General features: G+C 64.5%; 54 protein-coding genes and 4 tRNA genes (2 of these 58 running past the window's edge). 42 read left to right on the top strand and 16 right to left on the bottom strand.

Annotated features, from left to right (window positions below; all coding sequences use genetic code 11):
- The 5 genes from AB0H61_RS03445 to AB0H61_RS03425 all read left to right on the top strand — a co-directional run.
- A protein-coding gene (locus AB0H61_RS03445; RefSeq protein WP_357298660.1) for a lipase family protein crosses the window boundary here: on the top strand, window positions 1–1,250 show its 3' portion. It extends 91 nt beyond the left edge of the window; the window shows 1,250 of its 1,341 coding nt (coding positions 92–1,341); the start codon falls outside the window, past its left edge; its stop codon occupies window positions 1,248–1,250.
- Window positions 1,251–1,328: 78 nt separating this feature from the next.
- A complete protein-coding gene (locus AB0H61_RS03440) occupies window positions 1,329–2,924 on the top strand; it encodes a GMC oxidoreductase (RefSeq protein WP_357298658.1) in 1,596 nt (531 codons plus the stop codon).
- Between the two features lie 263 nt (window positions 2,925–3,187).
- A complete protein-coding gene (locus AB0H61_RS03435) occupies window positions 3,188–3,766 on the top strand; it encodes a hypothetical protein (protein WP_357298656.1) in 579 nt (192 codons plus the stop codon).
- A 256-nt stretch (window positions 3,767–4,022) separates the two neighbouring features.
- Window positions 4,023–5,474: an amino acid permease gene (locus AB0H61_RS03430; RefSeq protein ID WP_357298655.1), complete on the top strand. Its 1,452-nt coding sequence runs from the start codon at window positions 4,023–4,025 to the stop codon at window positions 5,472–5,474.
- A complete protein-coding gene (locus tag AB0H61_RS03425; RefSeq protein ID WP_357298652.1) occupies window positions 5,458–6,831 on the top strand; it encodes an FAD-binding oxidoreductase in 1,374 nt (457 codons plus the stop codon). The genes AB0H61_RS03430 and AB0H61_RS03425 overlap by 17 nt, the downstream gene beginning before the upstream one ends.
- Before the next feature lie 92 nt (window positions 6,832–6,923).
- On the opposite strand, the gene AB0H61_RS03420 is transcribed toward AB0H61_RS03425, so the two are convergent.
- Window positions 6,924–7,481, bottom strand: a complete 558-nt coding sequence (locus AB0H61_RS03420) for a dihydrofolate reductase family protein (protein WP_357298650.1) — start codon at window positions 7,479–7,481, stop codon at window positions 6,924–6,926.
- 151 nt (window positions 7,482–7,632) lie between these two features.
- Here AB0H61_RS03420 and AB0H61_RS03415 point away from each other — a divergent pair, with 151 nt between their 5' ends.
- The 3 genes from AB0H61_RS03415 to AB0H61_RS03405 all read left to right on the top strand — a co-directional run bounded on the left by AB0H61_RS03415 (window position 7,633) and on the right by AB0H61_RS03405 (window position 10,264).
- Window positions 7,633–8,565 (top strand): LysR family transcriptional regulator, encoded by a 933-nt coding sequence (locus AB0H61_RS03415; RefSeq protein ID WP_357298648.1) that lies wholly within the window; start codon window positions 7,633–7,635, stop codon window positions 8,563–8,565.
- A 572-nt stretch (window positions 8,566–9,137) separates the two neighbouring features.
- Window positions 9,138–9,854, top strand: a complete 717-nt coding sequence (locus AB0H61_RS03410; protein WP_357298645.1) for a hypothetical protein — start codon at window positions 9,138–9,140, stop codon at window positions 9,852–9,854.
- Window positions 9,851–10,264, top strand: coding sequence for a hypothetical protein (locus tag AB0H61_RS03405; RefSeq protein WP_357298644.1), 414 nt, complete (start codon window positions 9,851–9,853; stop codon window positions 10,262–10,264). The genes AB0H61_RS03410 and AB0H61_RS03405 overlap by 4 nt, the downstream gene beginning before the upstream one ends.
- Window positions 10,265–11,325: 1,061 nt before the next feature.
- Here the strand turns inward: AB0H61_RS03405 and AB0H61_RS03400 are convergent.
- A complete protein-coding gene (locus tag AB0H61_RS03400; RefSeq protein ID WP_357298641.1) occupies window positions 11,326–11,838 on the bottom strand; it encodes a hypothetical protein in 513 nt (170 codons plus the stop codon).
- A gap of 714 nt (window positions 11,839–12,552) precedes the next feature.
- Here AB0H61_RS03400 and AB0H61_RS03395 point away from each other — a divergent pair.
- The 3 genes from AB0H61_RS03395 (at window position 12,553) to AB0H61_RS03385 (ending at window position 16,644) form a co-directional block, all read left to right on the top strand.
- Window positions 12,553–13,383, top strand: coding sequence for a hypothetical protein (locus AB0H61_RS03395; RefSeq protein ID WP_357298639.1), 831 nt, complete (start codon window positions 12,553–12,555; stop codon window positions 13,381–13,383).
- A 675-nt stretch (window positions 13,384–14,058) separates the two neighbouring features.
- Window positions 14,059–15,255 (top strand): site-specific integrase, encoded by a 1,197-nt coding sequence (locus AB0H61_RS03390; protein WP_357298637.1) that lies wholly within the window; start codon window positions 14,059–14,061, stop codon window positions 15,253–15,255.
- A 69-nt stretch (window positions 15,256–15,324) separates the two neighbouring features.
- A complete protein-coding gene (locus AB0H61_RS03385; RefSeq protein ID WP_357298635.1) occupies window positions 15,325–16,644 on the top strand; it encodes a hypothetical protein in 1,320 nt (439 codons plus the stop codon).
- On the opposite strand, the gene AB0H61_RS03380 is transcribed toward AB0H61_RS03385, so the two are convergent.
- Complete coding sequence (locus AB0H61_RS03380) at window positions 16,641–17,414, bottom strand: 2'-5' RNA ligase family protein (protein WP_357298633.1); 774 nt, start codon at window positions 17,412–17,414, stop codon at window positions 16,641–16,643. The genes AB0H61_RS03385 and AB0H61_RS03380 overlap by 4 nt on opposite strands.
- Before the next feature lie 93 nt (window positions 17,415–17,507).
- Here AB0H61_RS03380 and AB0H61_RS03375 point away from each other — a divergent pair, with 93 nt between their 5' ends.
- Both AB0H61_RS03375 and AB0H61_RS03370 read left to right on the top strand, forming a co-directional pair.
- The gene (locus AB0H61_RS03375) at window positions 17,508–17,738 is read left to right on the top strand and encodes a helix-turn-helix domain-containing protein (protein WP_357298631.1); all 231 of its coding nucleotides are present in this window, start codon (window positions 17,508–17,510) and stop codon (window positions 17,736–17,738) included.
- The gene (locus AB0H61_RS03370) at window positions 17,735–17,881 is read left to right on the top strand and encodes a hypothetical protein (protein WP_357298629.1); all 147 of its coding nucleotides are present in this window, start codon (window positions 17,735–17,737) and stop codon (window positions 17,879–17,881) included. The genes AB0H61_RS03375 and AB0H61_RS03370 overlap by 4 nt, the downstream gene beginning before the upstream one ends.
- A 37-nt stretch (window positions 17,882–17,918) precedes the next feature.
- Here AB0H61_RS03370 and AB0H61_RS03365 read toward each other — a convergent pair whose 3' ends face one another.
- On the bottom strand, window positions 17,919–18,107 hold the full coding sequence (locus tag AB0H61_RS03365; protein WP_357298626.1) for a hypothetical protein: 189 nt from the start codon (window positions 18,105–18,107) through the stop codon (window positions 17,919–17,921).
- A gap of 63 nt (window positions 18,108–18,170) precedes the next feature.
- On the opposite strand from AB0H61_RS03365, the gene AB0H61_RS03360 reads away from it, so the two are divergent.
- The 11 genes from AB0H61_RS03360 to AB0H61_RS03310 all read left to right on the top strand — a co-directional run bounded on the left by AB0H61_RS03360 (window position 18,171) and on the right by AB0H61_RS03310 (window position 25,572).
- The gene (locus AB0H61_RS03360) at window positions 18,171–18,935 is read left to right on the top strand and encodes a hypothetical protein (RefSeq protein ID WP_357298623.1); all 765 of its coding nucleotides are present in this window, start codon (window positions 18,171–18,173) and stop codon (window positions 18,933–18,935) included.
- Window positions 18,936–19,126: 191 nt separating this feature from the next.
- Window positions 19,127–20,995, top strand: a complete 1,869-nt coding sequence (locus AB0H61_RS03355; protein ID WP_357298621.1) for a hypothetical protein — start codon at window positions 19,127–19,129, stop codon at window positions 20,993–20,995.
- 367 nt (window positions 20,996–21,362) lie between these two features.
- On the top strand, window positions 21,363–22,139 hold the full coding sequence (locus AB0H61_RS03350) for a DUF2637 domain-containing protein (RefSeq protein WP_357298619.1): 777 nt from the start codon (window positions 21,363–21,365) through the stop codon (window positions 22,137–22,139).
- Window positions 22,136–22,564, top strand: a complete 429-nt coding sequence (locus tag AB0H61_RS03345; RefSeq protein WP_357298616.1) for a hypothetical protein — start codon at window positions 22,136–22,138, stop codon at window positions 22,562–22,564. The genes AB0H61_RS03350 and AB0H61_RS03345 overlap by 4 nt, the downstream gene beginning before the upstream one ends.
- 4 nt (window positions 22,565–22,568) lie before the next feature.
- Entirely contained in the window at window positions 22,569–23,468 is a 900-nt protein-coding gene (locus AB0H61_RS03340) for a hypothetical protein (protein WP_357298614.1), read from the top strand.
- A 177-nt stretch (window positions 23,469–23,645) separates the two neighbouring features.
- Window positions 23,646–24,140 (top strand): single-stranded DNA-binding protein, encoded by a 495-nt coding sequence (locus AB0H61_RS03335; RefSeq protein ID WP_357298611.1) that lies wholly within the window; start codon window positions 23,646–23,648, stop codon window positions 24,138–24,140.
- A gap of 2 nt (window positions 24,141–24,142) precedes the next feature.
- Window positions 24,143–24,532 carry a hypothetical protein gene (locus tag AB0H61_RS03330; protein WP_357298609.1) on the top strand — a complete coding sequence of 130 codons (390 nt, stop codon included), beginning with the start codon at window positions 24,143–24,145 and terminating at the stop codon, window positions 24,530–24,532.
- The gene (locus tag AB0H61_RS03325) at window positions 24,532–24,831 is read left to right on the top strand and encodes a hypothetical protein (RefSeq protein WP_357298608.1); all 300 of its coding nucleotides are present in this window, start codon (window positions 24,532–24,534) and stop codon (window positions 24,829–24,831) included. Before AB0H61_RS03330 ends, AB0H61_RS03325 begins: the two co-directional genes overlap by 1 nt.
- A gap of 5 nt (window positions 24,832–24,836) precedes the next feature.
- Window positions 24,837–25,019 (top strand): hypothetical protein, encoded by a 183-nt coding sequence (locus AB0H61_RS03320; RefSeq protein ID WP_357298606.1) that lies wholly within the window; start codon window positions 24,837–24,839, stop codon window positions 25,017–25,019.
- Between the two features lie 29 nt (window positions 25,020–25,048).
- Window positions 25,049–25,363, top strand: a complete 315-nt coding sequence (locus AB0H61_RS03315) for a hypothetical protein (RefSeq protein WP_357298603.1) — start codon at window positions 25,049–25,051, stop codon at window positions 25,361–25,363.
- 5 nt (window positions 25,364–25,368) lie between these two features.
- A complete protein-coding gene (locus AB0H61_RS03310) occupies window positions 25,369–25,572 on the top strand; it encodes a hypothetical protein (protein ID WP_357298600.1) in 204 nt (67 codons plus the stop codon).
- A gap of 136 nt (window positions 25,573–25,708) precedes the next feature.
- Here the strand turns inward: AB0H61_RS03310 and AB0H61_RS03305 are convergent, their stop codons facing one another.
- The gene (locus AB0H61_RS03305) at window positions 25,709–27,223 is read right to left on the bottom strand and encodes an NF041680 family putative transposase (RefSeq protein WP_357298599.1); all 1,515 of its coding nucleotides are present in this window, start codon (window positions 27,221–27,223) and stop codon (window positions 25,709–25,711) included.
- Window positions 27,224–27,330: 107 nt separating this feature from the next.
- Between AB0H61_RS03305 and AB0H61_RS03300 the strand changes: the two genes are divergently transcribed.
- Window positions 27,331–28,422 carry a DUF4238 domain-containing protein gene (locus AB0H61_RS03300; protein WP_357298596.1) on the top strand — a complete coding sequence of 364 codons (1,092 nt, stop codon included), beginning with the start codon at window positions 27,331–27,333 and terminating at the stop codon, window positions 28,420–28,422.
- 234 nt (window positions 28,423–28,656) lie between these two features.
- Here AB0H61_RS03300 and AB0H61_RS03295 read toward each other — a convergent pair whose 3' ends face one another.
- The gene (locus AB0H61_RS03295; RefSeq protein ID WP_357298593.1) at window positions 28,657–29,103 is read right to left on the bottom strand and encodes a hypothetical protein; all 447 of its coding nucleotides are present in this window, start codon (window positions 29,101–29,103) and stop codon (window positions 28,657–28,659) included.
- An 896-nt stretch (window positions 29,104–29,999) separates the two neighbouring features.
- Here AB0H61_RS03295 and AB0H61_RS03290 point away from each other — a divergent pair.
- A complete protein-coding gene (locus tag AB0H61_RS03290) occupies window positions 30,000–30,635 on the top strand; it encodes a hypothetical protein (RefSeq protein WP_357298590.1) in 636 nt (211 codons plus the stop codon).
- A gap of 71 nt (window positions 30,636–30,706) precedes the next feature.
- Here the strand turns inward: AB0H61_RS03290 and AB0H61_RS03285 are convergent.
- From AB0H61_RS03285 to AB0H61_RS03275, 3 genes are all read right to left on the bottom strand, one after another.
- Window positions 30,707–30,781 (bottom strand) — tRNA-Val (locus AB0H61_RS03285).
- 1 nt (window position 30,782) lies between these two features.
- Window positions 30,783–30,853, bottom strand: a tRNA-Cys gene (locus tag AB0H61_RS03280).
- 45 nt (window positions 30,854–30,898) lie between these two features.
- A tRNA-Gly gene (locus tag AB0H61_RS03275) sits at window positions 30,899–30,971 on the bottom strand.
- A gap of 539 nt (window positions 30,972–31,510) precedes the next feature.
- Here AB0H61_RS03275 and AB0H61_RS03270 point away from each other — a divergent pair.
- The 4 genes from AB0H61_RS03270 (at window position 31,511) to AB0H61_RS03255 (ending at window position 34,900) form a co-directional block, all read left to right on the top strand.
- Window positions 31,511–31,582: transfer RNA gene (locus AB0H61_RS03270), tRNA-Val, on the top strand.
- Window positions 31,583–32,344: 762 nt separating this feature from the next.
- On the top strand, window positions 32,345–32,929 hold the full coding sequence (locus tag AB0H61_RS03265; protein ID WP_357298587.1) for a TetR/AcrR family transcriptional regulator: 585 nt from the start codon (window positions 32,345–32,347) through the stop codon (window positions 32,927–32,929).
- Entirely contained in the window at window positions 32,926–33,303 is a 378-nt protein-coding gene (locus AB0H61_RS03260; protein ID WP_357298585.1) for a hypothetical protein, read from the top strand. The genes AB0H61_RS03265 and AB0H61_RS03260 overlap by 4 nt, the downstream gene beginning before the upstream one ends.
- 265 nt (window positions 33,304–33,568) lie before the next feature.
- Entirely contained in the window at window positions 33,569–34,900 is a 1,332-nt protein-coding gene (locus AB0H61_RS03255; protein WP_357298582.1) for a pentapeptide repeat-containing protein, read from the top strand.
- A 189-nt stretch (window positions 34,901–35,089) separates the two neighbouring features.
- On the opposite strand, the gene AB0H61_RS03250 is transcribed toward AB0H61_RS03255, so the two are convergent.
- From AB0H61_RS03250 to AB0H61_RS03235, 4 genes are all read right to left on the bottom strand, one after another.
- On the bottom strand, window positions 35,090–35,224 hold the full coding sequence (locus tag AB0H61_RS03250; protein WP_357298580.1) for a hypothetical protein: 135 nt from the start codon (window positions 35,222–35,224) through the stop codon (window positions 35,090–35,092).
- 332 nt (window positions 35,225–35,556) lie between these two features.
- Window positions 35,557–35,781 (bottom strand): hypothetical protein, encoded by a 225-nt coding sequence (locus AB0H61_RS03245; protein ID WP_357298578.1) that lies wholly within the window; start codon window positions 35,779–35,781, stop codon window positions 35,557–35,559.
- Between the two features lie 144 nt (window positions 35,782–35,925).
- Window positions 35,926–36,291 (bottom strand): cupin domain-containing protein, encoded by a 366-nt coding sequence (locus AB0H61_RS03240; RefSeq protein WP_357298576.1) that lies wholly within the window; start codon window positions 36,289–36,291, stop codon window positions 35,926–35,928.
- 157 nt (window positions 36,292–36,448) lie between these two features.
- Window positions 36,449–37,159 (bottom strand): hypothetical protein, encoded by a 711-nt coding sequence (locus AB0H61_RS03235; RefSeq protein ID WP_357298573.1) that lies wholly within the window; start codon window positions 37,157–37,159, stop codon window positions 36,449–36,451.
- Between the two features lie 894 nt (window positions 37,160–38,053).
- Here AB0H61_RS03235 and AB0H61_RS03230 point away from each other — a divergent pair.
- Both AB0H61_RS03230 and AB0H61_RS03225 read left to right on the top strand, forming a co-directional pair.
- Window positions 38,054–39,226 carry a phage tail sheath C-terminal domain-containing protein gene (locus tag AB0H61_RS03230; RefSeq protein ID WP_357298570.1) on the top strand — a complete coding sequence of 391 codons (1,173 nt, stop codon included), beginning with the start codon at window positions 38,054–38,056 and terminating at the stop codon, window positions 39,224–39,226.
- 282 nt (window positions 39,227–39,508) lie between these two features.
- The gene (locus tag AB0H61_RS03225; protein ID WP_357298568.1) at window positions 39,509–40,447 is read left to right on the top strand and encodes a Gfo/Idh/MocA family oxidoreductase; all 939 of its coding nucleotides are present in this window, start codon (window positions 39,509–39,511) and stop codon (window positions 40,445–40,447) included.
- A gap of 163 nt (window positions 40,448–40,610) precedes the next feature.
- Here the strand turns inward: AB0H61_RS03225 and AB0H61_RS03220 are convergent, their stop codons facing one another.
- Window positions 40,611–40,994, bottom strand: a complete 384-nt coding sequence (locus AB0H61_RS03220) for a hypothetical protein (protein WP_357298566.1) — start codon at window positions 40,992–40,994, stop codon at window positions 40,611–40,613.
- Window positions 40,995–41,355: 361 nt separating this feature from the next.
- Window positions 41,356–42,945 carry an ADP-ribosyltransferase domain-containing protein gene (locus tag AB0H61_RS03215; protein WP_357298563.1) on the bottom strand — a complete coding sequence of 530 codons (1,590 nt, stop codon included), beginning with the start codon at window positions 42,943–42,945 and terminating at the stop codon, window positions 41,356–41,358.
- Between AB0H61_RS03215 and AB0H61_RS03210 the strand changes: the two genes are divergently transcribed.
- The 5 genes from AB0H61_RS03210 to AB0H61_RS03190 all read left to right on the top strand — a co-directional run bounded on the left by AB0H61_RS03210 (window position 42,938) and on the right by AB0H61_RS03190 (window position 48,017).
- The gene (locus AB0H61_RS03210; protein ID WP_357298560.1) at window positions 42,938–43,738 is read left to right on the top strand and encodes a macro domain-containing protein; all 801 of its coding nucleotides are present in this window, start codon (window positions 42,938–42,940) and stop codon (window positions 43,736–43,738) included. The two genes, AB0H61_RS03215 and AB0H61_RS03210, sit on opposite strands and share 8 nt — an antisense overlap.
- Window positions 43,739–43,823: 85 nt before the next feature.
- The gene (locus AB0H61_RS03205; RefSeq protein WP_357298557.1) at window positions 43,824–45,527 is read left to right on the top strand and encodes a bifunctional 3'-5' exonuclease/DNA polymerase; all 1,704 of its coding nucleotides are present in this window, start codon (window positions 43,824–43,826) and stop codon (window positions 45,525–45,527) included.
- Window positions 45,528–45,585: 58 nt separating this feature from the next.
- Window positions 45,586–46,032 carry a hypothetical protein gene (locus AB0H61_RS03200; RefSeq protein ID WP_357298554.1) on the top strand — a complete coding sequence of 149 codons (447 nt, stop codon included), beginning with the start codon at window positions 45,586–45,588 and terminating at the stop codon, window positions 46,030–46,032.
- Between the two features lie 138 nt (window positions 46,033–46,170).
- A complete protein-coding gene (locus AB0H61_RS03195) occupies window positions 46,171–46,971 on the top strand; it encodes an SGNH/GDSL hydrolase family protein (RefSeq protein WP_357298552.1) in 801 nt (266 codons plus the stop codon).
- A 131-nt stretch (window positions 46,972–47,102) separates the two neighbouring features.
- Window positions 47,103–48,017, top strand: coding sequence for a hypothetical protein (locus tag AB0H61_RS03190; protein WP_357298549.1), 915 nt, complete (start codon window positions 47,103–47,105; stop codon window positions 48,015–48,017).
- 118 nt (window positions 48,018–48,135) lie between these two features.
- Here the strand turns inward: AB0H61_RS03190 and AB0H61_RS03185 are convergent, their stop codons facing one another.
- The gene (locus tag AB0H61_RS03185; RefSeq protein ID WP_357298546.1) at window positions 48,136–48,354 is read right to left on the bottom strand and encodes a hypothetical protein; all 219 of its coding nucleotides are present in this window, start codon (window positions 48,352–48,354) and stop codon (window positions 48,136–48,138) included.
- 460 nt (window positions 48,355–48,814) lie between these two features.
- Here AB0H61_RS03185 and AB0H61_RS03180 point away from each other — a divergent pair, with 460 nt between their 5' ends.
- The 5 genes from AB0H61_RS03180 to AB0H61_RS03160 all read left to right on the top strand — a co-directional run.
- Window positions 48,815–51,985: a hypothetical protein gene (locus AB0H61_RS03180; RefSeq protein WP_357298543.1), complete on the top strand. Its 3,171-nt coding sequence runs from the start codon at window positions 48,815–48,817 to the stop codon at window positions 51,983–51,985.
- A gap of 283 nt (window positions 51,986–52,268) precedes the next feature.
- Window positions 52,269–54,476: a bifunctional SulP family inorganic anion transporter/carbonic anhydrase gene (locus AB0H61_RS03175; protein ID WP_357298541.1), complete on the top strand. Its 2,208-nt coding sequence runs from the start codon at window positions 52,269–52,271 to the stop codon at window positions 54,474–54,476.
- 312 nt (window positions 54,477–54,788) lie between these two features.
- On the top strand, window positions 54,789–57,032 hold the full coding sequence (locus AB0H61_RS03170) for a bifunctional SulP family inorganic anion transporter/carbonic anhydrase (protein WP_357298539.1): 2,244 nt from the start codon (window positions 54,789–54,791) through the stop codon (window positions 57,030–57,032).
- A 144-nt stretch (window positions 57,033–57,176) separates the two neighbouring features.
- A complete protein-coding gene (locus AB0H61_RS03165; protein WP_357298536.1) occupies window positions 57,177–57,608 on the top strand; it encodes a TIGR02611 family protein in 432 nt (143 codons plus the stop codon).
- On the top strand, window positions 57,605–57,671 hold the 5' portion of the coding sequence (locus AB0H61_RS03160; protein WP_357298534.1) for a (2Fe-2S)-binding protein. It continues 614 nt past the right edge of the window; the window shows 67 of its 681 coding nt (coding positions 1–67); its start codon is at window positions 57,605–57,607; the stop codon falls past the right edge of the window. The genes AB0H61_RS03165 and AB0H61_RS03160 overlap by 4 nt, the downstream gene beginning before the upstream one ends.

Below are 57,671 nucleotides of genomic sequence, written 5' to 3'. Positions count from 1 at the left end.
CGACGGTCGGCGTGGGGATCGAAACACCGGAAGCGGCGGCCGCGCCGGTCAGCGCGTTCTACACCCCGCCCGCGCAGATCCCGTCCGCCCCCGGCGCGATCATCAAAAGCGAGCCGATGACCATCCTCGCAACCCCACCCACCGCCGACGGCTGGCCGGTCCAGGCGCAGCACGTCATGTACACCACCCGGTTGCAGGACGGATCCCCGGTCGCGGTCACCGGTACCTTCATCGACGCGACCGGCCCCTGGCAAGGAGCCGGCCCCCGCCCGACCGTGGTCATCGGCCCCGGGACCTCGGGCCAAGCCGACCATTGCGCGATGTCGGTGGCGTTCTCGACCGGATTGACGGTATCCGCCGATCCGTCGGTATCGCTGTCGGCCAATCAGGAAATGCCGTCCTCCGCGGTGTGGAGCGCACTGGGCGCCCGTGTCCTGGTCACCGACTACATCGGCCTCGGAACCCCGGGAATCCATACCTATGCCAACCGCATCGAAGAGGCGCACGCGGTCCTCGACGGCGCCCGCGCCGCCAATAATCTGGCAGGTGTCGGTCCCGACACTCCACTCGTGTTCTGGGGTTACTCCCAAGGCGGTGGCGCGACGGCGGCCGCCGCGGAGATGCAACCGGACTACGCGCCGGAACTGAATCTCAAGGGCACCTGGGCCGGTGGGCCGGTCGCGGACCTGGCCGTGATCCTCGAGCGCATCGACGGCGCCCTCATCGGCGGCGCCGTCGGATTCGCCATCAACGGCCTCCTCGCCCGGTATCCGGAACTGCAGAAGGCGGTCGACCGGGTGACCAGTCCCGCTGGACGCGCCCTGCTGGACACCCTCGCCACCGAATGTGTCGGTGACGTCATCACCCGCCAGCCTTTCCTGCGAACCAACTCGCTGACCATCGACGGGCGCTCACTCACCGAGCATCTGCACGCGATCCCCGAAGCCGCTCCCGCCCTGGCCGCAATGCGCGTCGGCAACTCCACCCCCACCACGCCGGTCCTGATCACCAGCGGGATCAATGACGACACCGTCCCCTACGACCAAGCCCACCGGCTCGCCGAGGACTGGTGCGCCAAGGGTGCGACGGTCACCTTCCGCACCAATGACCTGCCACCGATCTTCCCCGGGGCCACCATCCCCAACCACTACGGACCCGAAATCATTGACGGATTCGGCCCCGACAACGCGATCACCTACCTGCTCGATCGCCTCGCCGACAAACCCGTCTCCGGCTGCACGATCAACTGAATCACGCTGCACCGCAAAGATTTCGATGCCGGATGTGGAGGTGGTTTCCGCACCCGTGATTTCCCGTAAAGGTCTGTGATGACAGCAATTTCGCGCCGGTCGGTGTTGACCGGCGCCGCCGCAGCCGGTGCCGTTATCTTCGGCGCCCGCTCCGTCGGTTCGCCCACCCCGGTCGCCGCACGGGTCGACAATGTGGCGCTGACCTCCGAAGAGCATCGCGTGGTGGTGGTCGGCTCCGGGTTCGGGGGCGGCGTCAGCGCTCTGCGCCTGGCGCAAGCGGGAGTGCCGGTGACGGTGCTCGAACGGGGATTACGCTGGCCTACCGGCCCGAATGCCGAAACGTTCCCTCGCGCCTCCGCGCCGGATAAGCGATTGCTGTGGGTCCGGTCGAACCCGAATGTATTCGGCCGCCCACTGGTGTTCGAGCCCTACACCGGCCTGATCGAGGCAGTATCGGGAATGAACATGACCGCCCTGTGCGCCGCCGGGGTCGGTGGCGGTTCGCTGGTCTACCAGGGCATGTCGCTGCAGCCGTCAGAAGCGGTGTTCAACACGCATTTTCCGCAGGATCTGGATTGGGCGACCATGAACCGGGTGCACTACCCGAGGGTAGCGAGAATGCTGGGCCTGGCCGAAGCTCCCGACGAGTTGATCGCCACCGAGAACTATCGGGCGGCGCGAATGTTCGCCGACCGGGTGCGTCAGGCGGGAATGCCGGTATCGAAGATCCCGATGCCCATCGACTGGGATTTCGCGCTGGCCGAACTACGCGGAGAGATGAAGCCGTCCTACACCAACGGCGACGGCGCGATGGGTGTCAACAACGGCGGCAAGCATTCCGTCGACGTCACCTATATCGCAGCCGCCGAAGCTACCGGGCTGGTACGGGTCGAAACTCTGCACGAGGTAACGGATGTCGAACGCGCATCCGACGGCCGCTGGAAGGTGCACGTGCAATGCATGGACACCGCCGGTGCCGTGGTCGAGAACAAAATCCTCACCACCGGCACGTTGATCCTGGCCGCGGGCAGCCTCAACACCACCCGGCTGCTGGTGCGCGCGGGCGCCAAAGGCTTGATTCCGGACCTCCCCGACGACCTCGGCCGAGGCTGGGGCACCAACGCCGACCGCATCTATGTCTGGACCGACCCCGCCGCGGGATTCGGTGCGGCACAGGGTGGGCCGGTGGTCTACGGCAGCAAGAATTGGGACGACCCGCGGGCCGCCTACACCGTGATCCAGGCATCCATCCCGCCTCTTTCGCTCGACGCCGCCAGCACGATGATGGTCGGCTACGGCGTCAGCGACGGGCGCGGTGAGTTCATCTACGACGCGACACGCGACGACGCGATCCTGAACTGGCCCCGGGACGGTGACAGCTACATCCAGGACAACCACATCGGCCCCGCGGTCCACAGGATCGCCGGACCCGGCGGCGCACTGCTGGACACCAACGTTCTGTTCCCCTCCACCTGGCATCCCCTGGGCGGGGCGAGCATGGGCGCGGTGTGCGATCTGGACGGTCGTGTCCACGACCAGCCCGGGCTCTATGTACTCGACGGTGCGCTGATGCCCGGCAACGCCGCCGCCTGCAACCCATCGATGACCATCGCGGCGGTCGCCGAAAGAGCGCTGGACAATATCATCGCCCGAGATATCGGCACCCTCATCTGACGCACACGACGGTGGCGGCGCACGCTCGCACGGCCGCCCTGCCGGTCACCAAGACCGACTACTCCCGGAACATTGGCGGCCGCTGGTCTCGCGCGGAGTCGGCACGGTGGGTGTGACATAGCGCTCATCGAAGCGTGCCGCACCGGATGAACCGGCACTCACGGCTGTTCGTGGTTTGGGGGACGAGATGCGATGTGCGCCTCGCTCAACAGCGACGAAGGGTCCGAAATATGTTTTCAGCCAAACGATTCCAGCGTGTCGCGATGCCGGTCACGGCGGCCGCGGTCGTTCTTGCGGGCCTGCTGAGCTCCTGCGGCAGCGACCAGGGGGCCGAGCCTCGGACTGCGACCGCGTCGGCGTCGCCGGTGGCATCGTCGACCGCGGCCACCGCCGCGGTGGGGCAGGTCCCCGTAGTGGCGAAGACACAGGGTTGGTTGAAGATCTACAGCGGTACAGCCCCGGCCGGGACCTCTAATGCGTTGCAGCTCAATGTAATCAGCAATCCGAATATCGGACAGTATGTGTCGGACGGGTCGGGCCGGTCGCTGTACCGGTTCGACAAGGACACCGCGCAGCCGTCGGTATCCAACTGCGCTGGACAGTGCGCCGCAACCTGGCCGCCGCTGACCGTCGCCCGTGACCAATCGCTGTTCGCCGCGGGCGTCGACCCTCAGCTGATCGGGTTCATCGAACGCGCCGACGGCACCTGCCAGATCACCATCGGAGGTTGGCCGGTGTACTACTTCGCCAAGGACAAGAACCCGGGTGATCTGCTCGGTCAGGGCGTGGGCCAGACATGGTTCGCGGTGGCCCCGAACGGCGGCAAAGCCCTCTCCCGATAACCCAGCCGCCGGATGGGCGGGCTTATCGCCCTCGGCTGTCGCGACAGTGGCGCGGCCGGAAACATGATCCCGGCCGACGTCGAACGGCGGGTATTTAGCGGGCCGAATCAACGCTGACATCGGTATCCCCGAAGAGGAGGATGAAGCAAACCACTCGCTCTGATCGCGGAACGGGTTGGCTATGGCCCGCGATACAACAGCTCCCGCAGTTCCCCGGATCGAACGTGAGGCGGCAGAGATGATGGCGGAAACCCCGATGGCCACGCAGTCCGCTGATGAAGAATGCCGAGAATGCGGCTACACGCCGGAGCTGAAACGCACTCTGGGCTCCTTCCAGGTGTTCGCGATCTCGTTCGCCTTCATCTCCGTGGCGGTCGGGATCTTCGGCACCTATGACGACGTGCTTCGAGACGCCGGGCCGGTCGGAATCTGGCTGTGGGTCGTCGTGGCCGTAGGACAGACCCTGGTGGCACTGGTGATCGCCCAATTCGCGGCCCGCATCCCACTGAGCGGCTCCTCCTACCAATGGGCCTCACGGCTGGCCAACCCGAAGATCGGCTGGCTGTTCGGCTGGCTGACCTTCTGCTACCTGGCGCTCGGCGTGGTGACGGTCGACAATGCGATGGCAAGCTCCGCACTCATGCCGCTATTCGGCATGCAGCCCGACGAAGACACCGCCCGCGTGATCACGCTCGTCGTGGTGCTCATCCAGGCAGTCCTCGTCGTGTTCTCCACCCGCCTCGTCGGCCTGATCACCTCGGGCGCGGTGGGGCTCGAACTGGTCATCGTGGCGGTGCTGGCCATCGCGCTCTTCGCCGCGGTCGTGATCACCGGCGACGGCTCGGTCGGCAACCTCACTTCGCGCGGCATCACCGAGGGCGCCACCGACTACTTCGCCATCGGCGGCGGATTGATGGCCGCGATGATCATGGGGCTCGCGACACTCGTCGGTTTCGACTCCGCGGCGAATATGGCCGAGGAAGCCAAGGATCCCTTTCGCAGCGTCCCGCGCGCGATCGTGGGATCGGTCGTGGCGGCGGCGGTACTTGGACTGGTCTTCCTGATCGCGCTCACCATCGCGATCACCGACGTCTCCCGGATCAGCGACAGCGACACACCGGTGGCCGCGATCCTGCGCGACCAACTGGGACCGGTGATGGAGAGGACGCTGCTGGTCGCGATCGCGTTCGCCTTCTTCGGCGCCGGCATGGTCACCCTGGCCACCTGCTCACGAATGGTGTTCGCGATGTCACGCGACGCACGTTTCCCGGCCCACCAACTGATGCGGAAGGTGAACCCGCGCACCCAGACACCGATTCCGGCGACCATCCTGATCGTCGCCGTCGGGGTCGTCCTGATGGCCACGCTGCCCGGTGGCGCACTGCTGGAGTTGCTCACGGTGGGAACGGTCATCTCGGCGGTCCTCTACGGCGCGATCATCATTCTCTACCTGGCGGTACGCAGACGACTCGGTCACGAGAAGGACGCGTTCGATCTCGGGCGCTTCGAGCTGCCCGTCGCGATCGGAGCGCTGGTGTGGTCGGCGGTCGTGCTCTTCGTGATCGTCTCGCCCGCGGAGGCTCTGACCTCGGTCCTGCTCGCGGTCGGCTTGCTCCTGGCGGGTGGAATCTACTTCGGCTACCTGCTGATCTTCGAACGCGAGGTACTGGATACCGAACCGGGGGCCGCCGATGTCTTTTCACATTGACCCGGAGGTGAAACCGCGGCCTGCCTCGACCACCGCCACGCTGACCGGGGACGTGGTGCGTGCGGGCGATCCCGGCTACGAGGAGGCGCGACTCGGCTGGAACCGGCTGTATTCCCGCTATCCCGAGGCAATTGTCTTCTGCCGCAACACCCAGGACGTGGTCAACGCGGTCGCGTGGGCCCGCGAGGAGGGCATCGCCCTGCGGGCCCGCAGCGGGCGCCACAGCCTCGAGGGCTGGTCCTCGATCGACGGCGGCCTGGTCATCGACGTCAGCCGGCTTCGGAACTTCGATATCGACGAGACCGCGCACACCGTAACGGTCGGAACGGGACTCACCCAGGCGGAGACGGTCGCGTCGCTCGGGCGGCGCGGCTTCGTGATTCCGACCGGCTCGGAAGGCGGTGTCGGTCTCGGCGGTGTGATTCTCGGGGGTGGCTTCGGATTACTGACCCGCACTTTCGGTTTGGCGTGCGACAACCTGCTCGCCGCCGAGATCGTGGTAGCCGACGGCACGCGTTCGGCGAAGGTTGTCGAGGCCACCGAGCACGTCGACTCCGATCTGCTGTGGGCATGCCGTGGTGGAGGCGGCGGCAACTTCGGCATCGCGACGTCCTACACGTTGAAGCTGCGCGAGCTCTCCGACGTCGCCTTTCTGATCGCCCGATGGACCGGACACGCCGACCTCGGTGCGCTGTTGCGCACCTGGCAGCGCGACGCGCCGGTCGCCGACGAGCGACTGACCAGCGCGCTCGAGGCCGATTCCGCCGCGGTAGAACTCTCCGCGCTGCTCTACGGCGGCACCCGCCGACAGCTGGAAAGCGAGGTGCGCCCGCTGCTGGCAATCGGCAACCCCGAGCTGAGTTTCACCGAAGGCGCGTGGCCGAACATCTACCGGCTGGTCGACCGGGGATCCGACGTCCCCTTCTGGAAGTTCTACTCCCAGTTCGTCACCCGCGCGTTCCCCGATGAGGCGATCGACCTGGTCGTCCGCTTCATGGAGAACACGCCCAGCGGCCCGAGCAACTTCTTCTGTACGAGCTTCGGCGGGGCCGTGCGGCACGACCCGCCCGGCGGGTCGGCATTCGCGCACCGCGACGCGCTGTTCTACTGCGAACCGGGCGCGGCCTGGAACGACCCCGCCCTGAACGCGCGGGCTCTGGGTTGGGCGGCCGACTTCTGGCGTGCACTGCGCCCCTACGGCAACGGCGCCTACGTCAACGTGCCCAACGCCGCCGCCGCGAACTGGGAGCGCGAGTACTACGGCCCGCACCGCGAGCGGCTGCGCCGGGTGAAGACCGCCTACGACCCGGAGAACGTATTCAGCTTCGAGCAGAGCGTGCCGCCCCGCGCTGGTTGATCCGATCCGGCAAGTCATTTCGGGTTCCGCTCACCCCGCCGACCACTCACCGCGCAGGGGAAAACTCGCCGCCGACCCAGAGACGCGTTCTGTCAGGCCTCGGCGGTCCGCTCGTGGCGCAGCAGCACCACTTGGCCTCCGTAGACCCGGGACTCCACCAACCGCAGCGCCGCCCGCAGCTTCACATCGGAGAACACCGGTTTGCCGCCGCCGAGTAGCACCGGGTGCACGTAGACGAGGTACTCGTCGATCAGACCGCGCCGGGTGAGTTCGGAGGCGAGTTCACTGCCGCCGAACAGGAGCAGAGTGCGATCGCGCTTCAGTTCGGCCAGGTTGTCCGGATCGGAGACGACGGTGGCGTTCCAGTCCGCGGCGGGGAGGGTGCGCGACACCACGAGCTTCGGTTTGGCCCGCCAGATCGGCGCGAAAGCCAGGTCATGCGGATGCGTGGACAGCTCCTCCGCGCGCGGCCAGAAGTACGACATCATCTCCCACACCACCCGGCCGTACAGGAAGGCATCCGCATTCTCGGCCAGCGCGTTGGTTTCCTCGGACATTTCGGAATCCATGACGGGCCAGTCGAATTCGCCATTGGGGCCTTCGATATAGCCGTCGAGGGATTGATGCACGATATGAATGATCTTGCCCATGGTTGTCTCCTTCGCAGGTCTGAACGGCTTTCAGCCTGCCGAGGGCGATTCGCCTGAACAAGGCATGTCTGCTCCAGGAAGCGTGAAGCGCCGCTACACGATGCGCCAGGCGCCAGTACTGTCGAAAGGCTGCACGAAATGGAGGACATCAATGCTGGAACGACTCGAGTTGGAGGCGTTTCTCACCCTCGCCGAGGAACTGCACTTCGGCCGGACCGCCGACCGACTGGGGCTGACGACGAGCCGAATCAGCCAAACCATTCGCCGACTCGAACGACGAATCGGCGCAGCACTGTTCGAACGCAACAGCCGCAAGGTGACGCTCACCCACGTCGGCAAGCAACTGCGCGACGACCTGCGACCGGCGTACGAACAGATCGCGGCCGGTGTTGCCGCAGCGAGCCGCGGCAATGTCGTGCCGCGGGTACTGATGGTGGGATTCTCCGCCCCCTGGTGCGGCAACGTCATAGTGCGGGCCGCCGAACTGTTCCGCCGTCGATACCCTGGCAGCGTCGTATCGGTAGAAGAGATTCAGCTGATGGATCCGCTGGCACGGATGCGAGCGGGCATCATCGACCTCCAGCTCACCGAATTCCCCATCGCCGAACCCGACATCACTACGGGGCCAATCATTTTCTCCGAACCCCGCGCTCTGATGGTGCCTGCGGACCATGATTTCGCACGACGAAATTCGGTGTCGCTGGAGGACCTGGCCGACACCACCCTGGTGACGCTCGCCGATGCCTCGATACCGCGGTACTGGATGGACTACTACTTCCCCCGTTGCACCCCCTCGGGTCGACCCATCCCGCAGGGGCCTGCGGTCCGGTTCTGGCCGGAGGTACTGGTCCATGTCAGCCAAGGCGTCGGCGTCAGCACCGTGGCCGCGCGCGCCGAACAATTCCACACCCGCCCCGGCATGGCTTTCGTCCCCTTCCACGACGCCCCGCCGATCGACTACGGCCTCATGTGGCCAACCGCTAATCGCAACCCCTTGCTCCGCCCATTCATCGACACCATCCGCGAACTCGCCTCAACCGAAATCGCTTCTCCCGCTGTACCCGACAGCAGCGCGGACGCTTGATCGGGACAACGTCGGTCCCGCGCTCGGTTGACGTTGCGCCGGAAGGTGATGGACGCAAACCCGGTGAGCCGCTGGTGCGGATCGTGGATGTCGAGGTGGTTTCCGTCGGACGCGAACCCCTGGATGCGATCCGACCGAATGACGTTGTCGCCGAAGGTTTCCTGGAGATGACGCCGGAGAAATTCGTGGAGTGACCGAAATCGCCGAGTTGGAAGCGGTGCACGCGATCGGGCTGCCCGGCACCATGTTCGGCGGTGTAGCGCCGAACATGGTGGCGGCCTGGCGTGCCCGCGCGTCGGTCGAGTCTGTTGATCTCGACGGTGCATCGCATCAACGCCCGCCGATCCGCCGACTCCCCTGGCACCGCGCCGTTTACGTTGGACCCGAGCGTTGCCGTTGTCTCGGGTCAGCTGGCCGCGCTCGCACTTTGCCACGGCTGGGAACGCCGCGCACCGCCTGGCGTGACGGCGGAGAAATACCATTCAGTCCTTTCGGGGTGTGTAGGGCGATCCCTGAACCTGGGAAGCGGTGACGGCACCAGCCGTGCACGAGGCAACAGGGCGTGAGGGCTGTTGGTAGGGAATAGGCTGGCACAGTTCGTCAGGGACATAGCCGAAGGATTGCGCAGCCGCCAGATACCACGCCTGGCCAGCCACCTCAACAAGACCTACAGAGGCCCGATAGGCGGGGACGGTCTTCAGGCTGTCGGCCGTGGGGCGGGTGACGCCGACGCGTCGGCTGCCGAACAGCTGAAACACGCCATGGAGGGCGGCCAGGCCGGTCACGGTGGAGCAGAACAGCCCGACCCCGGGAGCCGGCCCGTTGGCTCTTCGGTCATTCCACCGGCACCGCTGCTGTCGCCCCGCGATGTCGAGAACGCCTTGACCAACCTTGCGATGTCCAGTGCCGACCGGCTCCGGGCCTTTGGCCCGGGGTCGGGCTTCAGCGGCGTCTATCACCCTGGCACAGGGAAGATGCTGGCCTATCCCAGTGGTGATACCAGAACGCTCGACTTCCCAGGAGAGCCGGCGAACCTGGTATCCCGGTACGGCGGTCACGTGGACGTTGAGGACAAACTCCTGCGAGCCATAAATCGCAGTCGTGGCGAGAGCGTTGGGTTCAGTGCGGTGTTGAGGGAGGATGGGTCTCTTGGATGTCGGTGGACATCGAGGTCGGTGAATCTCGAAAACCACGACTTCGATGGGCCCTATGTCCCGGAACACTTGCGTCCGGAAATCATGAGAGTTATGCAGGAAATCACAGCCAGAAGGGTGGAATCTGACATATGACGGTGATAGAGATCAATGGTCTGCCATTGCCGGAGACCTTGGCGGAGGCGATCGGGAAAGGGCGATGGAAAGTTCCGGACACGCTGCTCCTGGAACAAGTCTTCAGTGAGCAGCCGCAGCAGCCGAACTTCTACTCGATCGAGTACATGCGAATCGAGAACCGACACTGGCTCGACGTTGCCGCTCAGGCGCCGACACTCTGTGGCCACCCGGACGAGTTGAATCCGCCCGGCGATATCGACCCCGCCCTGTCGGTACTGATTGGGGATCTCGGCTACGATCAGCCGTTCGCGCTGGATTTCCGTACCTCAATGGTGAAACCACGCGTCATCTATGCCTCACTGCGATCTGGACGTTGGATCACAGTGGCGCCACAGATCGACCACCTCTTGCTCCAGTTGGGACTATGAGCACGAACTGTCCATTCCTTTGAGAGTGTCAGAACCGGGGTCGTCGTAGCGTCAGCCTGTTCGAGCTGATCGGCGAGTTACGGACCCATTGCCCCTAATTTGTATCCCGGCGGCCCCTACGGGCCGCAGGCCGGGATGGTAGACCCGTCCGCGCTGTGAGGGGCCGACAGCACCGAGACCGCTTCTCTCGCCATGGTGTTCTCGAAGGTCGGCGCATGTCTTCCCCGCAGCGGTGCTAGCCGGAGGCAAACCAAACCCCCAACGCGACCATCGAGCCGACCAGCGATTCAACACCGGCGATCGAGCAGTCACCGCGCTCCGCGCCGCACGCCGGGATGCCCGCAAGTGTTCGCAAGAAGGATGCACAATCGCGCCGCCGCCCACCTGGCACCGGAATCGGAACGATCGACATTCGGCTCGCGGCGTTGCTTGTCGTCGGTCATGCACGCTTCGACGGCACCGCCTACGGGTTGGCTCTTACCGGCAGTGGGGTTGTCCGCCAGCTGTCCGCCGACCGAGCGAGTTCTGTACGTATGTACCAGCTTTCGGGTTCGGTTTTCGGTTCTCCGAGGTCTTACAGCCCGCAATAAACCCCATGATTTTGCCTTTACAAACCCCTTACAGACTGTTCGGTTCGAGTAAGGGGGTGCGAGCCTCCTGACCTGCCATTTTTGGGTGTTTGGTATCCCCGATCCCGAGGACACCAAATACCCACTTCGTTGTGTGTTTGGTGTCCTCGGGATCGGGGACGGTAGGTGGAGGTAGGTCAGGTCAGGAGGAAGGAGAAGTAATCAAGATCAAGGAAAAGGGTTGGGGATAGGTGAAGTTGAGAGAGTTGGTGTCGGTGGCGCTGCGTCCGGCATCGATGGAGGAGTTGAGGCATGCGGATGTTCGATCGGATCAATCGTCGTGAGGTGAGGGTGCGTCCGGTTGAGATCGGAGTGCCGCTAACGGATAACCATGAACAATCGTGGCATCGAAAAGCATGGGATCCTGATACTCGAAGAGGCTGCCGCGTTGTTGGATGAGAGCATCGTTCCCGCTGCCTTGTGCACCGCCGTTCACGCAGCACTCGAAGCCGCCGGAAACTGATCTGCCCGACATCTCCCGAGCAGGAACACGATGACCAGCACTGGGAAGATCATCAGATTCCAGCGGAACAGCAGCACCGGCGACGGCTCATCATCGAACACCTCGGGCGCGTCCGCAATCAGCCGATAGGCCACCATGGCAGTGACCTGACCCGCCAGCACCAATGCCGATGCCGCGATCACCAGCATACGACCCGCCCGTCTTCCCCTCTGCAGCGAAATCATGCCTATCAACAGCACCAATGCCACGAAACTGGCGACAATCATCCTCAGCATCAGCACGTCGTAGCCGGTCAGCGAACCCGGATAGGGCCTGTACTTCCACTGAGGCTCGGTCGTGATCACCATCTCGGCAGCCAATGCTTCGCCAGCCCAAGCCAAGGCGCCGGCCGCCAACAGAATGACCGCGGCCCGCCTTCTCCACACCCACGCCGCGTTCCATACCTTGGCCATTCGTCCTACCACCGACTCGCCATCATGCATGGCTATTCCTCCCCTCGCGCCGGTTGAGACGATAGCCGCCCCGAGTAGCGCCGCGCGAGCACGATAAGGATGTGGTGGTGCACCTACGAAGCTGACCGACGGGACGGTTCCGATTGAGCGCGCGCCGCTGTTGTACGGCACCGCCCGCCGTACTGGGGGTGGCCCGCGCCCAGCACGGACGATTTTCGCCCTCCGGGTATGAGCGTCGATGGCATAGGAGTGCAGCGAAATTTGTCCGTGCACGCCCTTGCGCGTTCACCCCCAGCGCGTCGCGCGGATCCACTACGGCGGACGGTGCCCCGGCAGGCGGAGCGGGCAGGCCGGGGGCCTGCCCCGGGTGGGGCGTGGCGCGCGCTCAGGAGATCATCGCGTCCTGTCCGGGTTTCCAGGTTTGACACGTACGTGTCAACAGGAGGCCGGGAGGTCACGCTGATGTTGACGGTGATGGATTTGTTTTGTGGGGCTGGGGGTTCGAGTTCGGGGGCGGTGCTGGTGCCGGGGTTCGGGTGCGGATGGCGGCGAATCATTGGCGGTTGGCGATCGAGACGCACAACGCGAATCACCCTGATACTGACCATGATTGCGCGGATATCACGCAGGTGGACCCGCGCCGGTATTCGCGTACGGATTTGTTGTGGGCGTTGCTGGAGTGCACGAATCATTCGCAGGGGCCGCAAGCGCAACATCGACTCGACCCCGGATCTGTTCGGGGAGGTGCTGCCGGACGAGGCGGCGGAGCGTAGCCGGGCGACGATGTGGGATGTGGTGCGGTTCACCGAGTTCCACCAGTATCGGGCGATTGTGGTGGAGAACGTCGTCGACGCTGCGAAGTGGGTGCTGTTCTCGTTGTGGCTGCATGCGATGGACGCGCTCGGCTATGACCACCACGTGGTGTATCAAGCGATCTCGGTAGCCGAGCCGATGCCGACTCGCACGACGACCGAGACCGACGCGTTGCTGGTGCCGGTGGAGGGCCGTGACGGTAAACAGGCCCAACCGGCCGTACTACCGATGCGCATGATGACCACGCGGTCGGAGACCGGGGTTCTGGTGCCCTATTACGGCAATGGGACGGCCGACAGTACCGACGATCCGCACGGCACGATGCCGACCCGGGGCAGGTGGGCGATGATGGTGCCGTTGCGTAACCACAACATTGCGAAATGGTGGCCGAGGCGCTCGGGCAGGAGGTGGGCTGATCATGGCTCGGTTGATGTCGTGTCGCTGACCGAGGATCCGGTCCGAGCACGCACGAAGACGGTAGCTCGCCGGATGCGGTGGCTGATGCTGCGATCGGGGGACCGGTTGACGTTGTGCCGGAAGGTGATGGGTCGCCGCCGCGGTGAGCCGCTGATGCGAATCGCTGACGTTGAGGTGGTCTCGGTGCGCCGGGAACCGCTCGATGCGATCGGGCCGGAGGATGTCCTCGCTGAGGGCTTCCCGGACCTGACTGCGGCAGAGTTCGTCGAGTTCTTCTGTGCCACGCACAACGGTTGTCGGCCCGAGACCGAGGTGACGCGGATCCAGTGGCGGTACCTGGAGTGACCGGGATGCCGAACACGGTGAGGGCGCTGCTGGTCGCCGCTCTCGAATCGGCGTGGGCGGCGATCCGGGCCCGGCACCCGGACGTGCCGGAGTTGTGTTGACCATCGGTGCCGGATCGACGTCGGCCGGCGCGTTGACGTTGGGCCACTTCGCTGCCAACCGGTGGATCCGCGGGATCACTGCCACGTGCAGCTGCCCGCGACGGATCCGGGTTGTGCCCAGCGTCTACCGGCTCGGCGGCATTACATGCGCGGTATGCGGAGGGAAGTCGACGCCGATTGGTCACGTCCGAGGAAGTGACGATCTGGTGCGTATCTGGTGCAAAACAAGAAAGGCCCCCTCGAAAGGGGGCCTGACCTGGTACTACGGTGGTGCGCGATACTGGGATTGAATCAGTATGTGGCCCTTTCGAATTGGTGCCCTGACCGGCTAAAATGCTTTCCTATCAGGGGAAATTTGCTCATTCGGGAATGACAGTCGTGGACGTAAGTAGACGCAAACAGCCCCGCGTCAGGTCATGAATAGTCCACGAATGGGGAAGGTATGCCTAAGGGAGAAGGGCGCAAGACGCGCCGATCTGGGACGTTCGGCTCAGTCGATAAGCTGCCCAGCGGGAAGTATCGCGCACGGTACTACGGTCCGGACGGGCTTCGGCACAAAGCGCCGACAACCTTCTTGACGATAGATGATGCCCGCGGTTGGTTGTCGCTACGGCAAGCCGAGATCATTAGTAGGTCCTGGAAGCCACCGAGTGCCCAGCCAGCGAAGAAGCTGACGTTTCGCGAGTACGCGGACAACTGGCTGCGGAATCGCGAACTCGAAGATCGAACGCGCGAGGACTATCGAGACTGGCTGGACGCGCACATCCTGCCGATGCTCGGCGACCTACCGATGGTCCGCTTCGAGGATCGCGAGGTAGTCGACCAGTGGTACAAGACCCTCAGTCCCGACACCCCGACACTCCGTGCGCGCGTCTACGGTCTGACGTCGACCATCTTCAACTCTGTCGTTGACGACTCCAAGAAGACTGGACTGATCGTGAATCCGTGCCGCATCCGCGGCGCGTCGACAGTGAAGCCAGCGCACAAGGTTCGACCGGCAGATCTCGCGGAACTCGAAATTCTGACCTTGGCAATGCCTGCTCGCTTTCAGGCCATGGTGTTGCTCGCTGCCTGGTGTGCTCTGCGGTTCGGTGAGTTGACCGAGCTACGCCGAAAGAACGTCGATCTTGTTCGACAGAAGGTTTGGATTCACCACGGTGTTGTCAGATTGAAGAGCACGACGAAGGGGGTTGCCCGCCGCAAGGTGAAGAAGCCGAAAACGGATGCTGGCGTGCGCCCCGTCTCCATACCTCCGCACCTGGTGCCCGCCCTTGAGGATCACCTCCGTGACCACGTCGGACCGGGAATAGATGCGCTGCTATTTCCTGCGGCACGTGGCGGACATCTGGCACCGTCGACCTTCTATCGGCATTGGTACCGTGCCTGCAAATCGGCAGGACGTTGGCAGTACGAAAACGAGAGTGACAAGACTGGAAAGACCGATCTGACACTGCATGACCTCCGGCACACCGGTGCAACGTTGGCAGCGGCCACGGGCGCCACCTTAGCTGGGTTGATGGAGCGTCTTGGGCACTCGACTCACCAGGCCGCGATGCGCTATCAACATGCCGCAGCTGGGAGTGATGAAGCCATCGCTCAGGGATTGTCAGCGTTCGTCGTTGGGTCCGCTACAGTTCCTTCGGGGGTAAAGACTGGTGCAACTCGAATAGGGCCTCGGCGAACAGGCAAGGCTGGACAACCCTTATCTAAGCGGCGCCGCGGCCTTGTAATTCGAGTCAGTCAATATGAAAGACCTCGTTCTAACGGATAATAACACAAACGTCTAATTAATACTATATCGGGACATTCGAGACCATATAATACTTCCTATGGACACAAGGTGGGGATTGAGGTGAGCCAACCTATGGCACGAGCAAGTCAGCCGAATCATAAATTGGCGGCGGTAATGCTGGAGGCGGGGGTTAGTAACAAGGGCCTCGCGCGCCGTATGCAGGAATTCAGTAGAGCCGATGGAGGTCCGCCACTTGCTACTTCGCATACGAATATTGGCAAGTATTTGAGCGGAGAAGTTGGTAAACCGGGCGCGCGTGCATGCCAGGTAATGATAGGCGTACTCGATCAACTGATTAACAGAAACTTACGGACAGTCGACATCGGGTATCCAGACATTAAGCTCGGAAATGAGCCTGTGGATCCTCCCATCGACTCATTTGAGAGTCCGGTAACGATATCTGCGCGGTTGCAGAGGCTAGGTCAGATCGACGTTGACGACACCGTACTGAGCATCGTTGAACTTGCTCTCGGAGATATTATTGAGCGATACGAAGTTGAAGGTCCGAGGAAATTGGCTCCTGAGGTTGTATCGCTGCGCGTGCGTATGGATGAACTCCTGAGGCAGCGGCAACATCCAAAGCAGATACGACATATCTATGAGTTGGGATCGAAGTTATCGGGTATGTTGAGCTATATGGCCGTGAATCGAGGCCACTTTGCGCATGCAAGAATGTATGCAAATGAGGCATTTTACATTGCTAATATTCTGGATGACCAGCAACTGCGGGCATGGGTAAGGGGAACTGAGAGTTTCTGCGCTTACTATATGGGGAAGTTCGACATTGCCGCGACACTCGCCAAAGAGGGGTTGCGCTTTGCGGGGGAGGGGCCTCAGGCAATCCGTTTGCTGTCGAATGGGTTAGCGCGAGCGCTTGGCAAGATGGGTGATGTAGATGGTGTGCATTCTGCAATTGATCATGCAAACCTGCTCGCCGAGCATGCGAAAACCCCGACTGGGTTGTCGCCCGCGTTGACCTTTGAGCCCTACAGCCATGCTCGACTTGCGGCAAACGCAGCCACTGCGTACCTGTCCGCGGGCGACTACGAGCGAACGCTGGAATATGGCCACCAAGTGGAGAGGCTCGTTGACGAGTCCGACTCGGTGTGGAGCAGGTCGTTGGTTCGGTTGGATGTCGCAACAGCGTTGGTAAAGTCGAGTAGCCCTGATGTCGAGCAGGCTGTTCATCTCGGATCCGAGGCTCTCTTCTTCTCGGAGGAACGGCCGATCCGGTCAGTGTGGCAGCGAGCTCACGAGTTCGGTGTGGCTACACAATCCTTCGACGCCTCCGAGGCGCGCGAATATCAGTCTGTGCTTCGTGAATGGTCCAATCGAGTTCGAGATTTTTCGGTACCGAGCAAAGGTTAGTCTGAACCCAACTTTAGGGTTGCTATCTCATCCCAACGATATGTTCCAAACTCGCGCCTCAGCGTGACGAGCTTAACATTGTCAACGCAAACACTGACTGGTGCGAGATCTCGCAATGTGTCAACCTTCTTGATCAGCCGATCCGATGGCTGAATTCGGTTGCTGTATCCGATCCCCAAGTGTGGGCGAAATCTTTCGGTGTCTGGCATATCGAGTTCTGGTACAGACTTCGATACAGCTTTATGTACGACGCGATGAAGCTCGAATAATCCGTCCCAGGGGGAAATTGAGAATCGGATCGCGCCACGTGACCCTGACAGTGGGCCGACTGATATTTCGAAAGGCTGAAAATTGCGGAGCAGACTCTTGGCGTTATTCACGACTGCAAGAATCTGGCTATTTTCTACTTCATCCTGATTGCCAATTCTGAGCACTGTAATATGCAATCCATCTAAGGGCACCAAGTCCAAGTTTTCGCTGTCGAGCTGAGACTGACATTGCGCCGCGAGTTCAGTCAAGGCCACGTCTCTGAACGTCAAATACCAGAAATAAGTCCGGCGATCGGCGGGCCAGGGGCCCCGTTCCCAATGGTTCTCTAACTGCGCTATTTGATTGAATGATTCCCAGTCGTTCCGATTGATCAGCTCTGGGTCCGACAGTGAGTCAGGAAGGGAAGGCGGGAACGGCACCGATTGTGCGGTTCTGTCCGCCGTCTCTGAGTCGTGGTGTGCTGGCACCCTCTTACAATACGTGTGCCCCTCTTGCGTCATGTGCCCCCTCCTTGTGTCCTGTTGTGCCTCTCGAAACTCGCGTTTCCTGATGACAGCCAATTCAGGCCACGTCGATCAAGGGAGGCACTTTCCATGTCACAGAGATACGAGTCGGACAAGAGCAGTCCGACTGGTCAGCTGATCAGCCTGCGAGAGGCAGCAGTACTGGCCGAAGTGAGCTCGAAAACGGTCCGGCGGTGGATCAGCCACGGACGACTTCGGGCTTATCGAATGGGGCCACGGCTCCTTCGTGTGGAGCGCAACGAGCTGCTCGGGGTGGCGAAGCCGGTCCCTGCCGCCTTCGGACCAGGTGATGCAGCGTGACCCGGAGTCTGGGCCTCATCGCAGGATTGGCCGCTGTTTTGACCGCACCCCAGCTCGCTTTCATCCTGTTCATCCTGATCGGCGTTGTCCTCGTCATCGTGTGGCGGGCGAAACACGCAGTGGCGCGCTGGGGTGGTCGGTGATGAAGTCTCGGTTCACAGGTCAACCCACGGGGCCGGGCTATACACCACTGCATTCAATGACCAGTTCGGAGTTCAATCCGGTGTCGGTGTACCGGCCGTTGGCATTCTTGCCGCCGGGGTTGTTGCTGCCGGTATTGGTGGCGTTGATCCTGTTCGCGGCGGGTGCATGCACCGGGGCGGCATTGACCGGCGATCGGTATCCCGCGTCGCCCAATATCTGTCGCACGGATCAGCTCGGTACCACTGCACAGCTGTCAGGAGCGTGCGTGCCCGCGAGTGAGGTTGGTCCGTGACGAGCGCGCCGGAGTTTCGCTTGCAGCCGAGGGACACCCGGATCGAGGAGTTCTGTGCTCAGCAGTACGGGATGTCGTTGACCACGCTGATGAAGGCGATGGAGCGGAGCCAGCGTAGCGCTTACAAGCTCGCGAAGCGTTTGCATGAGGCGGGCCGAGTGCATGTGACTCGTCTGGACTACGGTTCGCCCGGTCCGTGGCGGCGTTCGGAGCAGTTCGATGATTCGACTGTTGCCCCGCATGGTCCGTTGTGGATCTACCTGCGACGCGAAATTGCCTGGGGCTACCTGGAATTCGATCCGGGTGAATGGCAGCCGAAGGCATCGACAGCGGCGCATCTGACTGCGGTGACCGAGTTGCGGTTGGCGCTGACCGGTATGGAGACCGATCCCGAGGTTTGGACCAGCGAGCGCCTGTTGCGGCGCAGGTTCAAGTCCGAGAACGGGCTACCGGGTTCCCACATAAGTGACGGTTGGTTCCAGGACTTTGCGGACCCGGATAAGACGTGGGCGATCGAGGTCGAATTGTCCCGCAAGTTCGGCGACGGCCGGTTGATGCGGTCGATGACCGCCGCGCTGAACACCGCCGAACGGCACGAGCTCGCCGGAGTTCTGTACTTCGTGCGCGGAGAAGGGCTGCGCCGAGCGGTTGAAGGCGTGGCGGCCCGGATGGCGCGCCAGCGGGGTGTTGAACGCCTGCTGAATCTCGAAATTCATGACCTGGATGCCACTTTGGCGCGAAACGAGGTGAACAAACCATGACCGATTGCACTCCGATGATCACACCCGACGATTGCGGCCACAGCGCGGCACGAACCCCGGTAGGGCGGCCGACCCCGGCTCCGCACGATCCTGTGGTAGGTGCGGTGAACCCTGCTCCGACGCAGCCGCCCGAGCAGTTCGAGAACCCGCCACTGCCGAATGGTTGGCATACGCCAGATTGGCATATGCATGTGCCGTCTGTATCGGATGCGTTGGAGTTCGCCGGTACGTCCCTGGTGGGCGCTGGGTTCGTCGCGGCACTCGGGGCGGGCATGAATGTGGTTGCGGCGCGGCGGCGATGGGAAGCCGGTCAGGTCCGCAACTATGCGGTGGGGTCGCTGGTGCTGCCAGTGGGTGCGGTGTGCTCGGCGGGTTCGTGGACGGCCCCGGTGTCGTTGTGGTGGCAGGGCGCGCAGGTACTACTGGACCACGGCGTTGGGTCGGGGTCGCTGGTCGCGATGGCGGTGGGAGCGCTGCCTGTCGCATGGGGGTGTGCCGCGTGGTATCGGGCGCGGTTCCTGACTCGGTTGGGCACTGAAGGGGTGGGGTCGCCGTCGAAGACGCGCCGGTTGCGGCGTCGTCAGGAGCAGGGCAAGGCCCGTGCCGCACGTCGCGCCGCCCGCTATGGGGCTCCGCTGGTGACCGGCTGGTTGCGGTCGCGTGTGGTGTTGGGGCCGTTGTCGGAGCGCACGGATGCGACTCAGCCCGACACGATCACGCGGTTGGCTAACCAGAAGACGTCGAAGCTGGAGATCCCGATCGATGGTCTCGGGCACATCGTGGTGCTGGGGATGTCGCAGAAGGCAGGCAAGACCACGATGCTTGTTCGGCTCGGGACAGGCTTGTATTCCGCGTATTGGCATCGCTATGTGCGCACTGGTGAGAAGCGTCCGCTGCTGATCTTCGTGGACTGCAAGGGCGGCAAGCCGGGGTTGGCGACCGGACGTCAGGTGGTGAAGATCGCCGCACGGTTGGGGGTGAATCCGCGGCGGGTGGCGTTGTGGCCGGTCACGAATCGTCTGGATCTGTGGGCGATGGATGTCGAGGACATGGCCGCCACCCTGGAGGCGATGATCAACCCGGTTCAGTCCTCGAATCTGGGTGAGGAGCACTTCAAGCAGAACCGGGTGCGGGTCACCAAACTTGCGGTGTCCGCGCCGTGCGGGCCACCACGCTCGAAACAGGATTTCCTGGACCGTCTTTCGGTGAAGTGGCTCAAAGACGCGTGGAACGGTGATGAGTCGATCTGCAATGAGATCGACGCATTGGAGCAGTCGAAACCGCCTGCGGTGGGCGACGTTTCGGGCAAGTTCCGCAACATCTTCTCCGCGATCGGTGAGGGCTTCGATGGTGGCCGCCCGCTGGATTCTTTCGATGTCATCTATGCGACGGTGCCGGGCACGGTGCGCGGGGAGTATGCCCGCGCACAGGTAGCGGCGTTGAACACGTTGATCGAGCAGTTCGCCGCGGGTGAGCACGATCGGCAGATCGTGTTGATCGAGGACGAGGTGTCCGCGGTCGCGGACAAGACCGGAGGTATCTCCCAGATCAACATCGCTGAGCGGCTGTTGGGCATGGGAGTGGTCGCGATCTTCGCGGCACAGAACCAGTACGGGCTCGGTGCCACCACCGATGACCGGCGTCGCCTGCTCGAAGCGTGCCCATCGGGTGCGCTGCTGATGAAAATGGAAGGTGGGGGCAAGGTTTCGGAGGTCTTCGGCTCCCGCCCCGTCTCGGAGAACACTCGTCACACCAAGAACAACAAGCCCGGCGACGAAGGCTCGCTCGGCAATCGCGACACCTTCTTTATCGACCCCAACCGGCTCGCGGAATTCGACCGCGGCGACGTCGTATGGGTGCACGGGCTCAAAGCCCAATGGGGCCACGTCATTCCCGTCGACGACGACGAGATCACGCCCTTGCCCGCGGACCCGACACCGCAGCGGTGGGCCGATAGCACTCTGCCCCGCGTGCCCCTGAAGGCCGTGCGGGATCTGGATTCCGGGCGGGCAGGCCGTGCCGATCTCGGATTCGACACCGAGGGCGGTGAAGCGGCATGACCGACTATCTGCGTTCGATCGCCGCCTACGTGGCCAGCCAACACGGTCACACCCGGTGTGCCGATGACCGGCTTGGCCCGCCTACCGACCCACAGTTGACCACCCCGGACAGCAGCGCGGACACCACCAACAGCGCGGACAGCACGGTCGATAGGGGATGGACACGATGAGGACACCGGGGAGACAGAGCCGGGGGCGGGTGGTGTCATGGGCGGGGTTCGTGTTCGGGTCACTGACCTCGATCGCGGCCAACGTCCTACACACGTGGCTCCCCGCCGCGCACATGCCGCCCGGGTGGACACCGGGGGTTGCCCCGCAGGTGGGTGCGGCGGTGTGGCCGATAGGGCTGTTGCTCAGCGTTGAAGTCTTGTCGAGAGCTCGGTGGCGACGCGGCCGATGGTGGGCGGTAGCCCGCTTCGGCGGTGCTGGAGCCGTGGCGGCGGGCTCGGCGATTATCTCCTACAGCCATCTGCGTGACGTGCTGCTGACGTGGGGGTACAGCCCGATCGCGGCGGGCGTCGGCCCACTCACCCTGGACGGGTTGATGGTGGTATCCGGATTCGCGCTGTTGTCGATGACCTTGGACAACGAAACCAGCACCGACACAACCACTTCGGTGACACCCGACGCTGAGCGGCGTGCACCGCAGCAGCCCGAAACCGGTGAGGATTCAGCGGTCCCGCCGTGGCTAGCCGCTGACGTCCTGACCGGTCACCCGGTGACCTCTCCAGCATCGGTGTCCGGACACGGGCAGACCACGACGGACATCGCGCCAGTTCCGGCGGACAGCACGACGACTGACGTGGCCGATATCGCGGCACCAGAGGTCAACAGTGCGGCGAGTGCGGTCAGCGCGGAGGACAGCGGGGCGGACAACCGCCGCGCGATGGCCCGCACACTGCACGGCCAGGGGTGGACACATGCCCGCATCGCCGCCGAACTCGGGGTCAGCAAACGCACTATCCGCCGCTACCTATCCACCACGGTCGACACCGAGAACATCGATACCGCAGCGGTTTCTGAACCTGCCAGCGGCATCGATGAATTCGGTCTCACCGACATCACCGAACCGGCCCACGCCATAACCACGCTGCCGATGCCGGCCGCGAGCAATCACAAGCCTTTGGAAGGAGTCTTCGCATGAGCAACAACGGGATCGATTGGGACGGTGAACTCCAATCGTTGATGGAGTCCAGCGGTATCGACCCCCGCCAAGCCATCCGCCCAGACTGGCGCATCCGCTGGCGCCGCCGCATCCGCGGTGCCCGCGCCTTCCTGATCACGCTCGCGGCCATGGTGCCAGCGATGTGGCTGGTTGCTCGGTCCGGAGCGCCCAGCGCCGCAGTGCTGCCGCTGATGGTGTGGCTGGCGGGCTGGATCGGCTACAGCATCTGGATCAGCTTGGGCCGCCCCGACGCATCCACCACCGGCATCGCGATCCGCGCAAACACAACCCGGATGTTCGGTGCCGTGACGCGGTTCGGATACGCGCAGTCTCGGCCACTGCGGGCACGGTGGCGCGCCCGCCGCGTCGCCCGCGCCGCGACAACAGTCACTGAGGGGGTGTGATCGGTTGTCTGGCAACGAAGTTGACGAAGTCGCTCGCAGTCACCAGCAGCTGTTGCAGATCATCCTGCAACTGGCCTACACCTACCGGCGTGCTCACCCGCCCGGGATCCGGCTGCCACGCAAGGAAGCCAAGGAATTCCAACGCCAGCTCGACGAACGGGTACGGCTCCAAGCACACGAACGCGTGACATCGCTGGCTTGGTACGAGGCACGCGTGGCCGAGTATCGGAACGAATCGGCCATAGTCACCGTCCAGGACGCCGCGGGCACGATCAGCCCCGACGACCGAGTGCGCGCGGGCGCTTATCTGGCAGGGATGCGATCCGGTATCGAGCACACCATCCATTCCACGTCACTCACCCCCGAGGAACGCGGGCAGGTGGTTCAGGCGCTCGACTCGGCCGATGCCGACCCACGAACAGGGTTGCAACACAAGGTGTTCGGGCCGCTCACGAAGAAAGAGAAGGTATTCGCTCGGTTCTCGGCCGCGCAATCCGAACAGGCCCACGCCCAGTACCACGAACAGTTAGAAGCCAAGAAGGCAGCCGCGGAACAGGCACGGGTTCGGCAAGAGCACGAGGCACCGGTGTTCGGTGACAGTTCGGCGCTTGCGCAGCTGCGTCACGCCAACACCAGTTTGCAGCAGCAGGTGTCCGCATTGACTGCGGAGAATTCGGCGCTGAAACAGCAAGTGCAGATGTTGCAGGCCCGCCAAACCACGACGGCCACAGCATCTTCCAACGGGCACGTGGTCGCTGAGGACGCCGCCGAACACCATCAGCGGCCAGAAGCCGAGCAACCGGCCGCCGCGGCGTCCGTCCGGGCCGAAGCTGTCGACCAAGCAGCGGACCTTGCGGCGGATGTCGAAGGAATCTACATCGCCGAGATGGAAGCCGAAGCGTGATGAATCACATCCGGCTCCAAGGGTTTTCACATAACAACACCAGAAAGGAGACACCTATACGACACCTGACACCCCCGTGATGCATCCGCATCACATCTGAGGCTCGGACAACCTCACCCGAGAACTCATGTTTTCGGAAACCGTAACTAACACAACATCTTTCAAGGAGCAACTAAAATGTCCGGAGAAACCACCCTTACCGTCATCGGCAACCTGACCGCCGATCCCGAACTGCGCTTCACACCCAATGGAGCCGCAGTGGTCAACTTCACGGTCGCATCCACCCCGCGTGTGTTCGACCGCCAAGCCAACCAGTGGAAAGACGGGCCAGCGCTGTTCATGCGCTGCACCATGTGGCGCGATGCTGCCGAGAACGTCAACGAGTCGCTCACCAGGGGTGCTCGGGTGATCGTGACCGGCAAGCTTCAGCAGCGCAGCTATGAGGACCGCCAGGGCCAAAAGCGCATCGTCGTAGAGCTGGTCGCCGACGAAGTCGGAGTCTCGCTCAAATACGCCGTCGCCAAGCCCATCAAGCGGACCAACAACGGTTGGGGCAACAACACCAACCGTCCCGGGAAGCCGACCGCGAACACCAGCCACGCCGAGGACCCCAGGTCCGCGGACAACGCTGACCCGTACCAGGATTTCGCGGCACCGGAAGGGGTGGCATAGCCATGGCCTACCTGCACAGCCGGGTGGAAACCGCAGACGGCTCAGGGTGGCTCACCCTCGACTGGCACAACGTCCAGGCGAGGGTGCACACCCTGGAAACCGAAGACAGCAGAGGCGACATCCAGATCGAATGGAAGAACCGGGTTTACATCGGAGTGGGTGCTTGCATGCACCTCGACGATGCCCGTGCTCTGCGGGACATGCTGTCCGAGGCGATCGCTGAATTCACCGAAGGCATCGACAACGGTGTCGACGACACCACGGCCGCCAACGGCAACGGTTCCGACGTGTCGACGCCGCCGAAGGTAAGCAGCTACGCCCAGCAGCTGCTCAACGCGGTCATCGCTCCCACGGTTCCCGAGTTGCCGGGTCCGCCGAAGTGGGGTGCGTGATGAGCTACGTCTACATGCGCACCGAACCTCAGCTGTGGACTGTCGGGTTCTACAAGCCGAACGGCGAGTGGGAACCGGAGTCCGACCACGACCGCAAGGATCGTGCAGCAGATCGGGTGATCTTCCTGAACGGTCGCGGTAGTGACACTGATGTGGCTGAGCTGATCAGGCAGCACGATGAACTCCGCGAGGAGTGCAAAGAGCTGGTCGATCAGGTGCAGTGCTTGCAGTGGGATTACAGCGCTCTTGTCACCCAGCATGATCGGTGCGCCGATCAGCCAGTCGGCAAGGGGGCGTGATGGTCATGATGGCCGATGTTCACGTCATCGACCGATCGCAGCTGTATGCGGTGATCGGGGTGGTGCTGGAGTATCTGCGCGAAGTCGGGGTCATCGTCGGTGACATCGACACCGCGGACGAGCAGATCGTGGACGCGATCCAAAACCATTGGACCGTGTACACCGATCGGCCGGAGGTGATCGCGTGAAGGCGGAGCTGACATGTTGCGGTGAGCCGATGTCGATCATCCCGGCGCGGACGCAGGATCGGGCAGTCGGGATCGACTACCTGATGCACTGCTACGACTGCGGTCACTACGAACCATGGGACACCGACGAGCCGGACTCCGATGCCTACGGCGACAAGCCGCAAACACCGAACACAACCGGCGAGTCGGGCTACCAGTGGTGCGCGTGCCGGGACTGCTTCGACATCGTCATCGCAGGAGCCGACCAGCCAACCCTGTGCAGCGACTGCCAAGAGGCAGGATGCGAGATCGGGGAAGGCGAATGCCAGCGGGACGACTCCTACGACTGCCAGTCGCAGGAGTAACCATCATGGCCCGCAACAAGAAGCCGGTCAGCTGCAAAGAGCTGATGCTCGGTCGGGAGATCCAGGAGCAGTACGACCGAGGCGCGAAATGGGACGCGATCGCCGTCGACTACGACATGTCGAAGTCGAAGGTGCAGCGGCTAGCGAAAGCCTATCGGGATGACTGCGACAGGAGAGCCTACCAGCATCAGTTGGCCCTGTTCGGCTGATCTTTCCAGACACAACCGAATACCAACTGAATAGCAACGAGCGGAGTCCGTGCCAGGTACAAGCTGGCACGGGCTCCGTGCTATTTCTACCAGGCGCGCGCCGGTCGCCGCGGAAACCCACGGCTAAGCTTGAAATTTAACCTCCGCTGGGTATTTGCGCTGTTCGGCGGGGTTTGGTGCCCTTCTTGTGGTGGGCGGGGCGGGTGTAGGCGTGGCCGGTGGCCAGGATCAATCCCACGTCATGGCGAGCGGCAGGGTGTTGGTTCTTCACTCCGGGTGGGCGTCCGGGTCCGGGCCGGGAGGGTTTCGGTGCACTGGCGGGAGATCCCGTCTTCGTGCGGATGTGACGAAACCCCCGCCTCACTCGGGCGGGTGTAACTCGTTGTGGTGCAACGGGTTTCTCCCATGGAAGCCGCAGGTCCGTGGCCAGGGGCCGGGACAGGCGTAGCTGGGTATACGCGGTGAGGATCAGCCAGGTCCAGCGGTCAGCCGAGCCGGGGTCACGCAACTGCGGACAGGTCCAGCCCAGTGTCTGCTTCCACATTCGGAAGGTGTGTTCGATATCGAAGCGCCGCAGAAACATTCGCCAACATCGGTCGACATCGCCGGTGGTGGCGTCGGTGCCGGACCACCACAGCCACACGGGTTTGTTCACTCCACCGCTGGGTAGTTGCTCGACCGTCAGCCGAACGACGGTGCCTTCGAGGATCGGCATCGGCCCGGCCCAGTCCGCCCACGCCGCCCGGCGTTGCAACCTCGGGTGCAGCCGATTCCACGCCAGTGCCGTCGCCGTACCGTAAAGCCGTGTGTCAGTGCGGGTTGCGACATCTTCGCCACCCCAGGTGGCCGGGTCTTTGAAGATGAACTCGCCGCCATGACGCGCGGGCCGGCCACCCTGGGGCGGGTGGAGATACTGCGGGGCCGGGCGGCGGAATACCCGATCCGAGCGCAATCGCACCAGGATCTGTACCGGCAGATCCGACAACAGATAGGCAAGACGCGGACCCTCGTAACCGGCATCGAGCACGAACAGCATGTCCGGGTCGTTCTCGCGCCACTGTCCCGCGGCGATGAGCCGTTCCACGAGGTCACGGATCTGGGAGGCGGTCACCGCGAGAATGTCCGCGCCAGGGCGGAGCCGTTGCGCGTCCAGCGGCGCGGTCCACGAACTCCGGCCGGACTCGAGCGCGGCGATGATCGAGTACGGCCAGCCCGGGATCATCCGATGCTCGTCCTTGCCGCGCCCGTAGGTGTGGCAGAACGACCGATCCGGGCACGTCGCGCCGTCCGGGCGCAACCACGGCGACACGTCGACGGCCATCACCAAGCGACCGTCGGCCGCCCTCGGCAACCGCACACCAGCCAAAACAGTTCTCAGACGGTCGATCTCGACACGGCCACTGTTCACCGCGTCATACAGCGCCCCATGCCCGCGGCGGTGCTCCGGAGCCAGGGACAACCCGACCAGCGACCGCACCGGACCGTCGGCGCACAGCAGCGCCTCGCACAGCTCGAACAACGCATCCGCCCGCCTGGTCAGGCAATCGTAGAAGTCTTGGCGGAACACCGCCAGGTCCCCGAGCACGCCGCCGCACCCGCCGTCGGTCATACTTATCACCGCAGCCCTTGTATGAAATTGCTTGTGTCGCAACAGCAATCATCAGACAGGGGCTGCTTGCATGATCAACCGGGGTCACACCACCAGCTGCGGAGGTTAAATTTCAAGCTAAGACAAACCTCCGGCTATGGTCGGTAATCGTGCAGATCGTCAACAAATGGCTTAGCGATGCTGAGATCGAACGGTCCAAAGAACATACGCGCAACAACACTCAGCGCACGCGCATGCACCACTTCGTCCCACAGATGTATTTGCGACGGTGGACCTCCGGCGCCGACAGTCCGCTGCGGTTCACCGAACTCGCGACCGGCATCAGCGACCTCGACCTTCCGGCAGAGATCGCGAACGACGAGTACTTCTATCAGATTGTTGGCGACGATATCGATCCTGATGAGGTACCGGACCTTTGGTTTGAAACCCACATGTCAAGGATCGAAGACGCTGCGGCACGCTGGCTTCGATCGCTTGACAATCGCGCAGCGGGGCGGATCAGCGACCCCAATCTCACTGGCAACCTCGCCGTGTTCGTCGGCCTTCAAAGCCAGCGCACGCCTCGGGGACGAGCCCGCGAACTCGACATCAGTGCTGCCCTCGAGCGATTCGATGCCCGTGAAGCACTCGACCACCCCCTGCTGCTTCCGCTGATCTGCTCCGTCGTAGGGATTGCCTACTCCCCGGCGCGGCACCATCAAGTCATCGACGAGATACTGGCCCAGCCGGCGTTCAGCAGCGAGACCAAGCCGACCGCGATCGACACCGCGATCAAAGTCTGGCGAAATCACATCACCCCTTTCCTGGCCCAGCGCACCTGGTGGCTCGTGGCGTCCGACGATCCGCTTCTGACTTGCGATGAACCCGTCGTCCTCCTTGGCTGGCCCGGTCAGCCGCGTTACCCGGCACCGAGCCTTCTCACTGCGGCGCTGGTGCTGTTCCCCATCGGCCCGCACCGACTCTTGCTGGCGACCAACAAAGAGCTGCAACTCGAGCCACCGTTCACCCTAACGTCTGACGAAACTCGCGCGGTCAACCTCGAAATCGCTTCGAATGCCCTTGAGTTCACATACGAAGACACCGGCAGCGATATCGCCACACACATGACACTGCCGCCGCTTCCGCCCTTCGATCGATCTACCGCGTCCAACTTCTGGGAAGCGGTACTTCCACCGCCCACTCGATGGGCACAGCGGGCTGACGCACCGAGTTGGCCGCTTCAACGTTGGACCGCCAACTAGCTCCGGAGGCAGTCCAATATCGCGTGGATCACCGAGTGCGCGCCGTGTTCGTAGGGGGCAGGCCGTGGCCTGCCCCCTTGTAACGCATGCCGAGGGGCCGCAGGGGCCCCGGGGTCAAGGGTGGCCGTAGGCCATCGGCGTAGCCGACGCGCAGCGCCCTTGACGCTGGCGGGGGCGGCCCCGCAAAATGCGGCGCGCACTCGGGTCTTCTCCGGAACCGACTGATTACCGAACTCAAAGGGACCTCTGCCGGGATAGCCACGTACGTTTCGTTGCATCGAAGAACAGCAGCACGACTGGTTCGGGGACCGGCAAGCGTAGCTCAGGGAAGCCCCAACGAAGCCAGATTGCGTGAGCACCTGTCATTGCTTCGGCAACAAGCTTTTCCAGCGACCACTGCTTGTTCGAGCTGTCGATCTCGATCACGAGCTTGGGGCTGGCTAGTCGATCAATAGCGACGTCGAGACGACCGTGGCGAATGCCTGAACGGATCTCTGTGGTTGCGACGCTGGGTGATTCTGTCAGCGCCTGCCACCCAGGGTGGGTTTCGCTCCAACGCAGCACCAACGCGGTCAGCTCTTGTGTAACTTCAGCTTTGGTGCGTTTGCGCCACTCGAAGGTGGCAGACAGGAAGTGGTGGAGTTCTTGCGCCGTCTGCCGAGTCTCTTCAAACGCGGACATGTGTCTACTGTCTCACGTACCACTGACGCTCCTGACGCATCGCCGATCGAATTGAGCAGTGGCAGTGATGATTTCCAATGGACGGAGTAGGCAAACGACTGGCACAGGGGCGCACAGCTATGGCAATCGTCAGGCAAGAGTCCGGACGCCGCTGCAATAGGTGCACAAAATCTAGGTAGATCGCTGTACGGCGTTTGCAGCGGATTTTCCCACGGTCCCGCCTCTGATCAGCGGTTTCAGTAGCGAAGGTGCTCCACCCTCCGAGATCACCAAATACACGCTTCGCTGCATATTTGGTGATCTCGGAGGGTGGAGCAGTTGGGATAGATCAGGGGCGGGGCGATGGGAAAGGTTGAGTATCAAAGGTTCTGTTGGGTAGGTGGAGTGGTTGCGTTGGGTGCGAAGCGTTGCAGTTGGGTGCGTGGTTACGTCGGGTAACGAGGGTGCGGACGTGGCGGTGGGGTACTGAGTGGCGTCCGGAGCGCTAGCGCGGTGGTGGCGTTCCAGGTGGACAGTTACGAGTGCGTGGCCCGGTAGGTGTCGACCGTCCGGTTCCTGGTCCGACATGTGGCCAGGTCCGTCTGGAACAGCGGATGTGGGCCCTGGGCGCGCGCCGCATTGTACGAGCGCCGCCCCTACCCGACCAAGGACGAATTTCCCACGTCGTTCAGTGAAGATTCCCGCGGCCCGGCATCGGGAAATTCGTCCTTGGCCGCGAGCCTCTGCGGCGCTCGAGGCAGGCGATGCGGGCAGGCCGAGGGCCTGCCCCGGGAGGGGCGCGGCGCGCGCCCAGGGAATCCACGCCCCTCCGGGATTCCATTCATTGACACGTACGTGTCAAACCACCGGTTGGTTGACACGTACGTGTCAAGGTTCTTGGAAGGACTCCGGAGACCGTGACCGACTCCGACACCATCACCGGGCTACTCGTCTCGGCGCTCGAAAATACCTGGACCGCAATCCGATCCCACCATCCCGACGTTCCCGCCGCGGTGCTGACGATCGGATCAGGCTCAGTCGGCGGTGAACTAAATCTGGGACACTTCGCACCGAACCGATGGATTCGCGGCGAGTATGAGCTACACGAGCTGTTCATCGGCGGTGAAGGGCTGGAGAGGGGACCAATCGATGTACTAGGCACCCTGCTGCATGAGGCCGCCCACGGCGTCGCCGTCGCCCGCGACGTCAAGGACACCAGCCGCCAGGGCCGCTGGCACAACGAGCGGTTCCGCATCATCGGCGAAGAGTTGGGGCTCACACTCGCGAAGCACCCGAAAATCGGATGGTCACTGACCACCGTGCCAAGTCTCACCCAGGAGATGTACCGGGACGAGCTGGACGAGCTGGACTTGGCGCTGGTCGCCTACCGTCGCCGTGAGCCTGATCAACGGGGCGGACGCAAGTCCAACAACAACGGGCTGTCGGCCGAATGCGACTGCGGCCGGAAGATACGGGTGTCGCGGAGCGTCTACGTGCTCGGTGCAATCCGATGCGAGGTTTGTGACGGCCTGTTCGAAGGCATCGAGTCCTAGGCCGTCAGGTCACAAATAGTCCACGACACAAGAAAGCCCCGGCGAAAACCGGGGCTAACCTGCAGAGACGGTGGTGCGCGATACTGGGATTGAACCAGTGACCTCTTCCGTGTCAGGGAAGCGCTCTCCCGCTGAGCTAATCGCGCGAGGTGGAGACGGGAATCGAACCCGTGTGCACGGCTTTGCAGGCCGTTGCCTCACCACTCGGCCACTCCACCGTGCGAAGGGGGAAGGCTGTTCTTTCTGCCAAACCCTACCTTTCGAGCGGATGACGGGATTCGAACCCGCGACCCTCACCTTGGCAAGGTGATGCGCTACCAGCTGCGCTACATCCGCATTTGCATCTCGGGGGCTTTGTTCTGGCCTCCGTGGTGCGAGACAGAACATTAGCGGACCCCCGGTGAAAGGTACAAATCCGCTGGTAGAACGGGTGGAAACCGGCATGTTACGCATGTGGCGGCGGTGGCTGATGCGCTGTGCCGGGGTGCGTGGTGCCGCAGCGGTTCGTGTGCACCGCGGTATGGGGCTGTCCATGCGAAGCATCAACCGACTCACTCGCACGGGCCGATCGCGTCCCGAACGGTGAACCATCGCGGCCCGCCTTGGCCTGAGTGCGACCCTGTGGCAGGGGCACCCGGCGCACTACCGCGCGGGAAGGTGCCGGACACAGTTGTCGATCCGCGAAGGCCTCCGTGCGAGTCGCGCGCACCGATCCCATGCCTCGCCGAGAACCTCGCACGAGTCGTGAGACCCCTTGCCGGGACACGCAGTTCCCCATTGGGGGGTGGCGATTTGGTGCCCGCCCGGTGGTGCGTGCTAATGTTCCATCTCGTTCGGAAGACGCCCCGGCGCCACCCGAACAATCGCAAGAGTACGGTCTCATAGCTCAGCGGGAGAGCGTCCGCCTCACACGCGGAAGGTCGCTGGTTCGATCCCAGCTGGGACCACTCGATCCCCTCGACGTTTCACCTGGTCGGGGGGATTTTTCATACCACCTTGCAGGGGGAGTGGGTCTAGTGTTTGACCGCAGTTATCCCGCAATTCCACCATCTGGGGCACACGGGGGGCACGTCTGCGATCCGCTATGACGGATATTCCGGTGGGGAAGGCATGATCCATAGAATGCAGGATCTTGGTGCGAGTGCTGCGTGGGTGCGTTCGCAGCTGCCTTTCGCGCCGCAGGTCAGCGCTCCTTGCTTCCGAGAGGCTCACGCGGAATGGACAAGTGTCCTTGTCGTGTCCGGATGTAGTTGGCGCAGTCCAGGTTTAGTTGGCACACGGGCGGCACTGTCCAGATGTCGTTGGTGTAGAGGGAGCGCGAGCAGGGAAACGTGAGAGTTCCCCAGTGTGCATCGTCGACCGAGGTCCTCCTCTCCGCGATGTGCCAACTACATCCGGACGCCGACGCGGCCGGGCGTCCAACTTCGAGTGGCGCGCCGCAGGTCGCCGCATCGCCTCCCGCCATCTGGACCTGGACCGGACAGTCCTGTTCGGATGTGGGTTGCGGTGTTCGGGGTTGGGTTGCGGGGGTTGTTGCGGAGTTCGGACATAGTTTTCGTGTTCCTGGGGGACAGTAGGCGGGGTCGGCGGGCTGCGAGGCCGCACGAGATTGTCAGTGGCGTTCCCTTGCGGCAGGGCCGGTGGTGTGGTGTTTCGCCGGTGCCTCGCCTGTTGATTTCAAAACGGGTAGACCCGTAAGGTAATCGACCGTGAGCACACTTCCCTCGGCCGGACGGCCACGCGATCAGCGCACGCACCGTGCCATCCTCGATGCCGCCGAAATGCTGGTATCGGAGCTCGGGTACTCGGCGACCTCGATCAGCGCGATCGCCGCGCGGGCCGGGGTGGGCAAGGACGCGATCTATCGCCGCTGGTCGGGCAAGCCGGAGCTGATCTACGAGGCACTGTTCACCACCGTCGACACTGCTCCGGTGCCCGATACCGGAACCTTGAGCGGCGATGTGACGGTCTTGACCGGGGCGTTGATCGCGGAGTTCAGCACCCCGGCCGCGGCAGCCGCGCTACCGGGGTTGTTGGCCGACTACGCCGCCGATCCGCAGTTGCGTACGCGGGTCCGCACGGCGTTTCTGGCTCCGGCTAAGGCCCGCATGATCGAGATCTTCGACCGCGCTCGCGGGCGCGGAGAACTCGGTGACGAGGTGGAGGTCGAGTTGGTACTCGACACGTTGGCCGGTGCGGTGTTCTTCCATATCGGCCTGCTCGGTGAGCCGGTCACCGCGACATTGGCTGATCGACTCGCCCGCATCGTGAGTGCCGGGATCGGTGCGCGATGAACGGCTGGTTGCTCGGCGCGGGTGTCGCCGCGGCGGCGGTGGCAGGTGTGCATGTGATCGCGGGACACTTCGACCCGGTGCGGCCACTGCTGGCCAGCGCCCTACCGGATGTCCCCAAGCGGACGCTGCATGTGGTGTGGCACTGGGTCAGTGTCGATCTCGTACTCGCCGCACTCACCCTGATCGCGGTGGCGCTGGTCGAACCGGAGGGCACAGAACTGGTCGCGCTGCTGACCGCCGTTCACTTCGCCGCTTACACCATCGTGTTCATGCTCATCGCCGCCGCGCTGCCGGGACCGCGCCGACTGCTAGAGCTTCCCCAGTGGATGCTGTTGGCACCGATCGCGGCTCTGGCCTTCGCGGGCGCCGCGTGAACTTCGCCGAACGATACCGAGAATGACGCCGCCTCCGAATCCGCAAGGTATGTCCGAACACCGTAGGGAACCGAACTGTGCGGCCAACATTTTGTGCCGCAGGTCGGTCGGTCGCCGTCCGCAACGTTCGACCGGAACGGACAGAAGTCTTTGTCCTGTTCGGATGTAGGTTGCGGTGTTCGTAGTTAGTTGGCGGGGGTTGTTGCGGAGTTCGGGTGTAGCTTGCGGGTTTTGGGGCGCGGGAGGGTCTTGGCGGTTGGACTCCGTGTCCGTGTCCGTGTCGAGCCTGAGCGTAGTGCCGGGCGGTGCCGTGGCGAGATTCGCCGTCGAGATCGGGCGTCGTCTCGGCCAACACGGAAGCGAAACATGGTCCAAGGTGTTCGGACCGGGCCAGAATTATCAAGTGCTGTCACGAATCTCGGGTTCAGGTCGTCTGCTGCGCAGAACGTTGCAGGGGATGCCACTGCTACCCGCGGTGCTGATCGCGATTGCTGGTGGTATGGGCATCACCTTGTTCTCGTGGTGGATTCTGGGAAGCCTGATCCACACCAGCACCAAGGCGGCCGACCCAATCGATATCACGAAGCTTTCGCTCACCATCGCTGGTGGAGTGGGTGCCGCAGTAGCCCTCGTTGTCGCCTACCGCCGCCAGCGCGATATCGAACAAGGTCGTTTCGTCGAACGCTTCGGCGCGGCCGCGGCACAACTCGCCGCCAGCCAGGTCGCAGTCCGTATCGCCGGTGTGTACGCGATGGCCGGTGTCGCCGACGAATCGACCGGTTCACGCCGCCAGCAATGCATCGACGTCCTGTGCGGTTACCTACGGCTGCCCTACGCACCGCAACTCGGTGCCAACCACCAGACCAAGCATGTTAAGAAACATACCGTCGCGGACTCCGGCGAACCTGACACCGAAGACCACTTCGAATACCTGCAGAACGACAAGGAGGTGCGGCAGACGATCATCCGGGTCATTGCCAATCATCTCCGGCGCGGTGAACACAGTTGGTCGGGAAACGATTTCGACTTCCGCACTGCTCACCTCGAAAACGTCGACTTTTCTCGGGCGACCTTCAACGCCGCCGCTCGTTTCAACGAGGCGACCTTCACCGGCTACGCCGACTTCGGCGAGGTGACATTCGGTTTGATCGCTCTGTTCAGTGACGCGTGCTTCACCGAGAAAGCTGGCTTCACCGGGGCGATGTTCGCCGGTGGGGCGTGGTTCCACCAGACCACCTTCACTGGTGACGCAGGGTTCGAAGGGGCGACCTTCATCCATCGTGCGGTGTTCGGGGAGGCGACTTTCACCGGCTACGCCGGGTTTTTTCAGGCGCGTTTTACCGAGGGGGCCTCGTTCAACAAGGCGACCTTCACCAACGGCGCATCGTTTGACGACGTGATCTTCGGGGCACACGACGACCCAGTCCTTCCCATCGGCACCATGTTCGACGGAGCTGACTTCGGGACCGGACGTGTCGAATTCGATCGACCTCGGCAGTGGGGTCCGCCGCCTCCACGCTTCGATTGGGACAGCGATCTCTCACTCGAGCCGCGCAACGTGTCACCGCGCACTTGGCCCCCGACAGTCCAGTCATAGCTGTTACCGCAGCCGGAACCCTGCACCCGCAACTACGACGCACAAATTCACCCGCGACCGGTGACGGCATCCACCAGTGTGGGAATCGCGCCAGCCGATGGCGTAGCTGACCGGGGAGCGACCATCGCGTTGGGGGTCGGGTTGGCGGGGAATGCCATTGCTGAGCAAGCAGGTGCCATCGTCCTTGGCTCATATCAGCGACGGCACGGCGAGGGCGTCGACCGGCTCGATGTACGGGGAGCGGGAATGCTCAGTCGCGGCCATCGCGTGCTCGGCGATCGGCAGCACTTCGACCAGCGGGAGCCACGAATCGATCGAGGACATCGCGAGTTTCCTCTCGTCGCGGGAGATCCGCTACCGGGAATCCGCGGTGGTGTGCAGCGCGGGTGCGCGCCAATGGCGGGTTCAGGTACCGGGTTTGCTGGTGTAGAAGCTAATTTCGCATTCGGGGTGTTAGCCGACATCGAAAAGAACGACGTAGCAGGCAATTTCGTATCGGCGGTGTGCCGATGAGTTCGGACCGCGCCACCGGTTCTTCTGCGACGGCGCCTCGCCGACGCTGTTGGCGGCCGATGTCATGAGCCTCGAAGGCAGGCGAGGTATTGGGCGCAATCGGAACTCCGCCGTGACCGGCCCTGAGCGGGCAACGTGAAACCTCAGCGGCGGTGGGCGATCACGCGTGTGCGGTGGTGCGGCACTCGCGGGGTATGTGTGGCGGCGCAGGTGAGACCGTCATCGATGGGCGGGGCGGCTTCGGTGTCGGTGAAATCGTCGACACCGAAATGCGTTGCTACGGCGTCGAACCGGACGCGGTAGGCGCGGTCACGGTTGAGTTGTCCCGCGCCGACGAGCCGCCCCAGACTGTTGGCAGCCAGCAGCACCGCGCGCTGGCGGGTACCGGTGCGCGCGGCGCACGGATCCGGTCGGCCTGGTTTCGCAGCGCCGCCTCGACATAGGCGTGATGTTCGCCATGGGAGTGTCTGCGGACGATCAGGGTATCCATGTCAGGCGCGATCCAGCACCGGCTACCGATAGGGACTTTCCGACGGGTCGACGTCACGAACGTGACGCTCGTTCTCGGGTGCAAAAGGGGGAACGAGCGTGAGCAATAGCTCCATCGTGCCGAAGTAGTGAATCCGCGTGCCGGGGGGCGCGACGACCAGGTCGCCTTCCTCTACCTGGATGTGCTTGTCATCAAGGACGAAAGTTCCAGTACCGGAGGACAAGTAGTACATGTATGTGCTGACTGTGTCGTAGAACTCCTCGAAATGCCCAGCCGCTACGCCCACCTGCGCGACACTCGCGACCGACGTCGATGTGTTGTACACACTCAGCTCGACACCGTGTTTGGCGATCTCGACAGCATCATCCGGAGTGCACTTCTCTGCCACACAAAGCCTTTCCGCTCACCGAGATCCGGCTGACCGAACCCGACGCGGCAAGTCAATCAGTCCAGCGAACACAGTCGCAACTCGGATCCAGCCCGACCACTCGGACTGTTGTCACCGGCGCCCGCGGAGTCTTCTCGTGAGGCTCGAGTGCCGGTACCTACCTGCACGTTCGAGCCACGAGATTCACTGTGTTCACCACCGAACACCGCGACCCCCGAGGGTCTGACCGTCGCCGTCCAACAGCTTCGCCGACAAGGAGTCCGGCGTGCTGACGGCGGATTGCGGGGCGGATGTGGTCGGGGAGCACGACGTCTCCGTCGGAACCCGCTTTCGGGCGGTCGATCACGATCTCGCCGTTGCGGTAGGTCACGGCATACGCCACGGTCAGCACTGAGCAGTCCGCGTTCAGGTTGCGGCGGCGCAGTTCGAATGTCTCGGAGGGGCGTAGTCCGCACCAGGCGGCCAGCAGGACGGACGCAGACAGCTTCTGGGGCATCGCCGCGGCAAGCGCGTCGATTTCGGCCGGCAGCAGCACCGTGGCGTCGTGTGCAGGCTGGACTGTCGTGGCGCCCTTGATCCGGCATGGGTTCTTGTCGATCAGCCCGTCGTCGACGGCGACGTTGAGCACCATGCGGAGGACTTCGTAGGCTCGCGCCCGCGTAGTGGGAACCTCGCTGCCCCTCGCATCGCTCTTGGACTTTCTACCTCTGGTGCGTATACGGGAGACGTTGCTGTACCAGTTGCGGACCATCTCCAGGGTGATCTCGGAGACAGGAGTCTCCTCGAACGTGGGGTTGATGTGATCTCGGAGCAGGTAGTTGTACGAGTCGACCGTGCGGCGTGAGAGCGGTTTGCCCTGGTGGGACACTCGCGTCGCGTGGCAAGCGGCGTACCTCGGTCCCGATCTGCAGCTCCACAAAGCGCCCAACACGTTCGACATGAAGGGGCGCGCGGAGGGTTGGATTTCGGAGGAGCGCAAGCTCATCGCTCTCAACATATGGGCTCCACCTGCCGAGCGCGCCGCCGCGGCTGTCGCCGAGGACCAAGCCGTTGTCCTGTTCGGCCAGTACGCTAAGAAAGTCGTCCGCAGCGGGGGAGAAGATGAGCGGCGACCGTTCCCGGTAGGCATACCGGCTCGCCCGCATCCTCGCCGAACGAACCAGCGTGCGCGTCGAGTGCAACTGGCTTGGCCAGCACAAGGATTCGTGGGGTGGCTGGCATCTCGAACGGTGCGATGGTCCATCCGAGGCGGAGATGCGCCGTCGAGTGGCTGCACTCGCCGCGCGGCTGTCCGCGATCGCCCGACACCGACCGCCGGTACTCGCGGCACTGCACCGACGAGGCGCGCGCGATAGCGCTGCTGCTGTGGTTCGACGCCGACCCGCACGAAATCCCGTTCGTTTCAACGTGGACCGCCGACAATGCTCTTCGCGAGGCCGACTACCCCGACCCCCTGAGGAGGTCTAATGGGCCCGGGCCGGTGGGCTCATGCGCCTCGGCGGCGGCATCCGATTTCCTTGCGTTTGCGTACGTAGTAATCCTTTGCCAGCACATCCGTATTGCATCGGCGATACCGTGCTTGTTGGCGGTGGTCGCCCCGTCATCGGGATCGAAGACGCGGACCGCGAGACGTACCCGACAGTACGAACTCGCAGTCGAGTAATTTCGTCGTTCTTCCGTACGGCAGTTACCTGGACTGGGTTGGTGAGCTCGGCTCGGAGCACGGCGGGCTTGCTACCCCCTGCAACGGATGGGAGCCAGTGTGGCTATCAACATATCGAGTCAGGCGCCGGGTGTGTATGTCAATGAGGTCGCGGCCGGGGTGCAGTTGATCCAGGGGGTGGGAACCTCCACTCCGGCGTTCATCGCGCCGATCGAAGGGCAGGGCGGGCTGCGCCTGATCCGCAGCTGGCACGAGTTCGAGCATGCCTTCATTCCGGCCGAGGGGGACGGCGAGGAAAGTGCCTCGATGACCTCTCGGGCGCTGCCTTCGTCGTTCCTGCCCGAGGTGGTGCTCGGCTACTTCGCCAACGGCGGTGGCCCTTGCTATGTGGTCGGCGTCGATGCGAGCGCCGACGACGCGGTGGCCGCGTACCAGGCCGTATTGGACGAGCTCGCGTGTGTTTCCGATGTCGAGATCGTCGTCGCCCCGGACATGTGGGCCAGTGACCACGGCACGGCCATTGCCAAACTCCTCGCCGGGCACTGCGCCCAGATGGGTGATCGCATGGCGCTGCTACACACCCCACAAGGCCTTGATGCGCAGCAGGCGGAAGCGCTGCCCGCGCAGTTCGACCTGACCGACGACGAGAAGAAGTTCGCCACCGTGTACTTCCCGTGGGTGCGAGTGCCCGGAAGCGACGGCGGCGAATCCCGCAATGTGCCTCCGCCTGGGCACGTCGCCGGGGTGTGGTGCCGCGTGGACGGGATGCGGGGTGTGCACAAATCCCCGGCCAACGAGGCGGTCCAACAGGTGCTGGGATCCGAGCGTGACATATCCGACGACGAGCAGGCCCCCCTCAACGAAGTCGGCGTCAACTGCCTGCGCGTCTTTCCCCGGCGAGGCACGCTGGTGTGGGGGGCACGCACGCTGTCGCAAGAGACCGATTGGCGCTACCTCAACGTGCGACGCGCTGTGAATTACCTGCAAGAGTCCATCGAACTCGGCACCAGCTGGGCGATTTTCGAGCCGAACAACGACAAGACCTGGGAGATCATCCGCGGCAGCGTCGCCAATTTTCTGACCGACCAATGGCGGCGGGGCGCGCTGTTAGGGCACACGCCCGATCAGGCGTTCTGGGTGGTATGCGACAAATCCAACAACCCGCCCGACAGCGTCGCAGCGGGCGAGCTCGTCATCGACGTCGGCGTTGCCCCACTTCGGCCTTCCGAGTTCATCAACTTCCGAGTCACGCAGGTGTTCGGCAACATCTGAGATAGCTGAAGCGGGCCGCGAGGCAGGCTGGTTGGGCCCACACGTCCTACGGCGGCAACCAGTCTGTCACCGCCACGCGGCCCATCAGCAGAACATAAGCTTCCGCGACATCCGCTCTTGCCACATAGCGCGCGGTCTCGGTGACACATGTCCTGATCGCGTGACAGAAGGCGAAGACGATTTCAGCGAGTCGATGCGCAGATCGCCGACGGTCGCGATCAGGCTCCCTGATACTCGACGTCGGCGGCTTTTGCCGGTCAGTGCAGAGTGAAAGGGTTCATCGTGAAAGTCGCACTACTCGGAACGAGCATCGCCCAAGCACACGCCGCCGGGTTCAAGGCCCACCCGGACGTCGAGGTGATCATCTACGGGCATACGCCGGCGAAGGCCGAGCAGATGGGTGCGCGCTTCGACTACCCGGTGACCACCGATCTGGATGCGATATCCGCCGACCCCAGCATCGACCTGGTCGATATCTGCCTGCCGACACGGATGCACACCGAGCACATCCTGAATGCCCTGCGGGCGGGCAAACACGTCCTCACCGAATTGCCGCTGGCTCCCGACATGGCCGGTGCACACAGGGTGGTCGAAGCGGCAGCGGCCAGTGACAGACAAGTGTTCGTCGACATGTTCAACCGGTTCGTGCCGTCGAGCCGCATGCTGGTCGAGGCCGTGACCGAGCGCGCGTACGGTCGGCTGCTCCAGTTGACGGTCGAGACGAACACTGCGCTGCTGTGGCCCGGCTTCAGCATCGGATTGAAGCAGATTCCGCTCGAACAGATGCTCGGTGATCTCGACACCATCGTCCGGGCACTGGGTGTGCCCGGCGATATCGAGGTCGCCAAGACGGCCAAGGACTCCGAGGCTGCCGCCGTGGACGCGTTGCTCTGCTATCCGGACGCCCTGGTCCGCTGTTCGACCTCGTCGATGCTGCCGATGAGCTACGGCTGTCGCGGTGGTTATCGCGCGGTGTTCGAAAACGGCACTCTCGCATGCGCTTTCATTATGGGAGCCGACGGCCGGACAGATTCGGAGATCACCCTCTACACCGGCGACGGTGCGCAGCCGCTCGACGTCCCCCACGTCGACCAGTACTCCGCGATGATCGATCACGTCCTGGAATGCCTGAACGGCAAGGCCGCCAATATGATTGGGCCCGACACGGTGCTCGCCAGCCTGGACGTGGCACTACGTGTCGACAGAGCCGTCAATGGCTGAGCGTGCGCCGGAACATGTACCCGGATCCGGTGCGACGGATCGTCATCGAAGGGGCGCGTGAGCACAATCTGTAGAACGTCTCGGGCTTCGATTCGGTCGAACCGTATTGTCGCCAACTCGGTGCTGGGCCCAGGGGCTGAGCGGCTGGACAACGAGACGACCGTCAGGGTGCGTCCAGCACACTCGCGGGGACGCCGTAGGGCAGGAATCGTACGCGGCGGCGTTCATCGGTGTTGTCGCGATGCGCGCGCAAGGCCTCGAGTTCGCTCGGGAAGATCTGGTCGACCCTGGCTCCGCCGGTGTCGTCGATGTTGTAGATCACCCACACCCCGCTGCCGGTCTCGCCGGTGGTCGCGTCCTCCGGTTTCGGCGGCCGCGTGCGTTCCGGCTGCACGAACTGACCGAGCAGCGACGCCAGCGAATTCACGCTCGTGCGATCGACGTACTCGCCGGCTTTGGCGAGCAGGTCGCGCAATTCGATCCCCGCCTCCCGCAGCGCGCGTTCGAAATCTTCCGGGTCGATCCCGAAGGGGCCGTTGGTTGCCATCGCCTGTGCTCCTGTGCCTGGAGACGGATTCGACGCTACGTCCTCAGTGTCCTCGCGTAACCCCGACTTTGCCAGGTCGGCTCGTAGACCACCGGTGATCAAGACCGGATCACCCGAGGTAACGACCATGATCCCGCCCCGCCGGCATGCTGTCACCAGGTCGTCGGCCAGCCGCACCGGCACGGGCGGTCCATCACGGATTCGAGATGGACCGACCACTGCGCTCACCGTGCGTATGCGGCGTCCGCTGCTCTGGTGTGATCGCGAGCCAGGGTCGAGCCCAGGCGGCTACAGCCAGCGGCAGCTCGCACCGTGACCGTCGTCGTGAGACCGGTCCGCGCGGCTTCGTTGGTGCGTATGCTCAGGACACGAGGGGTTGCTCGGCCGATTCGGTCAATTTCACGATGCACAACCCGCCGCGCTCGGCCTTGACGTCGGTTACCTCGAGCTGAGTGCCCGGCAAGAGAATGAATTCCTCTTCGCCGGTGAACGCGGAGAAGTTCCGGATGCTCACCGCCCGGGCGGGGTGCACCTCGAAAAGCGTTCGCTTACCACGACTTCCGAGGAATGACCGCGCCACACTCGGCTCGGACGTGCAGGAGGACACCCCCCACCAGGTCACGGTCCGGCCTTTCGGGTACTGCCGGCGCAGGTCCAGCGATACCCCGCGCCACAACGGCTCGTTGCGGGCGGGGAGCCCCGACACCGCCGCGAACAGCAGCCGCAGGTACGGGAGGTACGGGGCGAGTCTCGCCCGGTCCGTCGCACGGAGGACGGCGTTGATCTCCCGATAGAACGCCGACTCGCAGGTGTAAAGGTGAAGTGCGGCAATCGCGTCGGCGGACAGATTCCCGGTAGCGTGGTCCGCCCGTCGCTTGCCGAACTCGTGCGACTGCGTGGCGTACCGATCGAGACCCGACAGCAGTTCGGCGACCGGGGCGATGGCGTCGTGGAAATCCATGAGCGGGGTGTCGAAGACGCCGGTGATCGCGGGGAGGACGAGACCCTCGTCCTTGACGCTCGCGAGCCGTTCGAGATAGAGCTGGTGCAACTCCATGGTGGACGCGATGAACGCGCCCATCCGTTCGGCGATGTCGTGGTCGGTCCCGTCGGCTTCGGCCGCGGGCTTGTTCCACCCGGTGCTCGGCAACCAGTCGATCTCATCGATGCCGAGCGCGGCCAGGGCCGCGTTCACTGTTCCGAAATGGTCACCGTTGCAGAAGATATCGCCCTGTGCGGCGGGATTGGCGTGATCCACGTGCCTCACGTCTACCCCTGGGTACTTCTTTTGGAGTTGCAGGACAACATTCTTCAAACCGCGAGCGTGGGCTCCCCACCACGCGAAGACAACACCACGGTCGGCCTCGTCGGCATTCTGCTTGGCCCGCAGGATCTCCTCGATGATCCGCTCGGCAACGGGACGCCAGAACGCGGTGTGCTGGTCGGTTCCCAGCGCCCCGTCGCTACTGGCCGTGAGCGCGGCGTTCAGCAGCAGCACACCCTGGGTGAGCATCGCTTGGAACCATTCCGGCGGCTGGACGGCATCCTGCTCGCGTAGGAGTGCACGAATATCGGCGATCGGGGTCTTCTTGGGGATGCCGTACTTCCACATCGCCGCCGCTTTGATGATGCAGCGGATGCTGATGACCCGTCCGAACTGACTGTCCTTCCAGTCGTGGAAGGTGTTGTCGAACATGGCGATACCGGTGGCGCTCTCCGGCCGCGGATACGGATTCTGGCCGAAGACGACGACCTTCCACTTGTGCGGTGGATTGGGCTTGAGCGCCTGGAAGGTCAGTTCCCGGACGGGGACGATCTGCGGGCCACGGCTCGGGCCCATGAACATGGCCGCGTTCGGTTGCGCCTCGATCACAGGTTTCAGCAGTGGCAGCCACGGCTCGCCTCCGCCTTCGAACAAATCAGTAAGGGCCAGCGGATCATTCGTGCTCACGGCCGGCACTATATGGCATGGATACGACACGGAATTCCCTCTGGCAGAGGACATGTCGGTGGGTCGCGGTAGCGTCGCGAACGATTGCACGATCGCATCTCGATTGGAGTCGACCATGACCATGAACCGTGTGCAGACACCGCTGCGAGTGGTGTTGACCGACATCAACCCGCAGGTTGTCGAGGCGTGGCGGGCGGCCTTCGCCGACCACCCCGAAATCGAGATCCGCAGGGGCTCGATCCTCGACGAGCATGTCGATGCCTGGGTCACCCCGACCAACTCTCGGGGTCTGATGGACGGCGGCGTCGACGCGGTCATCAAGCGGCATCTCGGAGCGGGCATCCAACTGCGCGTGCAGCGGGCAATTCGTGATCAGTTCGCGGGACGACTTCCGATCGGCAGCGCGGTCTGCGTTTCGTCCGGGGCGATCAACCCGAAGTTCCTGATCTCCACGCCGACCATGGAAGCATCGGTGGAGAACGTCAGCGAGACCTTGAACGTGGCGTTGGCATGTGCCGCCGGATTCCAGGCGATCCACCGGCAGAACAACGAGAAGCCCGGCAGCATCACATCGGTGGCACTGGTCGGCATGGGCGCCCGAACCGGCAGAGTGCCTGCCCGTGTGTGCGCCAACCTGATGTGGACGGGCTACACGTTGTTCAACGACTACTCGTTCGACGACTACGACGAACTGCGCAGCACGATCATCGCCCAACTCGACGACATCGAGAATGCGCCCAACAACCAGCCGGTACGCATCACGCGGCCCGAACGGTCCGCGACCAAACGCTGATCGACCGGACTGCGGTCGAGCTCAGCCTCCTGACTAGGCTGGGCGAACTCCCAGGTGAGCGAACCGTCACCGTTGTGGATGTCCAATGATGTCTGTGCCCGGTGCGAGACTCGGGGACATGAGATGGGCGGTGGCGGAAACAGGCGAGGGAGGTGCGCGTCTGTGTCCACTCGATCAGGACGGTCGGCCGGCGGGGCCGGTAGTGCGTGAGTCCTCGCTCGCCGAGGCGGTGCGCGCACGCCCCGAGGTCGAGCGGTGGGTCTGGCGATCGACCGGCGAGATCTATCGGCACTTGCTGGCGGCGGGTGTGCGGGTCGAGCGGTGCTACGACGTGGAGGCCGCGGAGGCGCTGCTGATCGGCCATGAGGAGGGCCAGTCGGGGCAAGCCCGTTCGTTGGCGGCCGCCTGGGCGCGACTACACAACCGGCCCGTCCCGCCGGACGCGCCCGTGCGGGCCGCCGAGACCCAGCCGTCGCTGTTCGAGTCGGGCCCGGTGCCGCTACCGTCCGGCACGGATGAGTTCACCGCGCTACTGGAGGTCTACGCGGACCAGGTGGCCCGGACGGCGAAGACCGAATATCCGCAGCGAATGCGGCTGCTCCTCGCCGCCGAATCGGCGGGCATGCTGGTGGCCACGGAGATGTCCCGAGCCGGGATCCCCTGGCGCGCGGACGTCCACCGGGAGTTACTCGACCGACTGCTGGGTGAGCGCATCGCGGGTGGGGAACCACGCCGGATGGTGGAGCTGGCCGACGAAGTGTCGCGGGCCTTCGGGGAAGGCGTGCGGGTTCGGCCCGACTTGCCCAACGACATCATCAAAGCCTTTGCCCGCGTTGGTATTTCGCTGTCCTCCACCCGGAAATGGGAACTCCAGGAGATCGATCACCCGGCGATAGCGCCACTGTTGGCCTATAAATCGTTCTACCGCTTGTACACCGCCCATGGCTGGTCCTGGCTCGAGCAGTGGGTCCGCGACGGCCGATTCCGCCCCGAGTACCTGCCCGGCGGCACGGTAACCGGCCGGTGGACCACCAACGGGGGCGGCGCTTTGCAGATCCCCAAGGTGATTCGTCAAGCGATACGGGCGGACCCGGGATGGTGTCTGGTGGTCGCCGACGCCGACCAGATGGAGCCGCGAGTGCTCGCTGCCATCTCCCGCGATCCAGGGCTGATGGAGGTGGCCGGTCGCGGCGAAGATCTGTACGCGGATCTGGCGGCCCGCGCCTTCGGTGGTGATCGCGCACAGGCCAAAATCGCGCTGTTGGGCGCCATTTACGGCCAGACCTCCGGGGATGCCCTCACCCATATGGCCGAACTTCGTCGGCGCTATCCGGCCGCGGTGGCCTATGTCGATGATGCGGCCCGCGCGGGTGAGGAGGGTCGCCTGGTGCGCACGTGGTTGGGTCGCACCTGTCCGCCGCCTTCCGCCGCGTCATCCGACCGAGCGGGCCGCGAGGAGGAGTATTCCGGCGGGTACGGCAGCACCCCCGGGGCGCGCGCTCGTGGCCGCTTCACCCGGAACTTCGTCGTGCAGGGCAGCGCCGCCGACTGGGCGCTGCTGGTACTGGCGGGCCTGCGTCATGCGATGACCCGCACGGGGCTCCGCGCCGAACTGGTCTTCTTCCAGCATGACGAGGTAATCGTGCACTGCCCGGTAGCGGAGGCCGCAACGGTCGCCGAAGCGATCGCCACCGCCGCAGCCGCCGCGGGCCGAATAGTTTTCGGGCCGACACCGGTGCGCTTCCCTTTCACAACGGCGGTGGTGGAGTGCTACGGGGACGCCAAGTGAGGATGCGCGGCGGTTGTACCGGGGTGGGAACCGCGGCAACGCATTCGTGTTCGCACTCATGGACGACGAGGGGAATGTGCTCGGCCACCTCGAGGGGATGGACTATCGGCGGGACAGCCCGTACACCGGCGAGTGCTACCGGCTGGCGACCGACCCGGCGCGTGGGCGCGTCTACCACCTGAACCGGTACGGGCTGTACGTGTGGGATGCCGACGGCACCCTACTGGCGAAGGTCGCGACTGACGCCAAGCCGTTCAGCGTGCTGAAGAACTTCACGCTGCTGGGGTGTACACCGGACGGCGACCTCATCCTCGTGCAGGACAAGCAGCATCTGATGGTGCGCATGCCGGTACCGGAGCACGGGGTGGCGGAAGCGCTCGCGCCCGCGATCGAGGTGGGCTTGGCCGCGTTCGCGAAGCGGCGCACCGCGGTGAAGAAGCAGTGGCCCCAGGTGGCCTGGCACTGGACCTACCGGCCCGAGGCCGGAAGTACGCGGTGGCTGTAAACAGCATCCCACCTGCGCTGCTTAGTGATTGTCAACTTATACGGTTCTGTGCGCTGTAATGCGCACCACTTCGGTCGATAATCAGCTTAGTTGTCGGTAACTTATCGCTTCGACAGATCGAAGAGGGAGGTTCCGGCAGTGACCACGCAGTTCGACCGGTTCGTTGCGCTTGGCGACTCGTTCACCGAGGGTATCGGGGATGATGATCCGGCCCGGCCCAACGGGGTGCGCGGCTGGGCCGACCGGGTGGCGGCGGCACTGGCCACGGGCCACCCGGACCTCGAATACGCCAATCTTGCCGTTCGTGGTCGGCTCGTCCGCGGCGTTGTCGAGGAGCAACTGCCGCGGGCGCTTTCGCTCCAGCCCGACCTCGTCACCATCTCGGCGGGCGGCAACGACATCCTCCGCCCGCAAGTCGACCTGGACGACCTGGTCGCCCGCTACGCCGACATGGTCGCCGCACTACGCGAAACCGGCGCCCGCGTCCTGGTTTTCACCGCCTTCGACGGCACCTGGAACCCCATCTACCGCATGCTGCGCGGCCGCATGGCCATCTACAACGAACTCATCCGCGAATTCGCCGACGACCTCGGCGCGGAAATCGTGGACTTCTGGCGCATGGACGAATTCGGCGACCCGCGCCTGTGGTCGTGGGACCGCCTGCACCTCAGCGCCGCAGGCCACGAACGCATGGCCGCCGAAGTGCTCGCCGTCCTGGGCCGCCCGCACGACCTGCGGCCCAGCCCGCTCCCGCCCGTCGCGCCCCTGTCCGATTCCGAGCGCCGTCGCGAAGACCTCATCTGGGCGAGGGATTTCCTGGCCCCCTGGATCGGCCGTCGCATCAGGGGCACCTCCTCCGGTGATGGCGTCGACCCGAAGTATCCGGCCTACGTCCGTGCGGCCGACCTGGACCACCTCGCAACCGCGATACCGAGGTGACTTCGGAACAGATCGTGGCCGATTTCGGGATCCACCCGATGGCGTTGTCGAAGCGTCGGCAGGTCGATCATCGCTGAGTCCGATCAGCGGCTGGTATTCCTCGCCGGCCGAGGCTCACAGATAATGTCGCCATGTCCCTTCCTCATGCGCACGGAAGGCTCAACTGGCATGATCTGTCGCCCTTGGTGACTCGGTACCGCGATCCGGGTGTCGAACTGCCAGTTGGGGCCTGCGGACTGATCCATCTCGACGACAAGCGAACGGCCATCCGTGTCGACCGGCGGAAGTATCTGGCAGGGAGGGTTTGTCGTCGGAGTGACTGCGAGACGTGCGGCACGGCCCTGTTCCGCAAGAAGCGCGGGTATACCGTGACCCTGCCCGGCGAGCTACCTCGACCGACTCGAGAGATGTCGCGCGCAAGAGCGCGTTTGATCGGATTCAGCGCTGCGTTGTCCAAGCTCGTCGTAGATTCGGCACAGTGCGAATCCGAGGCGGCAAGGCGTCACGCTCCGGGAAAAGACTCGTTCAGCCGCAGATCCAGCTGTCGATGCCGAGAGTTCGCCGCACTCATGGAGGCGGGGCGCACAGATGTGTTGTTATCCTTCGGCGACAACGAGATTCGCAGAGTGCTGGAACACCGGCACGGTGGTCAGGCTGTTGGCAACAATCTCGGATTTCTGCTCTACCACGTCATGCACGTGTACCTACGTACCAACCTGATCGTGGCGTTCGGACTCGAGGGCTCACCCCAGGAATGGGGATCGATGATGCCCGGTAGCTCGTTCCGCAGGCAGATACTACAGGACTGTGACGGGCTGACCTTTCTGCCGGCCGCCCGTCGCTTTCTGGAAAGCGACATCTACATGGCCGACAGCCGTGCTACCTATCAACTCGTCGAGGCATGCTTCAGCTACCTGACGCACTACGAACTGCTTTGCAGGACAGTCGGTCGCGGCACCGACTGGACAGCCCTCATACACCCTGAGCTAGGACTCGGCCCGTGTGAAGCCTCAGTGCCCGCGCGGTTCGACGTGTACCAGCCCTGACTGGAAGGCGATCACCACCAGCTGCGCGCACCCCAATCGGCCACGGCCGCACCCGTCTCGATGCGGACAGGGGTGCCACCTTCCCGCTCCCGGTCGGCGGACAGCAGCTCGCGATCGTTCACAGTTGCCATTCCCATTTGAAATCGCTGTGGCCATTCCAGGTATGGGCGAGGCACCGGCGTATCGATTCGCCAAGGGTTCCATCGCCCTGCGTCCGGGCTATCGCGAGCAGGTGCCGTTTGCTGTCGACCTCACGGAGCGCGCGTGTCGACGCGCTGCTCAACGCGGTCCGCTCGTCCTCCCACAACCGCGCCTGGATGAACTCATCGATGGTCATATCGGATCTGACGCGCCACGCGGACCTACGGTTCCATCGGAGACGGTTTCGCACCCGATGTCGGCGACGCGGTCGGCAGCGTGAGAACCCGCGGTCTCGAGTACTCCACGGAATACGCGTGCGAGCTCGCTCTGGTGCAAACCGCGCCTTGGAACCCGTTGCTCTGCGAGAGCTCTACTGGACGTCATTGCACCGAATCATGCTGTGCAACATGAAGTTACGCCCAATCGCAACCGCAACCGGAAACCGGTGCAGCTGAGTCGAATACGTGGGGTCATGGCGTGCGCAGGTGCGACGTCGATCGATCCCGACGATGCGGTCGCCGGTCACCGGTCGGTTTGCCGGTCGATTCCCTCCCGGTGCATACTGTGCCCATGACGACAAGTGGAAAGGGCGTCCTGCGCCCGGGCCATTGAGCCCCACGCCGGTCCTCGAACCGGCTTCCGTCCTGCTGAATCGCGTGGAATCCCTGCCTTATCCGCAGCGCATGCGTGCGCTGGCGCAGCACGCACGAGTACATGCCGAACATTCCGGCTTCGCCGAATTTCTCACCGATATGGCCGGTCAAGGCCACTATGGCCGTCGCATCGCGCTGCATTCGGCGATGGCGGCGCGCGATCTGCCCTACATCACGCGGGTCCTTGCCGGGCCGGATCCCGAGCTGCGCCGGGCGGCATTGCGTGCCGTTCGCATCCTGCCCGTCCCCGATGAAGCCATCCCACCTGCTCTCGACGAGGCCTCGACCGCATTGCGGCTCGCGGTGTACCGCACCATCGTTCACGCCCGCCGGACCGAACTCGCCGACACGCTGCTGTCCGAGGTCAACGAGCGATGGGGCGCGAAGGAGGCTGCCGTGCTGCTGCCCGCGTGCTCGCCGCCGGTCGTCGCCCGGTGGCTGCCGTCGCTCGCACATGCGGTCACCGCGTGGAAGACGCTGACCCGTCGGCATCCGAAGCTCGTGCTGCGCTGCCTCGACGAGGAATTCGCGACGCGACGGGTCGCCCTGTGGCGGCGGCGGACCGTGGCACTCGGTGAAGCGGCCAGGGCGGAGCCCGCACTGGTCCTCGAGCTGTTGGAGCGGCACGACCTGGGGCGCTGGGCGGACGGCTTGCCGGGAGTCGTACTCGGCCCGCTGTTCCGGGCCGACCTGCATCGCACCGCGCGCCTACTGTCTCCGGGGCGGTCGTCTCGTTTTGCATCGAAGACCCTGGTCAGGCGTTGCGCCGAGTTGTCCGACGAGGAACTGCTGACCTTCATACCGGCCCGCAGACCCGACGTATTCCTGCGAGCCATGCCGATCGAGCGGCGCGGCACTATCTACACCCGGCTGGAACGACGTGGCCTCGAGGCACTGAATGTGCTGCATCTGCTTCCGCGCGAGCTGGCTGCACGTGAAGCCCGGCGGCTGCGCGAGTGGCATTCCTCGGTCTGGCATTCGGCGCGGGCGCACCTGGACGACCCGAAGATCACGCTGCGGATCGCCGCGTTCCTCCCGTTCGCGGAGGCCGAACCCGAACTGCGGGCCGCGGCTTTCACCGGCGATCCACGCCGCCGTGACATCGCGCGCACGCTACTGCTGGGAGCCGCCCAGCGCAGTGGCGACAGAGCCGGGACCGCGGCCGTGCTCGGCGAACTCGTCGACCGAATCCGCAACGAGCGCGACCCATCCCGCGCCGCCCTGCTGGAAGGCATTGCCGAACTGCGCCTCGACCCGCTCTGGGCCGAGGATCTCGACCGGCTCGCCGATGCCGCCATCCATGCCCGCGACACCTCCGAACGCACCCGAGAGGCCGTGCGCAAGCTCGCCGACCGGGCATTGAACACCGAACCGGCGCTCGCCACCTGGGCGTTGACGACCTATGCCCGGCTGATCGACCGATTCGGCGCCGCGGCGCTGACGCGCCCCGAACCGGTCGGCCGCGGCTATCGGCGATCGACCGGTCGGACGTCGAGCCACCGGCCTACCCTCGGCCGGGTGCTGCGCCGCGGCCAGGAATGCGAACTGCTCGCTCTGCTGGAGCGTCCCCGCGATCACGACCTGACGATCGCACTGGCCCGATCCCTCGGCTCGCGGCTGCGCGGGCTGCCGGAGCTGCGGCGGGACCTGCGGCAGGCGGCGTTGGAGGGTCCGGACGAGGTGGCGGAGGCGGCGGCGGAACTGATGCTGCGCCGCGTTCGGGATAAGGACACCCAGGTCGCGGCATTGTTGGACGACGATCCCCGCGCGATCCGCCTCACGCCGGTCTGGCGCAATGTCGCGAGCCGTCGCACCGATCTGCTGCCCGATGAGCCGCAGGAGGTACTGGCCGACCACGAGGTCGAGCCGGGCATGGCCGGACGGTGGACAGCTCGTCAGCGCGACGCCATCGGCGCGACGCTGGAGGCGATCGTCGACGACCGAGAGGCCCAGGTCGAGGACCGCGTCAGGGCGCTGCGTGGCCTCGGCCGGATCCCGTTCCACAATGCCAAGTTGGTCGAGCATGCCCTCGGCGACGAAAACGTCATCGCCGAAGCGGCGATCGAGGCGTGCGGTGGCTATCCGCGGGTCCTGCCTCGGTTGCTGCTGCGGATCCCGGGTCCGGTCGCCCTGGCCACCGCGGCGAAACTGTGTCGGGTCAGCCCGCCGTGGCGGCTGCGCGAGAGCTTGGCGCAGACGCTTTTCGAGGGCCGGGTCGGAGCCAGGAAACTGGCTGCCCGCCAACTGATCACCCAGCGGGTGCCCGGTGCGGCCGAACTGTTGCTGCGCGCCTGGGCCGAGCCGGAACTCCATCCCGATGTGCGCATCGCGGTGGCCGTCGCGCTGCGGCGGCTGCCCGAGGACCCACGCGCCCGCGCGGCGCTCGCCGAAGTGCCGCGCCGGTTCGCGTCGGAGCCGATGATCAGGACGCTCCTGCAGGCGACACCCGAGGACTACGCACCCGATCACCGACCTGCCGTCGCCGATCTGGTGCGCGACCTGCTGGCCGTCGCGGAGGGGCCGGGTATCCAGTTCCGTACCGCGAAAGCGTTCGCGATCTGGGTGCCGTGGTACCGGCGCGGCACCGGTGAGATCATCGAGGCGGCCGTCGATGGCGACGACACCGATCTGACGGTGTTCATCGCCCTGGTCCACAGCGGGCTGATCCGCGAGGAGGCGCTGACGGTCCTGCGTCGCCTGCTCGTCGCGGAGAACCATGCGCGGGCCCGGGATGTCGCCCGGGCTCTCAACTACTCCGCCACCGCCGAGGAGTGGCGACAAGACATTGCACGGGCGGCCGCCGAGCTGCTGCTGGACCATCCGCCGCACCTCGTCCTGGCCACCCGCATGCTGATCAACCGGCTACCTGTCCACGACTTCGATCCCGAGGCGCTGGCTTTCGAGCTGAACGCCCTCGCCGACCGGCTCACTCCGCTGACGGCCACCCGGATCGTCTCGACCGTCACCACTCTCTTCGGTTGGAAGAAACCACCCGAGGCGTTGGTGCCCGCGGTCCGGGCGCTGATCGCGCGTGGCGACCTGACCGGCGGTGTGCTCGCACTGGGCCTCCTCGATAGGAGCACCCCCACACCCGAGCTTCGGGAGGCGCTCGACCAACTGAGGTCTTCGCCGCATCTCGATCTGCGCAGAATGGCCTGGGATACCACTCTTTGATCTTCCCGGCCGACCGGCGCCGAGTGGCCCGCTCGGTAGCGGTGGGCGGAGTGAAGGGCGCCTTTCCCTCATTGTGACTCGAGTCACAGTTTGGTAGCGGTTATCGGTGTTTCCGCCCAAAGCTTTCCGCATGCTTTGCGAAGTCTTTACCATTGCGGAGACCTCTGCGTCACGGGTCACTCTCCACCGGGGCTTCCGCTTCGCCCGCCGCTCGCTTTCGATGCCAGAACATGTTTGACCGATGAACCGGATCGGCTTCCCGCCGAGACGGCGAAGGAGAAATATGTCCACCGACACCGATCCCGCACCACGGACGTCGCGGCTACACGCCGTACTACACCACGATGCACCCGCTTCGATCGTGGTTTTCCTTGTCGCCCTTCCCCTTTCGCTGGGCATCGCGGTCGCCTCCGGCGCGCCGGTCGCCGCCGGTCTGATCGCCGCCGTGATCGGCGGCGCGGTGGCCGGATTGCTCGGCGGTTCGGCGGTACAGGTCAGCGGGCCGACCGCCGGCCTCACCGTCATCGTCGCCGAGAGCGTGCACCATTTCGGTTGGGCGGCCACATGTTTCATCACCGTGGGTGCGGGGGTGCTGCAGATCCTGTTCGGATTGAGCCGGGTGGCTCGCGGCGCGCTGGCCATCGCACCGGTGGTGGTACACGCGATGCTGGCGGGTATCGGCGTCATCATCGCGCTACAGCAGCTGCATGTGCTGCTCGGCGGCAATTCGCTGAGTTCGTCGTATCAGAGCCTGACCCAGCTGCCGCACCAGTTGATGTCGGTACATTACGGCGACCTGTGCATCGGGCTGGTGGTCATCATCATCCTGATCGCGTGGAAGTTTCTGCCGCGCCGGGTGCGGGTGGTGCCGGGACCGCTGGTCGCGGTGCTGGTGGCGACGGTGCTGTCGCTGATGCTGCCGACGCATGTGGAGCGACTCGTGCTGAACGGCTCGCTGTTCGAGTCGATCGGCCTGCCCGCGATTCCGCGGGGCGGCTGGTTCACGGTGGCGGTCACCATGGTGACGGTCGCGTTGATCGCCAGCGTGGAGACGCTGCTGTCGGCGGTCGCCGTCGACAAGGCGCGCCCGGGCAGTCGCACGAACTTCGATCGCGAGCTGGTCGGACAGGGGGCCGCGAATGTCACCTCGGGGCTGCTCGGCGGCCTGCCGATCGCCGCGGTGATCGTCCGCAGCATCACCAATGCGAATGCCGGTGCCCAGACCAGGGCCGCGACCGTCCTGCACGGGGTGTGGATCCTGCTGTTCGCGGTGGCGCTGGCGGGCCTGGTGCAGCAGATTCCCAAGGCGGCGCTGGCCGGGTTGCTCATTCTGATCGGGGTGCAGTTGGTGAAGCTGGCGCATATCCGGCTGGCCCGGCGCAATGGCGATCTGTTCGTCTATCTGGCCACCGTGATCGGCGTGGTGTTCTGGAATCTGTTGCTGGGCATGGTGATCGGGCTGGTGCTATCGTTCGCGCTGCTGCTGTGGCGGGTGGTCCGGGTGACGATCATCGCCGAACCCGCGGCTTCGGCGCTGCGCTGGGTGGTGACGGTCGACGGAACCTGCACCTTCCTCGCCTTGCCGAAGTTGACCGCAGAACTCGCCAAAGTTCCTGCGGGCCTGCCAGTTATGGTGCAGCTGGCGGTGGATTTCCTCGATCACGCCTCCTATGAGCTGATCACCGAATGGGCCAGGCGGCGCGAATCAGACGGCGGCACCGTCGATTTCGTCGAGATCGGCACCGCGCGGATGGCCACCGCGGTGGCGGGCCCGCCGGAGCGCGGTCATTCGCGCCAGGTGCTCGACGAGGTGATCGGGCCGTGGCGGCGCAGCGGGAACCGGGAGGATTCGATCGCCGCGGGAATCGCGGCCTACCACCGCGGTCACGCGCATTTGATGCGTCCGCACCTGGACGGTCTGCGCCACCGCCCCGACGCCGACTCCTTTTTCCTGACCTGCGCGGACGCGCGGATCGTGCCGAATGTGATCACCAATAGCGGCCCGGGGGATCTGTTCACCGTGCGCAATGTCGGCAATCTGGTGCCGGTCGGTGGCAGTGATGTCTCGGTCGAGGCCGCGTTGATCTACGCGCTGGAGAAGTTGGATGTGCGGGCGGTGGTGGTGTGCGGGCACTCCGGCTGCGGGGCGATGGAAGCGCTGCACCGCGAGGTGCGAGCCGGGCCGGGGTTGGGCGACTGGTTGGCACATGCGCGGCCGAGCCTGGACCGGTACCGGCTCGGGCATCCGGTGGCCGAGGCGGCGGCTCTCGCCGGATTCGGCGAGGTGGACCAGTTGGGGATGGTGAATGTGGCGCTGCAACTGGAGACGCTGCACGCTTATCCGGCCGTGCGTCGTGGCGTGGAGGAGCGGGGGGTGGCGGTATCGGGCCTGTTCTTCGATCTGGCGACGGCCAGGGTGATCGAGGTGACGGTCGACGGGATCGCCGAGTTCGATGATGGCAGGACCCGTGTCGCGGCCGGGCCGGTCTAGCCGCCCGCGGTCGGGCCGGAATGGCCGGTCCGACAGCACAATTCGGCTGCCGTGTGGGGAGTCTCACACCGGCCGCTCGCTATGGTGCCCGGCACTCCTCGGGAACTTCTCAGGTTTTGCTAAGTCTTTACCAATAGCCTTGATCTGGTTTACATCTCGGCCCACCGCTGTGTCGGGAACTGCTTCACCGCGAGATGCCGGTTCGCGGTCTATTGCCCTGCAGGACATGTTGATCGTCAACCGACCTCGGTGCCGTGCCGCCCGAAGCCATCCACTTCGGGACAGCGTCGCCGAGTCGGCGAAGGAGAAGTCATGGTTGTCGAGAACGATCTCGCCCCACCGTCGTCAGCGCCCGAAAACCGTGCTGCCACAGCACTGTCCGATCGCCTGACATCCATTCTGCGTCACGATCTGCCTGCTTCGATCGTGGTCTTCCTGGTCGCGCTGCCGCTATCGCTCGGCATCGCCGTCGCCTCCGGCGCGCCCGTCGCCGCCGGCCTGATCGCCGCCGTCATCGGCGGTATCGTCGCCGGTCTGCTCGGCGGCTCCCTCCTACAGGTCAGCGGTCCGGCCGCGGGCCTGACGGTGGTCGTCGCCGAGTCCATCGACAAATTCGGTTGGCGTGTAACCGGTTTCATAGTTGTTGCCGCAGGCGTGCTCCAGATCCTGTTCGGGCTCAGCCGCATTGCCAGGGCGGCCCTCGCCGTCGCGCCCGTGGTGGTGCACGCGATGCTGGCTGGTATCGGTATCACCATTGCGCTGCAACAGATTCACGTGCTGCTCGGCGGTTCCTCGCACAGCTCGGCGTGGAACAACCTCACCGAATTGCCCGGCCAGCTGATGTCGCTGCACGGCGGCGACGCGTTCGTCGGCGGCGTGGTCATCGCGATCATGCTGGGCTGGCGCTACGTCCCGGCCAAGATCCGGGTGATCCCGGGTCCGCTGGTCGCGGTGCTGGCGGGCACGGTGCTCGCGATGGTGCTGCCGACCGGTGCGGAGCGAATCGTGTTGAGCGGCTCGCTCTTCGACGCCATCGGACTGCCACAGATCCCGGACGGCGGCTGGTCCGCGGTCGCGGTCATGGTGCTGACCATCGCGCTCATCGCCAGCGTCGAGAGCCTGCTCTCGGCGGTCGCGGTGGACAAGATGCACACCGGCACCCGCACCAACTTCGACCGTGAACTCATCGGCCAGGGCTCGGCCAATGTGCTCTCCGGCTTACTCGGCGGCTTGCCCGTGACGGGTGTGATCGTCCGCAGTGCCACCAACGTGCAGGCGGGTGCCCGTAGCCGGGCCTCGGCGGTGCTGCATGGGCTGTGGATCCTGATCTTCTCGGTGGCGCTGGTCGGTTTGGTCGAGCAGATCCCGAAGGCGGCGCTGGCGGGTCTGCTGATCGTGATCGGCGTGCAGCTGGTGAAGCTGGCCCACATCAAGATGGCCCGGCGGACTGGCGACCTGCTGGTCTATGCGGTGACGGTGCTCGGCGTGGTGTTCCTGAACCTGCTCGAAGGCGTCATCATCGGGCTGGTGCTGGCCTTCGGTCTGCTGCTGTGGCGGGTGGTGCGGGTCGCCATCGTCGCCAAGCAGATTCCGGCGTCACAGCGGTGGCTGATCACCATCGACGGGTCCTGCACCTTCCTGGCGCTGCCGAAGCTCTCGGCCGAGTTCGCGAAAGTACCCGCCGACGCCGATGTCACTGTCGAGATGACGGTGGACTTCCTGGACCACGCCGCCTTCGAGGCCATCGAGGAGTGGGTGCGCCAGCAGGAAAGTAACGGCGGCAGTGTCGATTTCGTCGAGATCGGCAGTGCGCGGATGGCCAACGCGGCGGCCGGACCGCCCGCGCGCGGCTTCGGCCGGGCGGTGTTCGAGGAAATCCTGGGCCCGTGGCGGCGGGAGGACCGGCACCCTGATCCGGTTGCGGCGGGCGTCGCCGCCTACCACCGCAGCCACGCCCACGTGGTGCGCCCGCACCTGGACGAGCTGCGCGATAAGCAGGACCCGGATTCGTTCTTCCTGACCTGCGCCGATTCGCGGGTGGTGCCGAACGTCATCACCAACAGCGGTCCTGGTGACCTGTTCACCGTGCGCAATGTGGGAAACCTGGTGCCCGCGGCGGGTGACGCGTCGGTGGAGGCGGCGCTGCTGTTCGCGCTGCAGGAACTGAACGTGCGCTCCATCGTGGTCTGTGGCCACTCGTCCTGCGGCGCCATGGCCGCACTGCACTCCGGTGCCCAGGCGGACCCCGGGATCAGCAGCTGGCTCGCACACGCCCAGTCCAGCCTGGACCGGTTCCGGCTCGACCATCCGGTGGCGATCGCGGCACGGTCCGCCGGATTCGGCGAAGTGGACCAGCTGAGCATGGTGAATGTGGCGGTGCAGCTGGAGACGTTGCACCGGCATCCGGCGGTGCGCGCCGCGGTGGTCGAACGTGGTGTCACGGTGTCGGGGCTGTTCTTCGATATCGCCAGCGCCCGGGTCATCGAAGTCACCGTGGACGGGCTGGCCCACATCGATGACAACGCGGGACAGCGGGCGATACCCGAACTCGTCTGACCGCATGCGCCCTATCCCGTCCGGCTCACCCGCGCCGGGCGGGATGGGTGCGGGCGGGCAGCGGCAGCGGCGAGGCGGGTTTCTCCGTGTTTGCCAGCGGCCGAGTCGCATCCGAGGTCCCGCGCGCCTCGTAGGCTGGCGGTTGTGAGTACGGAGCTTGACCCGAGACCGACGACACCGCCGTCCGGATGGCGCGCCTTCCGTACCGGGGTGTCCGCGCGTCCTACGCTGAACCTCGCCTACCGGATCGGGGTCGCGGTCATCGGCATCGCGGTGCTGATCCTGGGAATTCTCGCGATTCCCTACCCCGGACCCGGCTGGGCGATCGTGTTCGCCGGACTCGGCATCCTCGCCACCGAATTCGCCTGGGCGCGCCACGCGCTGGGCTGGCTGCGGGGCAAGTATCGGCAGGGCATGGCCTGGTTCTCGGCGCGAGGTCTGGCCATGCGGGCGTTCGCGGCGATAGCTACTGCGTTGCTGGTCATTGCGACGCTCTGGGTTCTCGGCACATTCGGGATGATCGGCGGCTGGATCGGAGTCGAATCGGAATGGTTACGCAGTCCCCTCGCACGGTGAATTCCGTCCCGGGAAACACCCTCACCGAGCCCGAGTGGCTGACCGCACGGATCGCGGAGATGG

The sequence above is a fragment of the Nocardia sp. NPDC050710 genome (genome assembly GCF_040654375.1).
In the GTDB taxonomy this organism is placed as follows: domain Bacteria; phylum Actinomycetota; class Actinomycetes; order Mycobacteriales; family Mycobacteriaceae; genus Nocardia.
The sequence above is the reverse complement of the archived record's forward strand: the minus strand, read 5'-3'. Positions and strand labels throughout refer to the sequence as shown.

Bases quoted from the DNA above. Each gene is read 5' to 3' on its own strand.
- AB0H61_RS03420 (WP_357298650.1), bottom strand. From the start codon at position 7,481: ATGGGCAAGATCATTCATATCGTGCATCAATCCCTCGACGGCTATATC.
- AB0H61_RS03185 (WP_357298546.1), bottom strand. From the start codon at position 48,354: ATGACCATCGATGAGTTCATCCAGGCGCGGTTGTGGGAGGACGAGCGG.
- AB0H61_RS03440 (WP_357298658.1), top strand. From the start codon at position 1,329: ATGACAGCAATTTCGCGCCGGTCGGTGTTGACCGGCGCCGCCGCAGCC.
- AB0H61_RS03415 (WP_357298648.1), top strand. From the start codon at position 7,633: ATGCTGGAACGACTCGAGTTGGAGGCGTTTCTCACCCTCGCCGAGGAA.
- AB0H61_RS03375 (WP_357298631.1), top strand. From the start codon at position 17,508: ATGTCACAGAGATACGAGTCGGACAAGAGCAGTCCGACTGGTCAGCTG.
- AB0H61_RS03295 (WP_357298593.1), bottom strand. From the start codon at position 29,103: ATGTCCGCGTTTGAAGAGACTCGGCAGACGGCGCAAGAACTCCACCAC.
- AB0H61_RS03425 (WP_357298652.1), top strand. From the start codon at position 5,458: ATGTCTTTTCACATTGACCCGGAGGTGAAACCGCGGCCTGCCTCGACC.
- AB0H61_RS03345 (WP_357298616.1), top strand. From the start codon at position 22,136: ATGAGCAACAACGGGATCGATTGGGACGGTGAACTCCAATCGTTGATG.
- AB0H61_RS03315 (WP_357298603.1), top strand. From the start codon at position 25,049: ATGTCGATCATCCCGGCGCGGACGCAGGATCGGGCAGTCGGGATCGAC.
- AB0H61_RS03400 (WP_357298641.1), bottom strand. From the start codon at position 11,838: ATGCATGATGGCGAGTCGGTGGTAGGACGAATGGCCAAGGTATGGAAC.
- AB0H61_RS03190 (WP_357298549.1), top strand. From the start codon at position 47,103: ATGTCCCTTCCTCATGCGCACGGAAGGCTCAACTGGCATGATCTGTCG.
- AB0H61_RS03205 (WP_357298557.1), top strand. From the start codon at position 43,824: ATGATGTCTGTGCCCGGTGCGAGACTCGGGGACATGAGATGGGCGGTG.
- AB0H61_RS03200 (WP_357298554.1), top strand. From the start codon at position 45,586: ATGGACGACGAGGGGAATGTGCTCGGCCACCTCGAGGGGATGGACTAT.
- AB0H61_RS03320 (WP_357298606.1), top strand. From the start codon at position 24,837: ATGATGGCCGATGTTCACGTCATCGACCGATCGCAGCTGTATGCGGTG.
- AB0H61_RS03170 (WP_357298539.1), top strand. From the start codon at position 54,789: ATGGTTGTCGAGAACGATCTCGCCCCACCGTCGTCAGCGCCCGAAAAC.
- AB0H61_RS03250 (WP_357298580.1), bottom strand. From the start codon at position 35,224: ATGTCCTCGATCGATTCGTGGCTCCCGCTGGTCGAAGTGCTGCCGATC.
- AB0H61_RS03220 (WP_357298566.1), bottom strand. From the start codon at position 40,994: ATGGCAACCAACGGCCCCTTCGGGATCGACCCGGAAGATTTCGAACGC.
- AB0H61_RS03325 (WP_357298608.1), top strand. From the start codon at position 24,532: ATGAGCTACGTCTACATGCGCACCGAACCTCAGCTGTGGACTGTCGGG.
- AB0H61_RS03380 (WP_357298633.1), bottom strand. From the start codon at position 17,414: ATGACGCAAGAGGGGCACACGTATTGTAAGAGGGTGCCAGCACACCAC.
- AB0H61_RS03335 (WP_357298611.1), top strand. From the start codon at position 23,646: ATGTCCGGAGAAACCACCCTTACCGTCATCGGCAACCTGACCGCCGAT.
- AB0H61_RS03405 (WP_357298644.1), top strand. From the start codon at position 9,851: ATGACGGTGATAGAGATCAATGGTCTGCCATTGCCGGAGACCTTGGCG.
- AB0H61_RS03435 (WP_357298656.1), top strand. From the start codon at position 3,188: ATGCCGGTCACGGCGGCCGCGGTCGTTCTTGCGGGCCTGCTGAGCTCC.
- AB0H61_RS03330 (WP_357298609.1), top strand. From the start codon at position 24,143: ATGGCCTACCTGCACAGCCGGGTGGAAACCGCAGACGGCTCAGGGTGG.
- AB0H61_RS03260 (WP_357298585.1), top strand. From the start codon at position 32,926: ATGAACGGCTGGTTGCTCGGCGCGGGTGTCGCCGCGGCGGCGGTGGCA.
- AB0H61_RS03430 (WP_357298655.1), top strand. From the start codon at position 4,023: ATGGCCACGCAGTCCGCTGATGAAGAATGCCGAGAATGCGGCTACACG.
- AB0H61_RS03310 (WP_357298600.1), top strand. From the start codon at position 25,369: ATGGCCCGCAACAAGAAGCCGGTCAGCTGCAAAGAGCTGATGCTCGGT.
- AB0H61_RS03175 (WP_357298541.1), top strand. From the start codon at position 52,269: ATGTCCACCGACACCGATCCCGCACCACGGACGTCGCGGCTACACGCC.